This window comes from Sphingorhabdus sp. (assembly GCF_035329025.1).
Classification (GTDB): domain Bacteria; phylum Pseudomonadota; class Alphaproteobacteria; order Sphingomonadales; family Sphingomonadaceae; genus Sphingorhabdus_B.
Genome location: NZ_DAOLHN010000009.1, coordinates 1 through 56,461 on the forward strand (window position 1 = coordinate 1; position 56,461 = coordinate 56,461).

General features: G+C 58.2%; 55 protein-coding genes, 2 pseudogenes and 1 riboswitch (1 of these 58 cut by a window edge). Of the genes and pseudogenes, 13 read left to right on the top strand and 44 right to left on the bottom strand.

Annotation, left to right across the window (positions count from 1 at the left end; all coding sequences use genetic code 11):
* The 26 genes and pseudogenes from PKC81_RS03665 to PKC81_RS03790 form a co-directional block, all read right to left on the bottom strand.
* Positions 1–332: pseudogene (locus tag PKC81_RS03665) on the bottom strand (aminomethyl-transferring glycine dehydrogenase subunit GcvPB); the annotation flags it as partial.
* Positions 329–1,684: an aminomethyl-transferring glycine dehydrogenase subunit GcvPA gene (gene gcvPA / locus PKC81_RS03670; RefSeq protein ID WP_324333281.1), complete on the bottom strand. Its 1,356-nt coding sequence runs from the start codon at positions 1,682–1,684 to the stop codon at positions 329–331. The gene gcvPA and the pseudogene PKC81_RS03665, both read right to left, overlap by 4 nt.
* A 125-nt stretch (positions 1,685–1,809) precedes the next feature.
* Positions 1,810–2,181 (bottom strand): glycine cleavage system protein GcvH, encoded by a 372-nt coding sequence (gene gcvH, locus PKC81_RS03675; RefSeq protein ID WP_298600751.1) that lies wholly within the window; start codon positions 2,179–2,181, stop codon positions 1,810–1,812.
* Positions 2,178–3,293: a glycine cleavage system aminomethyltransferase GcvT gene (gcvT, locus tag PKC81_RS03680; RefSeq protein WP_324333282.1), complete on the bottom strand. Its 1,116-nt coding sequence runs from the start codon at positions 3,291–3,293 to the stop codon at positions 2,178–2,180. Before gcvT ends, gcvH begins: the two co-directional genes overlap by 4 nt.
* 124 nt (positions 3,294–3,417) lie before the next feature.
* Positions 3,418–3,507: riboswitch (glycine riboswitch) on the bottom strand.
* 35 nt (positions 3,508–3,542) lie between these two features.
* Positions 3,543–4,199, bottom strand: a complete 657-nt coding sequence (locus PKC81_RS03685) for an NAD(P)H-binding protein (protein ID WP_324333283.1) — start codon at positions 4,197–4,199, stop codon at positions 3,543–3,545.
* Complete coding sequence (locus PKC81_RS03690; RefSeq protein WP_324333284.1) at positions 4,196–5,362, bottom strand: deoxyguanosinetriphosphate triphosphohydrolase; 1,167 nt, start codon at positions 5,360–5,362, stop codon at positions 4,196–4,198. Before PKC81_RS03690 ends, PKC81_RS03685 begins: the two co-directional genes overlap by 4 nt.
* A 41-nt stretch (positions 5,363–5,403) precedes the next feature.
* A complete protein-coding gene (locus PKC81_RS03695; RefSeq protein ID WP_324333285.1) occupies positions 5,404–7,398 on the bottom strand; it encodes a hypothetical protein in 1,995 nt (664 codons plus the stop codon).
* Between the two features lie 107 nt (positions 7,399–7,505).
* Complete coding sequence (gene ftsZ / locus PKC81_RS03700) at positions 7,506–8,984, bottom strand: cell division protein FtsZ (protein WP_324333286.1); 1,479 nt, start codon at positions 8,982–8,984, stop codon at positions 7,506–7,508.
* A gap of 137 nt (positions 8,985–9,121) precedes the next feature.
* Positions 9,122–10,378, bottom strand: a complete 1,257-nt coding sequence (gene ftsA, locus PKC81_RS03705; protein ID WP_324333287.1) for a cell division protein FtsA — start codon at positions 10,376–10,378, stop codon at positions 9,122–9,124.
* Complete coding sequence (locus tag PKC81_RS03710) at positions 10,378–11,298, bottom strand: cell division protein FtsQ/DivIB (protein ID WP_324333288.1); 921 nt, start codon at positions 11,296–11,298, stop codon at positions 10,378–10,380. The genes ftsA and PKC81_RS03710 overlap by 1 nt, the downstream gene beginning before the upstream one ends.
* Positions 11,295–12,218 carry a D-alanine--D-alanine ligase gene (locus tag PKC81_RS03715; RefSeq protein ID WP_324333289.1) on the bottom strand — a complete coding sequence of 308 codons (924 nt, stop codon included), beginning with the start codon at positions 12,216–12,218 and terminating at the stop codon, positions 11,295–11,297. Before PKC81_RS03715 ends, PKC81_RS03710 begins: the two co-directional genes overlap by 4 nt.
* Positions 12,215–13,114 (bottom strand): UDP-N-acetylmuramate dehydrogenase, encoded by a 900-nt coding sequence (murB, locus tag PKC81_RS03720; RefSeq protein ID WP_324333290.1) that lies wholly within the window; start codon positions 13,112–13,114, stop codon positions 12,215–12,217. The genes PKC81_RS03715 and murB overlap by 4 nt, the downstream gene beginning before the upstream one ends.
* A complete protein-coding gene (gene murC / locus PKC81_RS03725; protein WP_324333291.1) occupies positions 13,111–14,517 on the bottom strand; it encodes a UDP-N-acetylmuramate--L-alanine ligase in 1,407 nt (468 codons plus the stop codon). The genes murB and murC overlap by 4 nt, the downstream gene beginning before the upstream one ends.
* Positions 14,514–15,698 carry an undecaprenyldiphospho-muramoylpentapeptide beta-N-acetylglucosaminyltransferase gene (gene murG / locus PKC81_RS03730; RefSeq protein ID WP_324333292.1) on the bottom strand — a complete coding sequence of 395 codons (1,185 nt, stop codon included), beginning with the start codon at positions 15,696–15,698 and terminating at the stop codon, positions 14,514–14,516. The genes murC and murG overlap by 4 nt, the downstream gene beginning before the upstream one ends.
* A gap of 2 nt (positions 15,699–15,700) precedes the next feature.
* A complete protein-coding gene (locus tag PKC81_RS03735) occupies positions 15,701–16,921 on the bottom strand; it encodes a putative peptidoglycan glycosyltransferase FtsW (RefSeq protein ID WP_324333293.1) in 1,221 nt (406 codons plus the stop codon).
* Positions 16,921–18,210: a UDP-N-acetylmuramoyl-L-alanine--D-glutamate ligase gene (gene murD / locus PKC81_RS03740; protein ID WP_324333294.1), complete on the bottom strand. Its 1,290-nt coding sequence runs from the start codon at positions 18,208–18,210 to the stop codon at positions 16,921–16,923. The genes PKC81_RS03735 and murD overlap by 1 nt, the downstream gene beginning before the upstream one ends.
* Entirely contained in the window at positions 18,207–19,277 is a 1,071-nt protein-coding gene (gene mraY / locus PKC81_RS03745; RefSeq protein WP_324333295.1) for a phospho-N-acetylmuramoyl-pentapeptide-transferase, read from the bottom strand. The genes murD and mraY overlap by 4 nt, the downstream gene beginning before the upstream one ends.
* Positions 19,277–20,665, bottom strand: coding sequence for a UDP-N-acetylmuramoyl-tripeptide--D-alanyl-D-alanine ligase (gene murF / locus PKC81_RS03750; RefSeq protein WP_324333296.1), 1,389 nt, complete (start codon positions 20,663–20,665; stop codon positions 19,277–19,279). Before murF ends, mraY begins: the two co-directional genes overlap by 1 nt.
* A complete protein-coding gene (locus tag PKC81_RS03755; RefSeq protein ID WP_324333297.1) occupies positions 20,662–22,089 on the bottom strand; it encodes a UDP-N-acetylmuramoyl-L-alanyl-D-glutamate--2,6-diaminopimelate ligase in 1,428 nt (475 codons plus the stop codon). Before PKC81_RS03755 ends, murF begins: the two co-directional genes overlap by 4 nt.
* On the bottom strand, positions 22,089–23,825 hold the full coding sequence (locus PKC81_RS03760) for a penicillin-binding protein 2 (protein WP_324333298.1): 1,737 nt from the start codon (positions 23,823–23,825) through the stop codon (positions 22,089–22,091). The genes PKC81_RS03755 and PKC81_RS03760 overlap by 1 nt, the downstream gene beginning before the upstream one ends.
* On the bottom strand, positions 23,822–24,445 hold the full coding sequence (locus tag PKC81_RS03765; protein ID WP_324333299.1) for a hypothetical protein: 624 nt from the start codon (positions 24,443–24,445) through the stop codon (positions 23,822–23,824). The genes PKC81_RS03760 and PKC81_RS03765 overlap by 4 nt, the downstream gene beginning before the upstream one ends.
* Positions 24,418–25,371, bottom strand: coding sequence for a 16S rRNA (cytosine(1402)-N(4))-methyltransferase RsmH (gene rsmH, locus PKC81_RS03770; protein WP_324333300.1), 954 nt, complete (start codon positions 25,369–25,371; stop codon positions 24,418–24,420). The genes PKC81_RS03765 and rsmH overlap by 28 nt, the downstream gene beginning before the upstream one ends.
* A complete protein-coding gene (locus PKC81_RS03775) occupies positions 25,368–25,859 on the bottom strand; it encodes a hypothetical protein (RefSeq protein ID WP_324333301.1) in 492 nt (163 codons plus the stop codon). The genes rsmH and PKC81_RS03775 overlap by 4 nt, the downstream gene beginning before the upstream one ends.
* A 320-nt stretch (positions 25,860–26,179) precedes the next feature.
* Positions 26,180–27,043, bottom strand: a complete 864-nt coding sequence (locus tag PKC81_RS03780) for a DUF4350 domain-containing protein (RefSeq protein WP_324333302.1) — start codon at positions 27,041–27,043, stop codon at positions 26,180–26,182.
* On the bottom strand, positions 27,000–27,257 hold the full coding sequence (locus PKC81_RS03785) for a hypothetical protein (protein ID WP_324333303.1): 258 nt from the start codon (positions 27,255–27,257) through the stop codon (positions 27,000–27,002). The genes PKC81_RS03780 and PKC81_RS03785 overlap by 44 nt, the downstream gene beginning before the upstream one ends.
* 18 nt (positions 27,258–27,275) lie before the next feature.
* Complete coding sequence (locus tag PKC81_RS03790) at positions 27,276–28,274, bottom strand: cysteine synthase A (protein WP_324333304.1); 999 nt, start codon at positions 28,272–28,274, stop codon at positions 27,276–27,278.
* 190 nt (positions 28,275–28,464) lie between these two features.
* Between PKC81_RS03790 and PKC81_RS03795 the strand changes: the two genes are divergently transcribed.
* Positions 28,465–30,609, top strand: a complete 2,145-nt coding sequence (locus tag PKC81_RS03795; RefSeq protein WP_324333305.1) for a TonB-dependent receptor — start codon at positions 28,465–28,467, stop codon at positions 30,607–30,609.
* Between the two features lie 74 nt (positions 30,610–30,683).
* Positions 30,684–30,806: an entericidin A/B family lipoprotein gene (locus PKC81_RS03800; protein WP_298602529.1), complete on the top strand. Its 123-nt coding sequence runs from the start codon at positions 30,684–30,686 to the stop codon at positions 30,804–30,806.
* Here PKC81_RS03800 and tatC read toward each other — a convergent pair.
* The 9 genes and pseudogenes from tatC to PKC81_RS03845 form a co-directional block, all read right to left on the bottom strand.
* Positions 30,803–31,573 carry a twin-arginine translocase subunit TatC gene (gene tatC, locus PKC81_RS03805; protein WP_324333306.1) on the bottom strand — a complete coding sequence of 257 codons (771 nt, stop codon included), beginning with the start codon at positions 31,571–31,573 and terminating at the stop codon, positions 30,803–30,805. The genes PKC81_RS03800 and tatC overlap by 4 nt on opposite strands.
* On the bottom strand, positions 31,570–31,893 hold the full coding sequence (gene tatB / locus PKC81_RS03810; protein WP_324333307.1) for a Sec-independent protein translocase protein TatB: 324 nt from the start codon (positions 31,891–31,893) through the stop codon (positions 31,570–31,572). Before tatB ends, tatC begins: the two co-directional genes overlap by 4 nt.
* A 55-nt stretch (positions 31,894–31,948) precedes the next feature.
* Positions 31,949–32,140, bottom strand: a pseudogene (locus PKC81_RS03815) (twin-arginine translocase TatA/TatE family subunit); the annotation flags it as partial.
* Positions 32,141–32,208: 68 nt separating this feature from the next.
* Positions 32,209–32,841, bottom strand: coding sequence for an SMC-Scp complex subunit ScpB (gene scpB / locus PKC81_RS03820; RefSeq protein WP_324333308.1), 633 nt, complete (start codon positions 32,839–32,841; stop codon positions 32,209–32,211).
* Positions 32,838–33,635, bottom strand: coding sequence for a ScpA family protein (locus tag PKC81_RS03825; protein ID WP_324333309.1), 798 nt, complete (start codon positions 33,633–33,635; stop codon positions 32,838–32,840). Before PKC81_RS03825 ends, scpB begins: the two co-directional genes overlap by 4 nt.
* Positions 33,626–34,690 (bottom strand): beta-N-acetylhexosaminidase, encoded by a 1,065-nt coding sequence (gene nagZ / locus PKC81_RS03830; protein ID WP_324333310.1) that lies wholly within the window; start codon positions 34,688–34,690, stop codon positions 33,626–33,628. Before nagZ ends, PKC81_RS03825 begins: the two co-directional genes overlap by 10 nt.
* A 190-nt stretch (positions 34,691–34,880) precedes the next feature.
* Positions 34,881–35,543 carry an SPOR domain-containing protein gene (locus PKC81_RS03835; RefSeq protein ID WP_324333311.1) on the bottom strand — a complete coding sequence of 221 codons (663 nt, stop codon included), beginning with the start codon at positions 35,541–35,543 and terminating at the stop codon, positions 34,881–34,883.
* A 32-nt stretch (positions 35,544–35,575) separates the two neighbouring features.
* Entirely contained in the window at positions 35,576–37,303 is a 1,728-nt protein-coding gene (gene argS / locus PKC81_RS03840) for an arginine--tRNA ligase (RefSeq protein WP_324333312.1), read from the bottom strand.
* Between the two features lie 108 nt (positions 37,304–37,411).
* A complete protein-coding gene (locus PKC81_RS03845) occupies positions 37,412–38,056 on the bottom strand; it encodes a hypothetical protein (RefSeq protein WP_324333313.1) in 645 nt (214 codons plus the stop codon).
* A gap of 124 nt (positions 38,057–38,180) precedes the next feature.
* On the opposite strand from PKC81_RS03845, the gene ispH reads away from it, so the two are divergent.
* The 3 genes from ispH to rnhA are packed head-to-tail and all read left to right on the top strand — an operon-like array spanning position 38,181 to position 40,560.
* Complete coding sequence (gene ispH, locus PKC81_RS03850; protein ID WP_324333314.1) at positions 38,181–39,152, top strand: 4-hydroxy-3-methylbut-2-enyl diphosphate reductase; 972 nt, start codon at positions 38,181–38,183, stop codon at positions 39,150–39,152.
* A complete protein-coding gene (gene thrB, locus PKC81_RS03855; protein WP_324333315.1) occupies positions 39,152–40,123 on the top strand; it encodes a homoserine kinase in 972 nt (323 codons plus the stop codon). Before ispH ends, thrB begins: the two co-directional genes overlap by 1 nt.
* Positions 40,120–40,560 carry a ribonuclease HI gene (gene rnhA / locus PKC81_RS03860; RefSeq protein WP_324333316.1) on the top strand — a complete coding sequence of 147 codons (441 nt, stop codon included), beginning with the start codon at positions 40,120–40,122 and terminating at the stop codon, positions 40,558–40,560. The genes thrB and rnhA overlap by 4 nt, the downstream gene beginning before the upstream one ends.
* Positions 40,561–40,566: 6 nt before the next feature.
* Here rnhA and PKC81_RS03865 read toward each other — a convergent pair whose 3' ends face one another.
* The 3 genes from PKC81_RS03865 to PKC81_RS03875 all read right to left on the bottom strand — a co-directional run bounded on the left by PKC81_RS03865 (position 40,567) and on the right by PKC81_RS03875 (position 42,898).
* Entirely contained in the window at positions 40,567–40,740 is a 174-nt protein-coding gene (locus PKC81_RS03865) for a DUF1508 domain-containing protein (RefSeq protein WP_324333317.1), read from the bottom strand.
* A gap of 77 nt (positions 40,741–40,817) precedes the next feature.
* Entirely contained in the window at positions 40,818–41,924 is a 1,107-nt protein-coding gene (locus PKC81_RS03870; protein WP_324333318.1) for an FAD-dependent oxidoreductase, read from the bottom strand.
* On the bottom strand, positions 41,921–42,898 hold the full coding sequence (locus PKC81_RS03875) for an alpha/beta hydrolase (RefSeq protein WP_324333319.1): 978 nt from the start codon (positions 42,896–42,898) through the stop codon (positions 41,921–41,923). Before PKC81_RS03875 ends, PKC81_RS03870 begins: the two co-directional genes overlap by 4 nt.
* 42 nt (positions 42,899–42,940) lie before the next feature.
* On the opposite strand from PKC81_RS03875, the gene PKC81_RS03880 reads away from it, so the two are divergent.
* The 7 genes from PKC81_RS03880 to PKC81_RS03910 all read left to right on the top strand — a co-directional run bounded on the left by PKC81_RS03880 (position 42,941) and on the right by PKC81_RS03910 (position 50,002).
* Positions 42,941–43,414, top strand: a complete 474-nt coding sequence (locus PKC81_RS03880) for a prepilin peptidase (protein ID WP_324333320.1) — start codon at positions 42,941–42,943, stop codon at positions 43,412–43,414.
* Between the two features lie 42 nt (positions 43,415–43,456).
* A complete protein-coding gene (gene cpaB / locus PKC81_RS03885; protein WP_298602486.1) occupies positions 43,457–44,473 on the top strand; it encodes a Flp pilus assembly protein CpaB in 1,017 nt (338 codons plus the stop codon).
* 4 nt (positions 44,474–44,477) lie between these two features.
* On the top strand, positions 44,478–46,097 hold the full coding sequence (locus tag PKC81_RS03890; RefSeq protein ID WP_324333321.1) for a type II and III secretion system protein family protein: 1,620 nt from the start codon (positions 44,478–44,480) through the stop codon (positions 46,095–46,097).
* A gap of 20 nt (positions 46,098–46,117) precedes the next feature.
* Entirely contained in the window at positions 46,118–46,699 is a 582-nt protein-coding gene (locus PKC81_RS03895; RefSeq protein ID WP_324333322.1) for a CpaD family pilus assembly protein, read from the top strand.
* Complete coding sequence (locus PKC81_RS03900; protein ID WP_324333323.1) at positions 46,699–47,958, top strand: pilus assembly protein CpaE; 1,260 nt, start codon at positions 46,699–46,701, stop codon at positions 47,956–47,958. The genes PKC81_RS03895 and PKC81_RS03900 overlap by 1 nt, the downstream gene beginning before the upstream one ends.
* A 61-nt stretch (positions 47,959–48,019) precedes the next feature.
* Positions 48,020–48,982: a type II secretion system F family protein gene (locus PKC81_RS03905; protein ID WP_324333324.1), complete on the top strand. Its 963-nt coding sequence runs from the start codon at positions 48,020–48,022 to the stop codon at positions 48,980–48,982.
* Positions 48,983–49,033: 51 nt separating this feature from the next.
* Positions 49,034–50,002, top strand: a complete 969-nt coding sequence (locus PKC81_RS03910; RefSeq protein ID WP_324333325.1) for a type II secretion system F family protein — start codon at positions 49,034–49,036, stop codon at positions 50,000–50,002.
* Positions 50,003–50,055: 53 nt separating this feature from the next.
* Here the strand turns inward: PKC81_RS03910 and PKC81_RS03915 are convergent, their stop codons facing one another.
* Positions 50,056–51,063 carry a fumarylacetoacetate hydrolase family protein gene (locus tag PKC81_RS03915; RefSeq protein WP_324333326.1) on the bottom strand — a complete coding sequence of 336 codons (1,008 nt, stop codon included), beginning with the start codon at positions 51,061–51,063 and terminating at the stop codon, positions 50,056–50,058.
* Positions 51,064–51,161: 98 nt separating this feature from the next.
* Here PKC81_RS03915 and PKC81_RS03920 point away from each other — a divergent pair, with 98 nt between their 5' ends.
* Positions 51,162–52,088, top strand: coding sequence for a C13 family peptidase (locus PKC81_RS03920; protein ID WP_324333327.1), 927 nt, complete (start codon positions 51,162–51,164; stop codon positions 52,086–52,088).
* 8 nt (positions 52,089–52,096) lie between these two features.
* Here PKC81_RS03920 and PKC81_RS03925 read toward each other — a convergent pair whose 3' ends face one another.
* From PKC81_RS03925 to maiA, 5 genes are all read right to left on the bottom strand, one after another.
* Positions 52,097–52,651, bottom strand: a complete 555-nt coding sequence (locus tag PKC81_RS03925; protein ID WP_324333328.1) for a VOC family protein — start codon at positions 52,649–52,651, stop codon at positions 52,097–52,099.
* Positions 52,648–53,742: a 4-hydroxyphenylpyruvate dioxygenase gene (gene hppD, locus PKC81_RS03930; RefSeq protein WP_324333329.1), complete on the bottom strand. Its 1,095-nt coding sequence runs from the start codon at positions 53,740–53,742 to the stop codon at positions 52,648–52,650. Before hppD ends, PKC81_RS03925 begins: the two co-directional genes overlap by 4 nt.
* Positions 53,743–53,845: 103 nt before the next feature.
* Positions 53,846–54,304: a MarR family winged helix-turn-helix transcriptional regulator gene (locus PKC81_RS03935; RefSeq protein WP_324333330.1), complete on the bottom strand. Its 459-nt coding sequence runs from the start codon at positions 54,302–54,304 to the stop codon at positions 53,846–53,848.
* A 9-nt stretch (positions 54,305–54,313) separates the two neighbouring features.
* Positions 54,314–56,422, bottom strand: coding sequence for a TonB-dependent receptor (locus PKC81_RS03940; protein WP_324333331.1), 2,109 nt, complete (start codon positions 56,420–56,422; stop codon positions 54,314–54,316).
* A protein-coding gene (maiA, locus tag PKC81_RS03945) for a maleylacetoacetate isomerase (protein WP_324333332.1) crosses the window boundary here: on the bottom strand, positions 56,419–56,461 show its 3' portion. The gene runs 590 nt beyond the window's last position; the window shows 43 of its 633 coding nt (coding positions 591–633); the start codon falls outside the window, past its right edge; the stop codon is at positions 56,419–56,421. The genes PKC81_RS03940 and maiA overlap by 4 nt, the downstream gene beginning before the upstream one ends.

Consider the following 56,461-nt stretch of genomic DNA (forward strand, 5'->3'; position numbering starts at 1 on the left):
AGGCGCGGGTTGTGCTTCATCGTGCAGCTGCCGAGCGGGAACAGGCCGAGATCGATGGCGTAATTCTGACGCGACAGGCGGGTATAATGGCGGACGGTTTCGGGTTCCGAAAGGCCGGGCAGACCAATCTCGCGGTTCCGCTCCAGCCCGCCGAGACGCGATTGCACCTTGGGCGCGGGATCAAAATCGACGCCGGTGGTGTGACTGTCGCCAATCTCGAAAATCAGCGCTTCTTCGAGCATCAGTGCGCGATTTCCGGTGAAGGTTTCTGCCGCCATGACGTCACTTTCACCCATTTCCGGCCGCCAGCCGCTTGCATTTACCGTGCTCATGCCAACACCTCCTGCAAAGCCGCCGCAAAGGTTTCGATATCCTCCTCGCTGACCACTTCGGTCACCGCAATGAGCAAGCCATTTTCGAGGGTCGTTTCGCCCGGATAGAGGCGACCCAGAGATACACCGCCAAGCACCTTCTTCGCAGCCAGCTTGTGCACCACATCGCGGGCATTGACGGGCAGTTTCAGCGTGAATTCGTTGAAGAAGCTGTCGTTGACAAGGGTGACGCCGGGGATCTGCGTCAGGCGATCCGCAGCCTGTACCGCACGGGCATGGTTCAGCGCGGCGAGATCGCGCAAACCGCGCTCACCCAGCAAGCTCATGTGAATACTGAAGGCTAGGGCACAAAGCCCTGAATTTGTGCAGATGTTGCTCGTTGCCTTCTCGCGGCGGATATGCTGTTCGCGGGTCGAAAGCGTAAGCACAAAGCCGCGCTTGCCCTCGGCATCGACCGTCTGGCCGCACAGGCGGCCCGGCATTTGCCGCACAAACTTCTCCTTGCAGGCAAACAGGCCAACATAGGGCCCGCCAAATTGCAGACCGACGCCAAGCGATTGCCCTTCACCAACGACAATATCCGCGCCCATTTCACCCGGAGCTTTGATCGCCCCCAGGGCCACAGGCTCTGTGACCACCGCGATCAGCAGCGCGCCATGCTCATGTGCTTTCTGAGCTATAGGGCTTAAGTCCTCAATACGGCCCAGAATATCGGGATACTGTACGACAACGCAGCTGGTTTCGCCATCAATCGCATTGAGCAAACGTGCGGTATCGCTTTGCGCCATATCGAGCGCGGCGAGATCGAGCGTATCACCCGTGAAGCGTGCCATCGTCTTTGCCACGCTGACATAATGCGGGTGCAAGCCCGAGGAGATAACCGCCTTGTTCCGCTTGGTCACACGCCCGGCCATACCGATTGCCTCCCAGCAGGCAGTCGAGCCGTCATACATTGAGGCGTTAGCAACGTCGCAGCCGAAAAGGCGCGCAACCTGCGTTTGGAATTCAAACAGCATCTGCAACGTGCCCTGCGCGATTTCGGGCTGGTACGGTGTATAGGCGGTCAGGAATTCACCCCGCTGGATCAAATGATCCACGCTCGCCGGCACATGGTGCTTGTAAGCGCCTGCCCCCAGGAAAAAGGGATGGTGCGCCGCCGCCATATTCTTGCGAGCCATCGCGGAGAAATGCCGCTCAACCGCCATTTCGCTCGCATGCATCGGCAGGCCCGGAATCGGTCCTTTCAGACGTGCCTCTTCGGGAACGTCGACGAACAGGTCATCAATCGACGCTGCGCCGATTGTGGCGAGCATCGCCTGCCGGTCGGTGTCTGTCAGGGGTAAATAGCGCATGGTGTGCCTTTGTCGTTTTTGTTTTGTCATCCCCGACTTGATCGGGGATCCATGGCCTGAATTGTCGGATTAATCCGGAATGTCAGACCATGGATTCCCGCTTTCGCGGGAATGACATTGGTCGGTTAGAGCGAATCCACAAATGCCTTGTAAGCTGCAGCATCCATCAGCCCGTCGAGTTCGGACGGATCGCTCAGTTCCAGCTTAAAGAACCAGCCCGCGCCTTCGGGATCGCTGTTCACCAGCGCCGGATCATCGGCAAGCGCGTCGTTACCTTCGGTGACGGTACCCGAAACCGGGGCATAGACGTCTGAGGCGGCCTTCACCGATTCGACGACCGCCGCATCGCCACCCTTGGAAAGCGTCGTGCCGACTGCGGGAACTTCAGCAAAAACGATATCGCCCAACTGGCCCTGCGCATAATCGGTGATGCCTACCGTGGCAGTATTGCCTTCGACGTCGATCCATTCATGCTCGTCGGTGAAATAACGGGTCATTTGCTCGCTCCTCTGCGATGGTAATTATGGGGAATGAAGGGCATCGCGGCGACGGCCAGCGGCACGCGCTTTCCGCGAACCTCCGCCTCCAGTGGCGTGCCGATGCTGTTATGGCTGGCGGCGACATAGCCCATGGCGATCGGCGCACCGACGCTGGGGGCAAATCCGCCCGAGGTGACAACGCCAACCTGTGCGGCACCTGCAAAAATCGGCGCACCTTCGCGCACCGGCATCTTGCCATCAACCGAAAGGCCAACCAGCTTGCGTGTGGGCCCATCGGCCAACGCCTTCAAGATGCGGGCCGCGCCGTTGAAACCGCCTTCAGCCCGACGCCGCTTCGAAACAGCAAAGCTGGCATTGCCTTCGACCGGATCGGTCGTCGGATCCATGTCATGCCCGTATAGCGGCAATCCGGCCTCCAGACGCAATGAATCGCGGGCGCCGAGGCCGATTGGCTTGACTTCTGGCTGCTGGCAGATGGCATCGGCCAACGCTTCAACCTGATCGGCCGGCACCGAAATCTCGACGCCATCTTCGCCGGTGTAGCCGGAGCGACTAATCCACAGTGGAACTTCACCCCACAGAAACAAGTCGGCTTCCATGAAATAGAGCTGATCCACGCCCGGCACGATCCGCGAGATGGCCTCCACCGCTCTCGGCCCTTGCAGTGCGAGCAGCGCGCGATCTTCGAGATGGTTGATGTCGACCGTTGCTGGCAGGTTCGCGCGCAAATAGGCGATATCCTGATGCTTTACCGCACCGTTGACGACGACATAAAGGCCGGTGGGCGTTGCCGTAACCATCAGGTCATCAAGAACACCGCCTTCTTCGCCGAGTAACAGCGAATAGCGCATCCGCCCCTCTTTCAGCGCCGAAATGTCACCCGGAACCAGCTTTTCAAGCGCGGCGGCAACGCCTTCGCCCGACAGTATCAATTGCCCCATATGGCTGACATCAAACAAACCCGCATTTTCGCGCGTCCACAGATGTTCGGCCATGATGCCTTCATATTGGATCGGCATCGCATAGCCTGCGAACGACACCATGCGGGCACCCTTGGCACGGTGCCAATCGCCCAGCGGAAGTTCGCGCATTTCGGTGTCGTCGCTCATAAATTCTCCGCACAAAAGTCCAGCCAGCGACGGCGTCGCTGCCTGCCCCCTCTGTCACGGATACCTGAGAGCTTTACCCCTTCGGTGGCCCCTCTTGCCGAGGAACGCTTTCCAGAGTGTCGCAAAAGCCAAAACGGTCCTTTTGCCTGAGAGATTCCGGGGCGGTTGCTCCTTCGGCGGCGGGGCTTCCCCCGCGCTCTCCCGTTTCGTCAGCGACTGAGTCGGCCTTGGCTTTTGGCCGCCGGAGAGTCAACCGGCGAGCGCGCGGATTGCATCATTTTCGTGGATATGTTTGCCCTGCCCGCCTGCAAGCGCGAGATGGGCGATGGCCTGCGCCACCACCAGCGCCGGAATAGAGCGATAGCGGCTGAGCCCGCCGACCATTAGCAAGTCGGTGAGCGGTGCGAGCATGATGGCAACACTCTCCCCCGGACGGTTTTCGGGGCGTTCCCCACCTGTCAGCAAGCCCGGACGCAGGAAGTCGACACGGTCGAAACCCATATGCGCCATGGCGGCCTCAGCTTCGCCTTTGGTCTTGAGATAGAAATTGGAGGCTTTGTCCGATGCACCAACCGAGGACACAGCGATCATGTGCCGAGCACCGGCGGCTTTTGCGGCCGAGGCAAAATCGGCAACAAGATCAAAATCGACGGCGCGGAAAGCGGTTTTCGATCCGGCGGTCCGCATCGTTGTGCCGAGGCAGGAGATAGCGATATCTGCCTTGATTGCAGCAACTTCCGTTGGCCAGTCTGTGGCAGCCGCTTCGTGCACAATCACGCCCGTTGGCACACGCTCTGGCTTCCGGCGAACGAGTATATGGGATTCGACTTCCTCCTGCCCCGCCAGTGCAATCACCAATTGCTTGCCGATAAGTCCCGTTGCGCCTGCAATGACGATCCGTTTCATTTACCAAACCCTTCATGTTTGCCGCCGAATATGTCGCGATGACAATTGACCGCGAACCGGTCGGTCATGCCTGCCAGAAAATCGCCGATATGGCGTGCTCGCGCAGGCTGCTCCACAGGCAGGCTGTCACGCCATTCCTGCGGCAGCAATCCGGCATCTCCGCTATAGGCTTCGAACAGGTCGGCAATCACCTTGGCCGCATGCTCGGCGGCGCTGATCTGGGTCGGGTGATGATAGAGATTGGCATACATGAACGCCTTGAGCGTACGTTCGCGCTCGGCCAGCTCGTCGGAAAAACCGCCAATGGTGTAGCCCGCGGCGCGCACATCATCTACCGTTTGTATGCCAGCTTCGGCGATGCGCGCCTTGGTCGTTTCAATCACATCATTGACCATCACGCCGATCTGTTCGCGGATTAGTTCGCGGAGCAGCGTTTCATGGCGCGCACCGGGATAGCGATCACAAATTGCGCGCCAACGCCGCTCGACAAAGGGCAGCTCGAGCAGTTGGTCGAGCGTCAACAGGCCGGCCCGGATGCCGTCATCGATATCGTGATTGTCATAGGCGATATCATCCGAAATCGCTGCTATCTGCGCCTCTAGTGAAGCAAAACTGGATAGTTCGAGCGGGAAATCGTTGTCGATTTCGCGCAAAGCCCAATTCGGATCACGCACCGGTCCATTATGCTTGGCGAGGCCTTCCATCAGTTCCCAACTGAGGTTCAAGCCGGACCAAAGCGGGTAAGGGCTTTCGAGTTTGGACAGGGTGCGCAGTGTCTGCGCGTTGTGGTCGAAGCCGCCATAAGGCGCCATCGCGGCCTCCAGCGCATCCTCTCCGGCATGGCCGAAGGGCGGATGGCCGATATCATGCGCAAGGCACAAGGCCTCGGTCAGATCTTCATCGAGATCCAGCGCTCGAGCTATGGTGCGGCCAATCTGCGCGACTTCCAGGCTGTGGGTCAGGCGGACGCGGTAATGATCGCCGTCGGGCGCAATGAAAACCTGTGTCTTGTAGCGCAGGCGGCGAAAGGCGATCGAGTGGATGATCCGATCGCGATCACGCTGGAAAATGTTACGCGGCCCGCGCGCTTCCCCACCCGCTTCGGGGTGGAGCCTTCCGCGGCTGGTTTCAGGGTTGCAGGCAAAAGTTGCGCGGCTGTGCATGGGCATGCGCTTTGCACCAGAGGCGTTAACAAAACCAGCCGCTATTTGGCGCCCAGTTTCTTGACGACGGTGCCATTCTCGCTGTTCCAGACGAAGCTGCTACCCCCAGCTTTGCGATAATCGGCGTCCCATTTCTTAGCCGCTTGGGCGTTAGCGAAAGGCCCGACCAACAAGCGGCTCGATTTGCCCCAGACCGAAGTCCAGCCTTCCTTGCCCTTGAACAGTTCGGGCGATTTCTTGGCAAAGCGGCGATAATCGCCACCCAATGCAGCTTCGGCACCGGTCGCCACCTGCACCCAGATTCGCGCTGGCTGTGGCGGAGCTTTCGGTTCTACCTTGGCTTTGCCGGTTTTGGGGTCTTTGAAGGCGGTTGTTGCCGCTATATCTGCCTTGGCCTGTGCCTTCTGGATTGCCTTCAAGTCAACCGGCGCGACTGTGCGTTTCTGCTCACTCTCCGGGATTTCGATGGACTGCACCAACGCGCCAAGATCGAAAGAGGCCGTCTTGGCAGGTTCAGGCTGCTGCGCCGAAGGCAATGCGGCTGGCGGCGATGCGTCCGCTGCGGCCACTTGTGTAGCTGAAGTAGCAGCTGGCACGTTTTGGAGGACCGGCCCCTGAACCGCCGGTTGCGCCGAAGTTGGCACCGTATCGACTATAAGATTTTCAGCCACCCTGGTTTCAGCAGGAGCAGGAATAATCACGGGAGGTTTGGTCGCTGGTGCAGCGACAGCAACAGGATCAGTTTTGGCAGGTGCTGGCGTCGAACTTGATGCAATCACCTGTCGTTGGCGCACTTCGTCTATCGCGCTTTTGGGCGTTACTATGGTGCTGGTTTCGGCAGGGATCGAACCACCGCTATTCACCGTTTGTGGAGCAACTGCAATTGAAGGTGGAGGGGATGCAGGCGGAGTCCGACCGGGAAGGATGATCCGCACTGGCGCGCGCGCGGTATCCGGCGGGGGAAGCTGCGCCGAGTCAAGGACAACCGGTTTTGACTTCGATGCTTCGTCCACCTTCTGCTGTGCCGAAGCGGTCGAGAACCCCGGCTTGGCATCGTTCCGGGCTACCCGAGTTTCGCTTGGCTTGGGTTTCTTTTCGTCTTTTTTGGATGCCGCTGACTTTTTGGAAGAACTTCCAAGCGGCTGGCCCGCCGGTATCAACCGGTCCTGTCCTGTCGCCGTGCTGGCAACCTTGGTCACACCGGTCGCAGCTGCAATCTGGCGCAATTCGGGCGTGTCTTCGCCTATCCGGCCAACAGGAAAATGCCCGAAATGCATGGCAGCTGCGCGTTGTGCATCGGTCATGCGCGGCATTTGACGGAGGAAGCCTTCCATGCGCCTTGCAGATTCCGGCGACAGAAAGCCCTCCGCAATTTGTACGGCTTCCTTCAAATTGCCGCGTGCTGCCAGCATCATTGATCGGGCACGCCAGGCTTCCGGATCGTTCCGCTGCAACAACGGTACGAGCAAGCCATCGGCTTCATTCGCATTGCCAGCCATCGAGAGCGACATGGCGTACCGCCGGGTCAAATCATCGCTGTCGCCATAACTGCGCGCCAATTGGTAATCCTGATGCGCACGGGCAAAATTGCCGAGAAGATCAAAGGCCAAGGCCCGATCGAGAGCGATCGAGCGTTCGGTTGCTCCCAGCCGGATCGCATCGTCGAAATAGCGGAGTGCCTCAAAAGGGTTTTCGGTACGCACCATCGCGGAACCCAGCCCTGCGACCGTCCGTGAATTGCCTGGCTGGATGCTGTTAGCGCGGGTGAAGAAGTTAAGCGCAGCGGCGGCGTCACCCAATTTCAGCGATGCATGGCCCGCGTCGGTCAAGGCAGCCGGATCCGAAGGGCGCAACGCCATACGGCGGACGGCATCGCGCAATTCTAAAGAGGCGGGAGAATCAAAGGCAGGTTTGACTTGCGGCTTGGCCTGCTCGAACTGGTCCAACAGGCTTTCATCAGCGTCCTGCGCAGCAATAGGTGCGGCCAAGGCAAGCCCAAGCGCAAAAGTTAGCGAGACCCGTTTCATATATGTCATTGGCCCGCAAATGTGATGCGCATGGCAAAATTGCAATCGCTACGCATCAAAGCGCGCCGGATTGTGCCGCATGCTCGACAAGCGGCTTCATCCGGCACGGTTTTGAATCAGCTATTGCTCTGACGGTCCAGGAAACGCGGTATGTTGACCCCGCCAGCATTGTCATCCTCGGGTTCTTCATTCCCACGCGTCAGGCCACGCGACAGGTTCGACATCCGTTCGAACAAGGTGCCGCCGCCGGTCGATACGCGCGGTGCGGGCTGAACGGGATCGACCTGAGCTTCGCCATAAACCGGCGCAGCAGGCGCCATCTCTTCAACCGGCTCATCATGTGCGACATGGGCTTCACCCAGTTCGAAAGTCGCTTCTTCAGCTTCCGGCTGTGACAGATCGAGTACGCCGTCATCTTCGGCGGATGTGCCTTCGCCATAGTTAAAAGCCGAACTATCCTCTGCTTCGGCAACGGGCTGATATTCTTCAACCGGTTCGGGTTCGGAAAGCTCAAGCGCCTCTTCAACGACCGGTTCAGGTTCAACTACCGGTGGCGGCGCAAAGCCCCCCAGAGGCGTTGCCGGACGACTGTCAAAGGCATAGGAACGCGCTGGCTGGACCGCCTGACCGTCCTGGTCGATACCGGTGGCAACTACCGAAACACGTATCTTGCCGTTGAGATTTTCGTTGAACGCCGAACCCCAAATGATGTTCGCATCGGGATCGACGAGCTCGCGGATATGATTGGCTGCTTCATCGACTTCCATCAGGCGCATATCTTCGCCGCCGGTAATCGAGATAATGACACCCTTTGCACCTTGCATCGAAACGCCATCGAGCAACGGGTTGGCAATCGCCCTTTCGGCAGCTTCCAGCGCGCGTCCATCGCCCTCGGCTTCGCCGGTGCCCATCATCGCCTTGCCCATTTCGTGCATCACCGAACGCACGTCGGCAAAATCGAGATTGATAAGGCCGGGCATCACCATCAGGTCAGTGATGCCTCGCACACCCTGCTGCAAGACTTCGTCTGCCAGCAGGAACGCTTCCTTGAAGGTCGTGTTCGGATTGGCAACCAGGAACAGATTCTGGTTCGGAATGACGATCAGCGTGTCGACATGTTGCTGCAGTTCGGCAATTCCCGAATCCGCGGAGCGCATACGACGCGAGCCTTCAAACAGGAAGGGTTTGGTTACGACACCGACAGTCAGGATATTCATCTCACGCGCCGCGCGGGCGATAACCGGCGCTGCTCCGGTACCCGTGCCGCCACCCATGCCCGCAGCGATAAAGCACATATGAGCACCTTGCAGCGCCTGCTTTACCTGCTCAATGGTTTCCTCGGCTGCTGCACGGCCAACTTCTGGACGCGAACCAGCGCCAAGTCCCTGCGTGATATCGGGGCCAAGCTGGATACGATATTCTGCCGGTGAAGCGTTGAGCGCCTGGGCATCTGTGTTGGCGACGACGAAATCGACGCCTTCCACCCGCGCACCGATCATGTTGGCGATGGCATTGCCCCCTGCTCCGCCGACACCAATGACTGCAATTTTGGGCTTCAGTTCATCGACGATTGGCGGACCGATGTTGATGCTCATTCCTGTTCACTCCCTTGGCCGGTCTGGCATAAGAAAAAGAAGTTCAAAAACCCCCGTTAACTGTGTCTTGTGGCACAAAATTCAGGGCAAAACACGCAAAAGTTACCCACAGGCTGCGGGTTGTTCTTGGCGCGCGGCTAGAGGTTCTCTCTTATAGCCTGCATGATGCGAGCGATGACACCCGCATTGGAAGATTTTACAGCGCTATCAGAACCTTGCAGGCCCAAGCGCAGGTCGGAAGGGTTCGAATTCGCGTAGAGCGCAAGCCCTGCCATTGTCGAGAATGCCGGTCCGGAATGGGCATCAGGAAGCCCTGGAAGCTCAGTCGGGCGACCGACGCGCACCATACGCCCCAGCGCCGCCTGCATATGGTCGGCAAGCCCCTTCAATTCGGCACCGCCGCCCGTCAGCACTACATGGTGTTTTCCCGGATTCGAAAAACCCATTTCCTTCAATGCGCGCCCGATGTCTGCAACCATGGCATCAATCCGCTGCGATATGATGGCATTCAGCTGCGCGCGCGTGATTTTCGGTCGCTCTGCCTGCGTCGTATCACCCGGTGCCGCAACGTCGAGGCTTTCCTGATGGTCACGCGGAGAGGTAATCGCCGACCCGTGGAAGCATTTAAGCCGCTCTGCCTCTGCCCGGCGGATCCCGAACACCGAGGCGATCTCGTCGGTAATGTCCGCGCCTCCGTGATTGAGCGTAACCAGACCGGCCAGCATGCCGCCGATGAATACTGAGACATTGGTGACAGCCGCCCCCATCTCCACCATTGCGACGCCCAGTTCGCGTTCCTCCGCGCTCAGGCAGGCTAGCCCGGCTGCAACGGGCGAAGCAACAATCGCATCGACCCCCAGATGAGATGCACGGGCCGTCATGTCGAGGTTACGCACTGGCGACGGGTCTGCCAGAACGGCATGGATTTCCACCCCGACACGGTCGGCATAAAGGCCCAACGGATTAGCTACGCCGGCGTTGCCATCAAGCGCATAAAGCGTCGGGCTGACATGCAGAACAACCTTGCCCCGCGTATCGATATTCGCCCGACCTGCAGTCAACAGGTCGTCTATGTCTGCTTGCTCAACCTTGTCCCCACCAAGGTCGATTTCGACCGGCGATAACAGGCTGTCGAGACCACCTGCCGACATGGCAAGCCATACGCGATCGATATTGATGCCCGCAATCCGCTCTGCCTGTTCCACCGCATGACGCACCGAAAGCTCGGCGAGTTGCATATCGGCAATGCATCCGCGCACCACGCCCTTGCTCTCGCGCTGCCCGGTACCCAACACATGGATCGCTCCACCTTCATCGACCCCGGCAATCAATGCCGAAACTTTGGAAGAGCCGATATCAAGCGTGGAAATAATCTTGTCGTATCGCACCGCCATCAGGCCGCATCCCCGCCTTCCCCGGCTTCGGCAGACGGCTTTTCGCTTGGCTTGATTTCGACCGGCTTTTCCTTTGCCGCACGGCGCATATAGGCGCGTTCGGGGTCGCGCAGGTCGAAATGGATTATGTCACGACCCAAAAGGCGATGCACACCATCCATGCGCGTGAAATTGACCAGCGCCTGTGCGGCCAGATTATCACCTTCGGGCAATGAGAGGGTTTCGCCGGTCTTGAAGCGCAGATCCCAGCGGCGATTACCCACCCAACTCGCGCCTGCAACCTGATCCTTGAGCGACTGCGCACTATCGAGCAATTTGGCGAGCGCCACAACTTGCTGGTCTGCGCCTTCGCCGTTTATCACGGGAAGGCTGCCAATCTCTGCCCGTGAAATTTTCTCAAGCTCGGTACCTTTATCGTCGATCAGCGAGAAGACGCCATTGCGATGCCACACAGCAGTTGGCTTACGTTCCAATATGTCGACGACCAGCGTATCCGGCAGGCGGCGTGTCACCCGCACATCCTTGATCCAGCCATATTCGATCAGGTCAGCGCGGATCTTGTCGATATCGACCAGCGGCATTGCCCGGTCCTTTTCGGCGAGCACGATGTCGTACACCTTAAGCTGGTCGACACGGTCCATGCCTGTAATCTCGACGCGCTTCACTTCGAACCCGGCCTTGGCGGCGACCTGCGCATATTGCTGATAGGCCGCCTGCGGCACGCCGAACCAGTTGGCAACAATCAGCGCCACCAGCAGCAGCACCAAGAGCACGCCCCAGGTTAGCACGCGCTGAATATCTTCTTCAGTGAACGGCAGGATACGGAGCAGCCGGTCCATGATGCTGACTTGCCGGACCTTTTTGCGCGGCGTCGCCTTGCGTGCCTTGGCAGGTGCCTTGCGGGCAGTTGCCGTCTTCATGCAAGCGCCTCCTTCACAAGGATATCGACGAGCTGTTCATAGCTGATCCCCATCTGCTTCGCTTGTTCGGGAACGAGGCTCAAGGGAGTCATGCCCGGCTGGGTATTGGTTTCCAGAACGAACACGCCATCGCGACCCAATTCGTCGTCCCAGCGGAAATCGGTGCGCGATGCTCCTTTGCAGCCGAGCAACTCGTGCGCGCGCTGCGCGAGTTCCATCATATAATCTTCGATGTCTTTGGGGATTTCAGCCGGGCAGACATGCTCGGTCAGTCCGTCGGTATATTTGGCATCGAAATCGTAAAAGCCGCTTTTGGGCTTGAGTTCGGTCACGCACAGCGGCTTTCCGCCTAGAACCGCAACCGTCAGTTCGCGCCCCTTGATAAAGGGTTCGGCGAGCAGCGTGTCAAATTCCTGCCACGGCCCCACGGCATCGCGCGCAATCGGATTGCCATAATTGCCATCCGCCTTGACGATCGCGACGCCTACCGAGCTGCCTTCGTTGACGGGTTTCAGCACATAAGGGCGCGGCAGCGGGTCTGCTGCATACAGTCTCTCGCTTTCGACAATTATCCCCTTGGGCATCGGGATACCCGCAGGCACCAGCCGCTGCTTGGTCAGTTCCTTGTCGATCGCAATCACCGAGGTCACCATACCGCTATGGGTATATTTGATGTCCATCAGGTCGAGCATACCCTGCACACTGCCATCCTCACCGGGGACGCCGTGCAGCGCGTTGAACACGACATCGGGCCGCAATGCCGCCAGCACCTGCGCGACGTTGCGATCCATATCGACGCGGCTGACCTTATAGCCGACTTTTTCGAGCGCATCGGCAACGCCATTGCCGCTCATCAACGAAACCGGTCGTTCGTTGGACCAGCCGCCCATGAGGACTGCGACATGGATCGGCTCGCTCACTTCGCTTTTCCCACTCTTTGAATTTCCCAATGCAGGTCGATGCCTGATTTTGCCTTCACGCGCCGACGGACTTCTTCACCCAGTTCCTCGATATCGGCACTGGTGGCATCGCCGGTGTTGATGAGGAAATTGGTGTGCTTTTCCGAAACCTGCGCACCGCCGATTTGCAAGCCACGACAACCCGCTTCATCGACAAGTTGCCAGGCCTTCCCGCCATCTGGATTTTTGAATGTCGACCCACCGGTTTTCGACCGAAGCGGTTGCGAAGCCTCGCGGCTGGCCGAGATGCGGTCCATCTCGGTCTGGATGGCTTCAGGCTCGCCGGGCCTCCCGCGAAAACGTGCGCCGACGACAATGGCGCCTTGGGGCAATTCGCTATGGCGATAGCTGTAGTGCAGTTGCTCTACCGGCAAGGTCACCAGATCGCCATTACGCAAAACCACGTCGCAATCGACGAGGATATCCTTCACCTCGCCACCATAGGCGCCGCCGTTCATCCGGACAAAACCGCCGACGGTGCCGGGGATCGAGCGAAGGAATTCCATGCCGGCAATGCCATTGTCGCGCGCGGTGGAGGAAACGAGGATCCCACTTGCCCCTGCCCCGCAATCGAGCGTTACTTCATCAACCTTGGAAACCTTGGCAAAAGCTTTGCCCAGCCGGACGACCACGCCCGGCACACCGCCATCGCGGACGATCAGGTTCGAACCCAGACCCAGCGCCATTACTGGGACAGCGGGATCGAGGGCGTAGAGGAAATCGGCCAGATCCTTGGCATCGGCAGGCTCGAACAGCCATTCCGCTGAACCGCCGCTCTTAAACCACACGAGTGGCGCAAGCGGCGCATCATGCGTCAGCTTTCCACGCACCGGAGGCAAGGCGTAGCAAACGCTCATCCACGCGCCTTTTTGATTGCCTCGGCCAGCCCTGCGGCCCATTTGGTGATATCGCCCGCACCGAGGCACACGACCAGATCGCCTTCGCGGGTGGTATCAGCCAATTCCTTCGCCAATGCCTCAGCGCTTTCAATTTCCTGCGCATTATGGTGCCCGCGCCGTTTGATCTTGCCGACCAGTTCGGCACTGGAAACGCCTTCGATCGGCGCTTCGCCCGCCGCATAGACGGGGGTGATATAAACTGTGTCGGCGTCGTTAAAGGCGGTAGCGAAATCTTCCATCAGATTGCCGAGGCGCGAATAGCGGTGCGGCTGGCACACCGCGATGACGCGGCCTTTGACGCCTTCGCGTGCGGCCGACAGTACAGCGCGGATTTCGACCGGATGGTGGCCATAATCGTCAATGATGGTGACACCGTCGACTTCGCCCACCTTGGTGAAGCGCCGTTTGACGCCGCCAAATTTTGCGAAACCGGCTTGCACCTGCTCGTCGCTCATCCCGCGTTCGAGGCCGACCGCGATAGCCGCAAGTGCATTCTGCACATTATGGCGCCCCGACATCGGCAGGAACACGTCCGCAATCTCGCGCTTGCTGCCATCGCGCGCACGGATCACAACATCAAAGGTATTGCCGCCGAGTTCGGGGCGGACATTGTCCGCACGCACATCGGCTTGCGCTGAAAAACCGTAGGTCAGGATGCGACGGTCGCGGATGCGCGGGATGATCGCCTGCACTTCGGGATGGTCGAGGCAAAGGATCGCTACGCCGTAGAAGGGGACATTTTCTATGAATTCGATATAGGCAGCCTTGGCCGTATCGAAATCGCCATAGTGGTCGAGATGTTCGGGATCGATATTGGTGACCACCGCGATGGTGCCATCGAGACGCAGGAAGCTGCCATCGCTTTCGTCGGCCTCTACGACCATCCAGTCGCTGTCGCCTAGACGCGCGTTCGAGCCATAATTGTTGATGATGCCGCCATTGATCACCGTCGGATCGAGCCCGCCGGCATCGAGCATCGCGGCGATCAGCGAGGTTGTGGTGGTCTTGCCATGCGTGCCTGCAACGGCGACTGTATATTTCAGCCGCATCAGTTCGGCGAGCATTTCCGCCCGACGCACCAGCGGGATACGGCGTTCGAGTGCGGCCTCTACTTCCGGATTACCGCGCTTCACTGCCGTCGACGTCACCACCACGGCCGCATCGCCGAGATTTTCAGCGGCATGGCCGATCATCACCTTGATGCCGCGACTGCGCAGCCCTTCGATCACATAGCCCTCGGCAATGTCGCTGCCCTGCACCGAATAGCCGAGATTGTGCATCACCTCGGCAATGCCGGACATGCCGATGCCGCCGATACCGACGAAATGGATGGTGCCGATGTCGGTGCCAACACCCTTCATGAAACTGCTTTCCGTGCGAGGGCCGGCTCGGCGCTGCCAAAGCCAAGGCCAGATTGTTCTTTGGTGGTCAAAGTCTGCATCAGCGGCGCGCGACCGAAGGATTCAACCAAATCGGCAAGATCATGCACGGCATCCGGGCGGCCGCAGCTTTTGGCAGCGCGTGCCGCATTTTCCAGCGTTTCAGGGATCAGTGCCATTTTCTGGATTTGCTTGGCCAACTCCACCGGCGTGAATGCCGACTGCTTGATCGCGCGTGCACCACCCGCCTTCACCATCTCGCTGACATTGAACGCCTGGTGGTTGTCCATCGCGGATGGCAGCGGGATCAGGATTGCAGGACGACCTGCGCAAGTCAGTTCGGCGATGGTCGATGCCCCTGCCCGCCCGATCACCAGATGCGACCAGCCAAGCCTTTCGGGGAAATCCTCGAGATAGGTGGCAAGCTGGGCCGGTATCTGGTGGTCCGCATATATTTTACGCACGGTTTCAAGGTCTTCGGCGCGGCATTGCTGGGTGACTTGTAAGCGACGGCGCAGATTGAGCGGCAGGCGCGCCAATGCGTCAGGTACGACTTCGGACAGGATCGACGCGCCTTGGCTGCCACCCGTCACCAGCACGCGGAACACGCCATCCTCGATAAAGGGCGGAAATGGCTCGTCGCGCAGCGCGATGACTTCTGCGCGCACCGGATTGCCAACCAGATGCACCTTGGCCTGATAGCCGGGCTTCACCCGTTGCACATCGGGATAGGCCGTGGCAATCGCGTTCACCTTGCCAGCCACCAGCCGGTTCACACGGCCGAGAACAGCGTTCTGCTCGTGAATGATTGTCGGCACTTTATTCGCAAAGGCCGCGAGCAAGGCAGGCAGCGCCGGATAACCGCCAAATCCGACCACCGCGGTCGGGTCGAATTCGTTGAACAGCTCTCGCGCCATCGCCCGCCCGCGCCAGATGTTACGTGCCGCCGCCAGCCATCCTCGCGGCCCACCTGCTACGCGGCCTGCGGGCATGATGTGCATTTCCATGTCCTCGGGGCAGCCGGGAATGGTCGAACCACGATTATCGGTGATCAGCGCAACCTGGTGCCCGCGGCGCATCAATTCGGCACCCAAGGCATAGGCCGGGATGATATGGCCGCCAGTGCCGCCTGCGGCGAGAACGAAATTGCGCGATACGCTCATTTCTAACGCCCATTCCCGATATAGGGTGACTGGTCAAGGAAAGGGTTACGCCGCGTCAATGCGAGCATCAATCCGCAGCACAAACACAAAGCCAATGTCGAAGATCCGCCATAGCTGATGAAAGGCAGTGTCATGCCTTTTGACGGGAATATACCAAGATTGACCGCGATATTGATCATCGCCTGCCCGCAAAACTGCGCGGCAAGGCCAGTGACCGCGAGCAGGATGAACTGGTCCTGCTCATCAAGCATGCGGATAACCACGCGGACGAGGATTGCGAAGAACAGCACGGCGATCACCATGCAGGCGAGCAGCCCGAACTCCTCACCCACGACCGAGAAGATATAGTCGGTATGCGCTTCGGGCAGCGCGAATTTGCGGGTGCCAAGGCCGGGACCGGTTCCGACGAAGCCGCCTGCGGTCAGCGTCGCCATCGCCAGCTTATCGTGCGTGATGCCTTCGGTGCCGAATATCCACGCGTCGATGCGCTGCTGCGCGACCGGATAGAAATTATAGGCGGCGATGATGCCAACAAGGCCGCCGACGGCGCTCGACCAAAGCAGCTTGGCCTGCACACCTGAAACCATCATCAGTGCGAACCATATCCCGCAGAAAAGGATCGTTTGGCCAAGGTCAGGTTGCAGCATCAACAATCCACAGATCAGCGCGGTAAAGCCCATGGTGATAATCCGCACCGGCAAGGTCGGGTCACGCTGCCGCCAGCTGATGATCCACGCCATGGTTACGGCATAGCAAGGCTTCAGAAATTCCGACGGCTGGAAGCTGGCAGGGCCAAGGCCAAACCAGCGCTGCGATCCGTTCACTTCCTTGCCGAGGATTGGTACCAGCAGAAGCAACAGCAGGAAGACGCAAAAGCCGCCAAGCGCGATGCGTTTCGCCTGTTCACGCGGATACATTGAAATGACGAACATGAACGGCACGCCGAGCGCCACCCAGGCCAGCTGCTTGTAGAAGAAGTAGAGCGGGCTGAGCGATTCCGTGTCGGTCGAAAGGCGACGCGCGGTAGCGGGCGAACCTGCCGCAACTGCAATCAGACCGATAGCGATAAGAACGAGAAAGAGCGACAACAGCACACGATCCAGTTCCCAGAACCAGATGCTCAGCGGTGATCGATCCCCCCGCCCCAGCCGGTTCGAAAGATCGCGCTTGCCGCCAAATCCCGGCGGCAGGCTGTTCCCGTTACCTTTCAATATGCCCAACATCACGTCCCCCTGTCGCGCAATGCAGCCACTATCTCCCGGAAACTGTCGCCCCGGTGTTCGAAATCGCGAAATTCGTCAAAGGATGCACAGGCCGGGGAGAGCAACACTGCCTCTCCCGCCTTCGCCGCGCCTGCCGCGGCAAATGTTGCATCGCGCAGCTTGGGATAGACTGTCACGTCCACCTTGCCTTGCAGGATAGCCGCAAGCTTCGCGCCATCTTCGCCAAATGCATAAGCCGCACGCACATTTGCGATTTGCGGCAGGCAGGCATCCAGATCTTCACCCTTTGCCTGACCGCCGAGCAGCCAATGGATCGCCGGATAGGCGCCCAATGCGGGTGCCGTCGAGGTTGGGTTGGTCGCCTTGCTGTCGTTGACATACAGCACGCCGTCCACCTCACCCAAACGTTCCATCCGATGTGCAAGGCCCGGATAGGTAGCAAGCCCGCGCTCGATCGTTTCGGCGTCCAATCCAATCGCCTCGCACGCGGCGATTGCACAGGCGACATTTTGCGCATTGTGCGGCCCCTGCAAAGAGGGCCAGCGCGACTGGTCTTTGATGTCGCTGGCGTGCACACGGCGGAGGCGATGGTGGATGCGGCTGGCAATCATCCGGCACGGATCATCGTCAGCCGTTATCACCGAAACCTTGTCGGCATGCTGCATGTGGAACAGCCGCTCTTTGGCCGCAGCATAATCAAGGAAGCTGTCATAGCGATCGAGATGATCGGGGGTGATGTTGGTGAGCACCGCGACGTCGCAATCAAGGCTGTGCGTCAGGTCGATCTGATAGCTCGACAGTTCGAGGACATAGACCCCGCCTGCGGGCAAAGGCTGCTGCGAGAGGATTGGTAAGCCGATATTCCCGCCCATGAGCGAAGGCAGCCCAGCGGTCTGCATCATGTGATGGAGCAAGGCGGTTGTGGTCGATTTGCCATTGGTTCCGGTGATGCCGATGACCTTGTGCGGCGGCAGCGATGGGCGGGCGAGTGCGAACAGTTCGATATCGCCGATGATCGGCACATTGGCATCACGCGCCTTGTTGGCAATCGGATGGGTATTGAGCGGCACGCCGGGCGACAATACCAGTCCGTCAAAACCGGCAAGATCGATTTCCATCGGATCGGCAAAGTTGACGTCGCCTTCGACCTGCGCCCGTGCTTCTTCCTTGCTATCCCAGGCGGTCACGTCCGCCCCGCTCGCGACAAGGCTGCGCACAGTAGCAAGGCCCGACCTTGCGAGGCCGAGCACTGCATAGCGTTTGCCGCGAAAGGCGTCGGATGTGATCATCTGAGCTTGAGTGTCGCCAATCCTGCAAGAGCGAGTACGAAGGAGATGATCCAGAAACGGATCACAACCGTCGATTCTGGCCAACCCAACTGTTCGAAATGGTGATGGATCGGCGCCATGCGGAACACCCGCTTTCCGGTGCGCTTGAACCAGAAAACCTGGATGATCACCGACAGCGCCTCAACCACAAACAGGCCGCCGATGATGGCGAGTACAAATTCATGGTGCGCAACAACGGCTATGGCACCCAGCGTACCGCCTAACGCAAGGCTTCCCGTGTCACCCATGAACACCGCAGCAGGCGGTGCGTTGAACCATAGGAAGGCAAGTCCGGCCCCGATGATTGCACCGCACAATATCGCCAGATCGCCCGCACCGAGGATGAACGGCACGCCGAGATAATCGGCATATTTGGCATTGCCCACCAGATAGGCAATCAACATGAAAGCCAGCGAAGCGATGATGACCGGCATGGTCGCCAGCCCGTCCAGACCGTCGGTCAGGTTCACCGCATTTCCGAAGGCAACGATAACAAATGCGCCGAAAATGATGTACCAATAGCCAAGGTCGACGACCGGTCCGTTGATGAAGGGAAAGTAGAGTTTTCCGCCCGATTGATGCACAATCAACGCCACCGCCGCCCCGGCGATCAGAAATTCCAGAAGCAAGCGGACCTTGCCGGAAACCCCCGCCGTGCTGCGTTTCTTCACCTTGTCATAGTCATCCATGAAGCCGACGAGACCGAAACCGAGCATCACCACAATGCACGCCCAGACATAGCTGTTGGTCAGATCCATCCAGAGCAGCATCGATATTGCAATTGACGTCAGTATCATCAGACCGCCCATGGTCGGGGTACCGACCTTGGCAAGATGCGTCTGCGGACCATCCGAGCGGATTGGTTGCCCCTTACCTTGGCGCACACGGAGCATACTGATGAAACGCGGACCGATGATCAGGCCGATCAGAAAGGCGGTTCCGACTGCTGCGCCTGAACGGAAAGTGAGATAACGAAACAGGTTCAGAAAACCCGCAAAGTCAAAATATTGCGCGAGCCAATAAAACATCAATCCCCTCCGCCGAGTAGTGCCTCGACCACCGCGGAAAGTCCCACGGAATTCGACCCTTTTATCAATATCGCATCACCGCCGCGCACTTCGCTGCGAAGCCGCTGGGACGCTTCGGCAACCGAGGCGCAATGCGCGAATTTGTCGGCCCATGCAATGTCAGCAGACAACGCTTCGGCGAGCGGAGCCATCTCTTCACCGACAAGCAGCAACCAGTCGACCTGCGCCGACTCTATTGGCTCGCGAAGCGCGGTATGGAACTTGGCCGACTGTTCGCCCAATTCCTTCATCGCACCCAAGACAGCAATCCGCCGGTCCGCCGTCGCATTGCCGAGCCCTGCCAACGTCGCCGTCATGGAGGCGGGATTGGCGTTATAGCTTTCATCGATTACCAGAGCTTCGCCGCCCGCCACGGCCAGACGATGCCGTGCACCGCGCCCTTTCAGGCCGTCCATATCGGCAAGTGCGAGTCCGGCAACCGCAAGATCAGCCCCGACTGCCTGAACAGCCGCCAAAACTGCAAGCGAGTTTGCCACCCAATGATCTCCGGGTTGCGACACCTCATATTGCAACATTGCGCCGTGCAATTTTGCCGTAATCAGGCTGCCACCATTGGCGCTCGCCAGATGGTCAATACAGCGGACATCGGCGCTGTCCGAAAATCCGAAACTGATGATTTCTGCCGCATATTTTTCGGCATGCTTGCGCAAACGGTCAAAATGCGGGCTGTCTGCCGGAAGAATGGCTACGCCGCCCGGTTCAAGACCTTCGAAAATTTCCGCCTTGGCATCTGCTATGCGGACTTCACTGCCGAAATGCTCAATGTGCGCAGGGGCAATTGTCGTAACGATGGCGACATGTGGACGAACAAACTGTGTTAGCACCGCCAGCTCACCTTCATGGTTCATGCCCATTTCAAACACGCCATATTCGGTCTCACGCGGCATGCGAGCGAGGCTCAGCGGGACACCGACATGGTTGTTATAGCTTTTGACCGAACGGTGCGCCTTGCCCGGCCTGCAACGCTCGAGCGCTGCAAAAAGCGCCTCCTTGGTACCGGTCTTTCCTGCAGAGCCGGTGACACCAACAATCTTGGCGTCAACCCGTTGGCGCGAGGCCATGCCAAGCTGTTCGAGGGCGCGCATTGTGTCGAGTACGAGGATGTGCGGGCCATCAACCGCTGTGCTGACCACTGCACCGCTCGCTCCGCTTGCAAAGGCTTGCGCGACGAAACGATGGCCATCCGCCTGCTCGCCCTTCATCGCAAAGAACAGATCGCCCGGGCCAATTTCGCGCGAGTCAAAGGCGACGCCGCCACATTCGAAATCTGCACTGGCCGTGCCGCCGGTTGCGGCCACAATTTCGGCTGACGTCCAAAGCGGGCTCATGCCGCGCACTCCCGCGCTACTTCGACATCGTCGAACGGATAAGTCTTGTCGCCAATAATCTGGCCGACTTCATGCCCCTTCCCCGCAATCATCACGATATCGTCAGCGGCCGCCTGCCGGATGGCTTCGGTAATAGCTTCCCGCCGGTCCCCAATGTCGAGTGCGCCAGGCGCACCCGAAAGGACTTGCCGACGGATCTCCGCTGGGTCTTCGGTACGCGGATTATCATCGGTGACGATGACGATATCCGCGTCGCGGGTCGCAATCTCGCCCATGATAGGGCGCTTGCCGGCATCCCGATCACCACCCGCGCCGAAAGCAACGATGAGTTTGCCCTTGGTGTGCGGGCGTAGTGCGGCAATAGCTGCCTCGAGTCCGTCGGGGGTATGTGCGTAGTCGACATAAACGGGTGCCCCGCTACGGCTGATGGCCGCGCGCTCGAGCCTACCCCGGACCGGCTGCAACCGCGCCAGATTTGCGACGACTTCCTCGGCATCGCAGCCGCTGGCAATCGCTATACCAGCCGATACCAGCGTATTGGCTGCCTGATAGGCACCAATTAGCGGCAGTTTGACCTTGCTGGCTTCGCCCTGAATCGAAATTTCCAGCGTCTGGCCAAGTTGGGTGGGCTCACGCGATATCAGCTTGATACCCTGCCCTTGGGTGCCGACCGTAATCAGCCGTAAGGGGCGGGCCTTGGCGCGGGCTATGACCTTTTCGGACCATTCATCATCTGCCCAGATGACGGCGGTGGCATTCTCGGTCGCGACCTCATCAAACAGTCGCATCTTGGCCTCGAAATACGCATCCATAGTACCGTGGTAATCAAGATGATCGCGACTTAAGTTACTAAAGGCGACAACCTGTACAGGCACACCTGCAATGCGATATTGGTCAAGGCCGTGGCTCGATGCCTCGAATATCGCGTGGGTCACGCCTTCGCGTTCCAACCCCGCCATGTTCGACAGGAAGGTAACGATGTCCGGCGTAGTCAGGCCGGTGCGCACCTGCTCATCTGCAGTGGTAATCCCCAATGTGCCAATTGACGCTGCGCTATGGCCGGACATGCGCCACAATTGACGGGTCAGCTCAACAGTGGAGGTTTTGCCGTTCGTTCCCGTAATGGCGGCAACATGCGCAGGAAATGGCGCATAGAAACGCGAGGCAATCGCCGCAAAAGCCTTGCGCGGATTGTCGTCGGCAATGTGGATCGCGCCTATCACTTTTGCCTCGGGCCGCGCGACAACAGCGATAGCACCCGCCTCTATCGCCGCCGGAATAAAATCCTCGCCGTTGAACGCAGCCCCCTGGAACGCGCCGAATATAGTGCCGGGCGCGACTTTGCGGTTATCGATGGCAAATCCGGTTACGCGCGTCGAGCCGGCATCTCCCGCCAGCTCGCCAACCAGGCTGTCGAGGCGCATCAGGTGCTCCCTTTGGGAGACCAAAGGAGCGGCATCAATTCGGATACATCAACATCGCGATGGGTATCGGGAATTATCCCGAGTTGCGGACCGATCCGTTCTACCGTGCGCTTGACAATCGGCGCGGCGGTGAAGCCAGCGGTGCGCTGGAAAGAGGTCTCGGTCGAGCCTTTGGGTTCGTCTACCATAGCAATGATGATATAACGCGGATTATCCATCGGGAAAGCCGCCGCGAAGGTCGAAACGACAAGATTCCGTGCATAACCTCCCGCATTGGGCTTTTCCGCAGACCCTGTTTTGCCGCCAACGCGATATCCGGGGGCGTCCGCCTTCTTGCCGGTGCCATCGACAACGATCATGCGCAGCAGCTGGCGCATGCGGGCACTGGTCGCAGCGCTGAAGACGCGGCGACTGACCGGCTTTTGCCCCGGCTTGAATTTTTTGAGTGTTGCCGGGTGCCACATGCCGCCATTGACCATCGCGCCATAGGCCGAGGCAAGGTGCAACGGCGTCACCGACATGCCATGGCCATAGCCGACAGTCATGGTGGTCAACCGGCCCCAATTTGTCGGCCAAAGCGGGCGCGAACGCTCCGCCAGCTCGATCGATGGCCGCCGGTCAAATTCCAGATTCCGCGCCATCTGCTCCATTCGTTGCTGGCCCAGATTATCGGCAATCCGCGCCGTCACGATGTTCGAACTGTGGATCAGTGTTTCCGGAACATTAAGCCACCGACCCGAAGGATGGCTGTCGCGGATTTTAAAGCCCCCGATCGCCAACGGTGCGGTCGCATCATAGCGAAGTGAAAGATCACGAACGGTCCCGGCATCCAGCGCCGCCGCGACCGTCAGGGGCTTGAAGGTCGACCCAAGCTCAAACACGCGGTTGGTGACGAAATTGGTCTGGCGGCTGATGGGATAGCGGCCATCTATGATGATCTCCCCATTATCGGGGATGTTGGCGAAAACCGGACGGTTGGGATTAAATGACGGCAGGCTGGCCATCGCCAAAACCTCACCTGTGTGCGAATCCAGAATTACGCCAGCTGCGCCCTTGGCATTGGTTGTTTCCATACCGCGGGCGAGTTCGAGTTCGAGCGCGGCTTGCACCCGCACGTCGATTGACAATTCGACCGGTTTGCCGCGCGTCTCGGGCGCGCGCAGATGCTTGTCCATCACGCGCTCCATACCGAGCGCACCCTTGCCGTCGCGGCTTACGAAGCCGAGAATATGGGCGCCCAGTTCGTGCTGCGGGTAAAGACGCGTGCTTTCGCGCGGGAATTCGATGGCGATTTCGCCGAGATCATGGACGGCCCTGACCTCCTCGGGCAATGCACGTTTGCGCAGATATCCAGGGGCTTTGGCGGTCAGCTTCGCGTAGAATTCGGCTTCGGGTGTATCAGGAAAGATACGCGCCAGTCCAGCCGCCAACTCCTTGGGATCATTGACCAGATCAGCCGGCTTAACCCAAATCGCATAGCCCTGAATTGTCCGCGCCAGCGGCGCGCCGTTGCGATCTACAATATCGCCGCGTTCCGGCACAAATTCGCCCGGCGTTGCACCAAAGGCGCGACTGCCTTCGAACAGGGCTAGCGTTGCCAGACGCCCAACGATCAACAGCAGGAAGATCGCAAACAGCCCGACCAATATAAGCAACCGCCAGAAAGCAATGGCGGCATGAACCTTCGTCGCATTTATTGCATGGCGGCTTTGGGGCCGGACGACGAAGGTGGTCATTGCCGCTTGCGCTCCTTTTCCGACTTGGTCTGGATTTCACGCATCAGGTTATCGGACAGCAGGGTGTCGTCCATGCGTGCGAGGCGTTCGGTGCGAGATACGGGTTCGGCGGACTTCGCCTTGGCTTCCTTCGGCTTTTCAGCAGGAAGCCGCGCTTCAACGCCCTTCTTGTCATCCGAGCCGACCGAGCGAATAGCCGCGCTGGCATCGGCAAGAATCGATGAGGCCGCGGCTCCACCCCCGCCAATGTCTCCTGCAGGCATGTCGACCGCAACCAGAACCGGCTTTACCAGAGGTTCCGAACCACTAAGGCTGGCAAGACCACGCTCCCCGTCGATGAACTGGTCGGCGCGCGGCGGTTCATAGCCATAAAGCAGCTGGTTCCACTCTTCGAGTTGCGCCACGCTGGCACGGGTGCGGATTTCGGCCTGCAGGAAATTGATTTCCTGTTTGGTTTCCAGAATGTCGCGGTCGATGCGCGAAAGATCGCTGTGCAGCGCGGCGACGTTGAGCGACAGCGGGTACAGGAGCACCGCAATCATGAACACCAGCGCCAGCCAGCCGAGATTCTTGAGGCGCTTCATCGCAAGCGTCATGCCGCCAGCTCCTGCTGCGACCATGCAGGGGCATCGGTACGAATGGCTGACCGCAATGTTGAGGAACGGGCACGCGGATTGGCTTCTATCTCGCGCGCGCCGGGGCGCACGGCCTTGGCCGGCTTTTCAAAGGTTGCAACGCGACTGGCCTTGACCACCGGCATATGGCGCGATCCTGCAGCCGTCGAGCCGCTGCGTTCGCGAAAGAACTGCTTCACAATCCGGTCTTCGAGGCTGTGGAAACTGACGACAGCCAGTCGGCCACCCGGCTTCAATATCCGTTCAGCGGCTTCCAGGCCTGCGTTGAGCTCATCGAGTTCATGATTGATGTGGATGCGGAGCGCCTGAAAGGTGCGGGTGGCCGGATCCTTGGGCGCGCCTGCGCGATGACCTAGGGCCTTGCGAACCACTTCGGCCAGTTTGGTGGTCGTGTTGATGGGGCGGGCAGCAACGATCGCCCGCGCGATGCGACGCGATTTGGGTTCTTCGCCATAAAGGTAGATGACATTGGCAATGTCGGCTTCTTCCGCAGTGTTGACGAAATCTGCCGCACTTTCGCCGGACTGGCTCATCCGCATGTCGAGCGGGCCGTCTTTCTGGAAGGAAAAGCCGCGCTCAGCCTGATCAATCTGCATCGAGGAGACGCCGATATCGAGGACCACGGCATCTACCTGCTGCACGCCGCATTCGGTCAGCCTCTTGTCCATTTCTGAAAAGCAGGCGGAGTGGAAGCGCAAGGCACCGCCACTCCGCTCTGCAAGGTCAGCACCCGCTGCGGCGGCATCGGGATCGCGATCAAAAGCATGAACGCGCGCACCCGCAGCCAGGATAGCCCGGCTGTAACCACCAGCACCGAAAGTGCCATCCACGACGTCTGAACCTGGGGTGATGGCCAGAGCGTGAATTACTTCATCCAGAAGGACTGGAATATGGGAGGAAGGCTGCGTCACTTGCCGCGCCTCCCATGCTCGCCCAGCCAATATTCGAGCTCTTCGCGAACATGCGCGAAGGCGGGCGGGGCGGAATCGAGGAACACATCGGGGTTCCACAGCATAAAATGCGTGGTTGCACCGAAGAAGAAGGCTTTCTCACCCAACTTGCCAAAATGGCGAAGCATCGGCTGAAGCACGAAACGGCCGCTATTTTCAAAAGCGGTTTCGAAGATGGAAGAGGCAACAACGCCTGCGCTTTCGCGGTCAAATTCACCGCCACGCTGAACGGCCGCCTGCCACTGCGCCTCGATATCGGCGCGCAGTTTCTGGCGCTCGGCGCGGCCATAGCCGATCAGGCAGGGAAGATTGGGGTGGCGCGAGATGCAGACAATGTTCTCGCCCGAAGATTCAGCAACCGTGTCGCGCAGTTCGGCAGGGATGGTGACGCGCCCTTTGGCATCGATCGTCGATAGTCCGGAACCGGCATAGACAACAAATGCGGACACAGCCCAGAATTACCCCTTCCCTTCGGGCGCAATCCCTCATCCGCTAAAGCGCAACGCCTTCGCGTTGACGTTCTCTGGAACGCAACAAATTGGATTTCACCCCGATACGGACATTCCATATCAAGGGAATTCGTGGGTGAAAAGAGGGATTCTATGGGACTGAGTCCATATTCTAGATTATATATCTGTATTTATTGTATAATTTTCTTTTCCACAGATGAAGGGTGCTTGCATCCTTGCCAACCCCCCTCGCTACTGCCTTCATCCTAATACATTGTATTATATATATTTATCCTTTCCATCGAAAAGCTGTCCCAGCTTCATTCCAGAATTTCCCCATTCTGTCCCACGAGCCGACGCCCCTGTGCGAGTCGCGAAACAAGCTTTTCAACCCAGTCGATATTCGACGAACTGTCCGAACCGGGGAGCGCAGATTGCCATATGGACGAATGAAGCAAATCCGCGTCTGCAACGAGTATGACTTGCCCCTTGCCCGGCCGACATTCAGCAACCAGCGCCTTTTCGGCAATGCGGCAATTCGCTTCGTCACCGCTTCCCTTGGCCCGACCCTGCCATTGCCCGGCTGACAGCGTTCGGATCTCATACTGGCCGACATCGATTGCAACCTCGGCGGACTCGGCCTCGGCCTCCATTGGCAAGACCAGTTCGATACCCCAGTGATTGAACAGCGGCGAATGCATAGAGGTAAAAAGCGGGCGCGCTGGGTCACCTATCGGCAAATCGCTTGGCCATTGCAGCGCAGGATCTGCGAAGAACAACAGCCGCCCCCCTGCCCGCACCCAATGGTCCAGACGGACCAGCTCGTCCGGGGCAAAGGCCCGTGGTTGTATCAACAGGGCGACCTTGGCCTTTGAAGCCTGCAACTGTGCAACATTGTCCGCTGCAATGATCTTGCGCGTTTCTTCCAACCGTTTGTAGAGCGGATCCGGCTCGACCTCGCCTTTGGCCAGTGCGCCAAATTCGGCTTCACCCCAGAGGAGGTCAATGCTGGACATGAGCACCAGCGGCTCGCTTTCCGACGGCGCCGCTTTGCGGCTGTACCAGAACCACAAAGCTGCGGCGCCGAGCAACAGGACAAGCAACAACGCCCACAGGCGACGGTAGCGAGCGATCATCGCTTCAGTTCGTAACCGGCTGTTGAGTCTTGGGGGTTGTTTCCGCACCGACCGACGGCGTGACACCCAGTTCGGCCAGCGGTTCATCCTTGGGCTGGGGCTCTGCCTGCGGGCCGGTCGCCGTGGTGGCAGGCTGGGTTTTCAGGCCATTATCCGCCCGGTCGAGGATCATGTTGGCGATCGAAACGAACAGCAGCACCGTTAGCAAGCCTAAAAGGCCTACCTGAATGCGCTGAACAGCGGATTGTGCCGGACGTGCCATCCGGCAATTAAAGCCCAATCAATCGGCTTTGTCCAGTTGCCACGGCATCGGCGGCAACCCTTTGGATTGCATCCACTCGGGATTGTAGAGTGTCGAGAGATATCGGAAGCCGGTGTCGCACAGAATTGTCGCTATCCGATGCCCCGGCCCAAGATGCTTGGCGAGTTCAACTGCACCAGCCACATTTATGCCCGAGGAGAGCCCGAGACACAGCCCTTCTTCAGCCAGCAAACGGCGCACCCAAACCAGACCCTCTTCGTCCGAAATGCGGAATTGGGTGTCGATTGGCGCGCCATCAAGATTGGCGGTGATGCGCCCCTGCCCGATACCTTCCGCGACCGAATTGCCTTCAGCCCGCAATTCGCCATGCGCATAATAATTATAAAGCGCAGCACCATGCGGATCGCAGAGCGCGATGGTGATAGTTTCATTTTTTGCCTTCAGACCAAGGCCGACCCCGGCAATCGTCCCGCCGGTTCCGGCTGCACAGGTGAAGCCGTCGACCCGTCCGTCCATCTGCTCCCAGATTTCCTCCGCGGTCGTTTCGATATGCGCGCGGCGATTGGCGATATTATCGAACTGGTTGGCCCAAATGGCGTTATCGGTTTCCTCGGCAATCCGCCGCGATGTGTGTACGAAATGGCCGGGATTGGAAAAAGGCGCTGCAGGCACAAGCACCAACTGGGCACCTAGCGCGCGGAGCGTATCCTTCTTCTCCTGGCTTTGCGTTTCGGGCATCACGATGATGGTCTTGTACCCGAGTGCATTGCCAACGAGCGCTAGGCCGATGCCGGTATTGCCTGCCGTGCCCTCAACTATGGTGCCGCCCGGCTGCAATATCCCCTGCTCTTCCGCATCGCGGACAATGAATAACGCCGCGCGATCCTTCACCGACGCGCCCGGGTTGGCAAATTCGCACTTGCCGTAAATCTCGCAGCCGGTTTCCTCGCTGGGCCCCTTGAGCAGGACGAGCGGGGTGTTGCCGATAAGGTCCAATGTCGATGGCATAGTTTTCATGACCCCACAGGTAGTTTCGGATGCAACAAGACGCAAGCGATGGCGACTTGCGGCGATGAAAGCTGGGCTTTGCCGATTGGCGGCGCTTTGTCGCATCCGGATCGCGTTTTGTCGAAACTACCAAATTAGGTGTTGTTATACTATATCATTTTCACTAGCAGGCTGCTGAAACACCATAATCGGGACATTTATGAAAACTCTCCTTCGCCAAAGTGCGGCAACCACCATACTCTCGCTTGCGCTGATTACCTCCCCCACCTTTGCGCAAGAGCAGTCCGACGCCGATACAAATGATGATGATTTTCACCGCACCGGCGAGATCGTGGTCACTGCCCCCTATTTCGAGCGGCTAGATCTGCTTGCGGGCACTTCTGCCCTGTCGGGCGAAGATTTGGCGCAGCAATCGCGTGGTCAGATCGGCGATACGCTGCTCTCGCTGCCGGGGGTGTCGGCGACCAGCTTTACACCTGGCTCCTCGCGCCCGGTCCTGCGCGGTTTCCAAGGCAATCGCGTTGCAGTTCTCACCGATGGCATCGGCAATATCGACGCGTCCAATACCTCTGCCGACCATGCTGTCACCATTGAGTCGCTGACCACCGAACGGATCGAGGTACTGCGCGGCCCAGCCGTGTTGCTGTTCGGCGGACAGGCGGTGGGTGGCGCGGTCAACGCCATCGACAAACGCATCCCGCGTGCCGTGCCGGAAGAGGTTGTCCATGTGGACGCGCTGGTAGGCTATGGCAGCGCAGCGGATGAATGGTCCGGTGGAGCATCGGTCGATGTGCCTCTGACCGATCGTTTTGTGATCCACGCCGACGGCAGCTATCGCAAGAGCGACGATCTGCGCATCGGCGGATATCAACTGTCGCCCGACCTACGCGATGAAATCTTTGACCTTGCTGACGAAGAAGAAAGCGAAGGCCATCTCGACGAAGCCGACGAACTGCGCGAAGCTGCGAACAATCGCGGCCGCGTTCCCAACAGCGCGGTAGAAACCTGGACCGCAGGGCTTGGCACAGCCTTCATTGACGACGGCGGCAATTTGGGCGTGTCGTTCAACATCTACGACACCAAATATGGAATCCCCGGACGTCCGGGTGTCGGCCACCACCACGAAGAAGCCGTCAGTGCTGGAGAAAAGGTGTCGATGGCCGAAGGCGACGAGGGAGCGGTCACAATCGGCCTGCGCCAATATCGCGCGGACCTGCGCGGCGAAGTCGAAACCGGCGGCGGCTTTCTTGAAAAGCTGACCTTCCGCGCTGGCTATGCCGATTACCAGCACACCGAATTCGAAGGTGACGAAGTCGGCACTGTTTTCAAGAGCCAGGGCTTCGAAGGCCGCGCCGAGGCCGTCCAGGCCAACCGCAATGGCTGGCGCGGGGCGAGCGGTATCCAATATATGTCGCGCGATTTTGAGGCGATTGGCGCCGAAGCCTTTGTGCCACCCAATCGCACCCGCCAATTGGGCCTGTTCACACTGCAGGAATTCGATCTGGGCGGCGTGCATCTTGAAGCAGCGTTGCGCTATGACCGGGTCAGTCAGGAAGCCCAGACGCTCGGCATCGATCGCAGCTTCAATAATGTCTCGGCGGCATTGGGCGCGGCCTATCTGGTCGGCAATCTCAAAATCGGCATCAACGCCTCGCGCACTGGCCGCGCCCCATCGGTAGAAGAGTTGTTTTCGGATGGACCGCACATCGCCACGCAGGCCTATGAAATTGGCGATTCGACCTTGCGCAGCGAAAAGGCGTGGAACGCCGAACTTTATGCCCGCTACGACAGCACCAATGTTGATGCGACGTTGACGGTCTATTCGAACTGGTTCGACGGCTTCATCTATGAAGATGCAACGGGAGCCGAGGAAGACGACCTCCCTGTTTTCCAATATTTTCAGAGCGACGCCCGCTTCTGGGGTGTTGAAGCCGATGTTTCGGCAAGACTGGGCCATGTCGGTGGGTTCGACGTCGTGCTTGATGGCGTCGCCGACTACACCCGCGCGTCGATTTCCAACGGTGGCGGACCGGTACCCCGTATCCCGCCGCTGCGTCTGTTAGGCGGGCTGGAATTGCAAAGCGGCAGCGTCGACTTGCGAGGCGAAGTCGAATGGACCGATGACCAACGACGCAATGCGGCCTTCGAAACCGAAACTGCAGGGTTCACGCTGGTCAATGCTTCCGCAAGCTGGCGGCCATTCGGGCGCAACCGCAATATCGCGCTGATCGCGTCCGCCAACAATCTGTTCGACGTCACGGCACGCCGCGCTGCCTCCTTCACCAAGGATTATGTGCCGCTTTCCGGACGCGATTTCCGATTGACGGCTCGTTTCAGCTTTTGATGGCGGTTTGACTCATCGGGCGTTCAGCTTAGACTTTCCAGAGTCGGCTGAACGCCAGCAAAAAGGATAAAGTCATGCGCAAACTGATCGCCGCTTCACTCATCGCAGCCACCCTGCTGCTGTCTGCCTGCAACACCGTAAAGGGCCTGGGTCGCGACATCGAATCGGTTGGTGAAGCCGGTGACGAGGCGATTTAGACCGTTTCCGGCTCTTCGATTTCGGTCGCTTTATCGCGGCGGCGCTGGGTGAACCAGATGGCAACGAGCGCCAATTCGTAGAGCAAGCATAGCGGCACAGCGAGCAACAGCTGCGACACCACATCTGGTGGCGTCAGCACTGCGGCGATCGCGAAGGCGCCGACAATCGCGTAACGCCGACCTGCCTTCAGTTGGTCGCGCGTTACGATCCCTGCCCTTTCGAGCAGCATCAGCAAAACGGGCAATTGGAATGCGACGCCAAAACCAAAGATGAAAGTGGTGGCAAAGCTTAGATAATTGCCCACACCGGGTAGCGCCTCCTGCGTGACCCCGCCGACATCGCCTTCAAATCCCAGCAGGAATTTGAGCGCCACCGGCATCGCGCCGAAATAGGCGAGGCTGGCACCCAACCCGAACAGGATCGGGGTCATCATCAGGAAGGGCAGGAACGCCTTTTTCTCGTTCTTATAGAGTCCGGGGGCAACAAATCGCCAGATCTGCGTCGCCAGCACCGGAAAACTGACCATCATTGCGGCGAACAGTCCAACCTTCACTTGCACGAAAAAGGCTTCGAAAATGTCGGTGTAAATCAGCTTGTCCTGCCCGACATTTTTAAGCGGCTGGACCAGCCATCCATAGATCGGTTCGGCAAAATAGAAGCAAACGCCAAAAGAAACCGCGAGCGCCAGAACGCACCAGAGCAAGCGGTTGCGCAGCTCGATCAGATGATCGAGCAACGGCATCTTGCTGTCGTCGATATCCTTCATGATTGTGGCTCAGCCTTTGGCGCGTCCGCCTCGGCGGGCTTGGCATCCGTTTCAGGCGGAGGCAGCGAATCATATTCACGGATTGGCGGGTGCTCGCGCATGATGCGCTCATTTTCCGCCGCCCATTTCTTTTCAAGCTCTTCGAGTTCGGACTGGCGCACCATTTCATCAATGCCGCTGCGGAAATGAGAAGCCATGCGGCGTGCCTTGCCCACCCATTGGCCGACATAACGCAATACACGCGGCAGGTCTTTCGGCCCGATCACCAGCAAGGCGACCAGCGCGACCAACAGCAATTCGCCGGATGCGATATCAAACATGCGGGTTCAGCCCGAAATCAGTAGATTAGCTGGTCTTGTCGGCCTGCTTTTCTGCATCAACGGTCGCTCCTGATGCAGCGTCGATGCGCGGTGCGGGCTTGGCTTCATCGTCTTCGGCCATTCCCTTTTTGAAGCTTTTGATGCCCTTGGCAACGTCGCCCATCATGTCTGAAAAGCGGCCTTTGCCAAACAGCAGGAGGATGATGATACCGACGACCAGCCAATGCCAGATGCTGAAACTACCCATTTTCCAAACTCCTCGTGCGGGGACTTCCCCAATCGCTGCGCGCGCTGCAGCTTCGTTGCCAAAAGGATTTAGGCGCTTTCGTCACCGATTTCCAGTTCGCTGTCGCCTCCTTCGGGCATATCCCCACTTTCAACCGCAGACAGCCCCTGCAAACCTTCAAGCGCAAGATCGACCGGATCGAGCAAACCCGCAGCCTTGAGGTCGGCAATTCCCGGCAAATCGCGCCGTGATGCGAGGCCAAAATGCGTCAGAAATTCCCCGGTAGTCGCATAAATCAGCGGCCGCCCCGGCACTTCGCGTCGGCCTGCCGGCCGCACCCATCCCGCTTCCATCAAAACGTCGAGCGTGCCTTTCGAAATCTGCACACCGCGGATTGCCTCAATCTCCGCCCGACTGACGGGCTCATGATAGGCGATGATGGCTAGTGTTTCGACCGCCGCGCGGCTCAGCTTGCGGCTTTCCTCACGTTCACGGCGCAGCAGATGCGCGAGATCGGCGGCGGTCTGGAAATGCCAGGTCTTGCCGCGCTTGACCAGTTCAACACCGCGCCCCTGATAATGCACTTCCAGCTTGGATAGCGCGTCGGGAACATCGACTTCTTCGCCGACATAGGCGCGTATCTGGTCAACAGTCATCGGGGCGTCGGAGGCGAACAATGTTGCCTCCACCGCCCGAACGGCTGGATCATGCTCGATCATCATTTCGCTGCCCCCGCACTTCGCTTGACCATCAATGGCGCAAAGCTGGTTTCCTGCTGCAGTTCCACCCTGCCCTGTTTCGCAAGTTCCAGCATCGCCAGAAAACTCGACGCAAGCGCCGAGCGACGCAGCGCGGGCTCCGCATCATGCGGTAGAAATGCCTCCAACTGGGTCCAGTCCAGCGCATGACCGAGCATCGCCGAAACGCGGTCGAGCGCCTCTTCCAGCGTCATGACCGCACGGCGTTTGACGACGTGCATTACCGGCGCACTGCGCGCCTGAATTTGTCCATAGGCCGAGAGCAATTCGAAGAAGTTGCAGTCCCAAGCCGTCGTGCGGACAACGCGCAGCCCTTCCGGTGCGCCGCGCAAAAAGATGTCGCGCCCGATGCGGTCGCGCGCCATCAGCCGCGCGCCGCTTTCACGCATCGCGTTCAAACGCTCAAGGCGCAACTGCAGGCGCAATGCCAATTCTTCGGGCGACGGATCGATCTCCGGATCCTTGGGCAGCAACAGCGCCGATTTCAGGTAGGCAAGCCATGCCGCCATCACCAGATAATCCGCAGCAAGCTCCAGCTTCAGCGCCCGGGCATTTTCAATGAAACCCAGATATTGCTCGACCAGTTGCAGGATCGAAATCTGGCGAAGGTCGACCTTTTGCGTGCGTGCGAGCGTGAGCAACAGATCGAGCGGCCCTTCCCAGCCGTCAATCTCGATGGTTAGCCGCTCGTCGCCCTCGTCAGAAACGGCCAAAACCGCATCCGGTGCGTCAAATGCAAGGTCTTCGTCTAGGCCCATGACGCACCTGTGGCAGCCTTGGTCGCCTTTTCATCTGCCAAATGCGCAGCAAGGGCGAGCAGTTCGTCCCGCTTGGCCAATAGATGGTCGAGCCGCTGCTGGTCGAATGTGACGGAAGGAAGCGCTGCAGTCGCCGCATCAAACCTTCGACGCGCCTCATCCGAAATATCCGGCAGCCTCTCCACAATCGCAACCATCTCGTCGAACCGCCCCCAGCAATTGAGCGCGACATCGCAACCTGCCGCGATGCAATCGACCGCATGGGTGGGCACATCGCCTTTCAGCGCCTTCATCTCCAGATCATCGCTCATCAGCAAACCGTCAAAGCCGATTGCGCCTCGAATGATGTCGTGAATGACTGTTGGCGACATGGTGGCACAGCGCTGTGCGTCCCAGGCATCATAGACCAGATGCGCCGTCATCCCCATGGTCGCTGTATTGAGGGCACGAAACGGCGCAATGTCCTGTTCGAGTTCCTCGCGTGTCGCATGTACGTGGGGCAACTCGAAATGGCTGTCGACCACAGCGCGCCCATGCCCCGGCATATGTTTGATTACGCCCGCCACGCCACCTTTGTGCAGGCCATCGAGCACGGCTCGGCCAAGTGCTGCAACGCGCATCGGGTCAGACCCCATCGATCGGTCACCAATGGCGGGCGTCGTATCGGGCACGCGGACATCCAGCACCGGCAAATAGTTCACCGTTATGCCAACTTGATTCAGCACCAACCCCAGCGCTTCGGCGTTAACTCGTGCCGCTTCGATCGCGGTCATGGCGGAAATGTCGTATAATGCATCAAAGGCCGAGCCAGGCGGAAAGTCCGGCCAGGTTGGCGGCTGCATCCGCATTACCCGGCCACCTTCCTGGTCGATGAAAATCAGCACATCCTCACGTCCGTGAATCGAACGCAAAGAGTCCGTCAGCGCACGCAATTGCTCCCGATCGCGAATGTTGCGCCGGAAAAATGTGTATCCGACAGGATTAACTTCAGCAAACAGGGCGCGCTCGTCGGGGGTCAGTTCTTCGCCGGACAGCCCGAAGATGACAGGTTTCATGACTGGACCGAACTCCGCAATTCTCTCAGAAAAAAGGCTAGGTCAGCTTCGCTTCACTGACAAGCTCGACGCTGTCTTCATACGGCGAAACTTGTGCAAAACCGGCAAAAAATAGGCCGTGGAGCGATGCCCCGCTCCACGGCCGAAAATGCCTTCATCCCCCAATGAAGGCAAATCCGCCTTGCGGCGATTACTTGACCACCATGCAATTCTCGCCAGCAGCCTTCAGCTTGGCGCACAATTGCTGGGCCGCCGCCGGATTGGCGGTGACGGCTTGCAGTCGATAAACCTTGCGTCCGCCTTCTGCAGCACCTTCGGCGATGCGGCGGTTCAGGCCAGACAGGAAGCCAAAGCGCTTACCCATCGCAGCCCAGGCCTGATCGGCCTTGGCGGAGTCACTGAAGGCCCCCAGTTGCACAAAGCCCGAACCTGCGGGAGCAGAGCCTGCCTTGACGGGTGCGGCAGCCGGAGCCTGTTGCGGCGCCTGCGCGGCTGCTTTAGCCTTGGCTGGATCGATCGATACCTCGACCTTCTTGCCTTCACTGGCGGCGAAAGCAGCGTCGCCTTCGCCTTCGAAATTCTTGCCTTCGCGATCGGCAGGCGCAACCTTGTAGTCACCCTCCTGCGCGGCAATCAGTTCGCCATTGCCCGAAGCGCCGCCGGACTGATTGCGTTGGATCCAGTAAATACCGCCAACAATAGCCGCAAGCAGAGCAAGACCAGCCAATACCAAACCGGCGACTTTCAGCGGCGAAGCGCTTTCCTCATATTCATAACCATCGGCGGTTTCGAGCCAAGGCAGGCGATCGGGATCGTCCAGGCCCAAATCTTCGTCGCGATTGCTATCGGTCATCGCATTTAATTCCTCTGGTCACTTATGCCGGGTTACATCTGCTTTGCGGCTTCAACACCCATCAATCGCAGCCCGTTTCGAATAACCTGCCCGACTTTATCTGCCAAGAAAAGCCTTGCACTGCTCAATTCTGGGGATTGTGCCAATATGAAGCGCTTGTCCGGCTGGTCGTTACCGAGGTTCCAATAGGCATGAAAGGCCGCGGCCAGATCGCCAAGGAAGAAGGCGATGCGATGGGGCTCGCCCGCCTTTGCCGCAGCCTCTACAATACGCGGCAGATTTGCGCATTCACGGATCAGTGCCAGCTCTTCTGCACCAAGCAGGTCGAGATGCTCTGCTCCCGGCTTGAAGCCTTCCTCAGTCTCAGCCTTGCGCAGCGTCGAGCTGATACGGGCGTGGGCATATTGCACATAGAAAACCGGATTGTCCTTCGACGCCTCGACGACCTTGGCAAAGTCAAAATCCATCTGTGCATCGGCCTTGCGCGTCAGCATGGTAAAGCGCACAACATCCTTGCCGACTTCGCGCACGACATCGGCCAAAGTCACGAAATTGCCTGCCCGCTTGGACATTTTGATCGGCTCGCCGCCGCGCAGCAGGCGCACCATTTGCACCAGCTTCACGTCGAACTCCACCTTGCCTTCGGTCAGCGCTGCGACCGCTGCCTTGATGCGTTTGACTGTGCCAGCATGGTCGGCGCCCCAGATGTCGATCAGCCAGTCGGCATTTTGCGCCTTCTGGAAGTGATAGGCCATATCGGCACCGAAATAAGTCCAGCTGCCATCCGATTTACGGATCGGGCGGTCCTGATCGTCGCCAAACTCGGTTGATTTGAACAAAGGCAATGTGACTGGTTCCCAATCGGGATCGGGTTCGCCCTTGGGCGGTTCGAGCTCACCGTCGTAAACCAGCCCGCGTTCGCGCAGAAATGCCTCCGCGGCCTCAGGTTTCTTCGCCTGTTGCACCTCGGCTTCTGAGGCGAAGATATCGTGATGGATACCCAACAAGGCGAGGTCCGAACGGATCATCTCCATCATCATGGCAACCGTAAATTGCCGGAAAGGAGCGAGCCATTCGGATTCGGGTGCAGCGACGAATTTATCGCCATATTCAGTTGCCAGTTTCTGCCCGACCGGAACCAGATAATCGCCGGGATAAAGCCCCTCGGGGATATCGCCAATGGCCTCACCCAGAGCCTCGCGATAGCGCAGGTGCGCTGAGCGCGCGAGCACATCGACCTGACCGCCCGCATCGTTGACATAATATTCGCGGGTCACCCTGTAGCCAGCAAATTGCAGCAGATTGGCCAGCGCATCGCCCACTACAGCCCCGCGGCAGTGACCCATATGCATTGGGCCTGTGGGGTTGGCCGAGACATATTCGACATTAACAGTCTTGCCGCTGCCGAGGCTAGAGCGGCCATAATCATCACCTTGCGCTGCAATCGCGCGCAGTTCGTCAAGCCAGATCGATGCTTCGAGTTTCAGGTTGAGGAAGCCTGGACCGGCAATTTCCACGCCGGTGACACCCGAAACCTTGCGCAATTCTCCGGCAATCGCCTCAGCCAAAGCGCGCGGATTGGTCCCTGCAGGTTTTGCCAGCACCATGGCGGCGTTGGTCGCCAGATCGCCATGCGAAACATCGCGTGGCGGCTCAACCGTTACGGCTTTGCGATCGAGACCGCCAGGCAGGGTTCCAGCGGTTTCCAGCGCATCAAGCGCATGGTTCAAATGGGCGGCAAATTGGACAAAGAGGGTCACTGGGGTCTTTTCCTGAAATAGGGATGCGGCTGCATGGGTCTTGCAGCCCCCTAGTCCATGCCACAGAAAAGAAAAAGGGGGCCAAGGCGGCCCCTTTCGGGCGCGCCTTTATCGGGTCACATTATATCGGAGTTGATCTTCGGTCAGTTGGAAGCCGAGGAGAAGTTCGAAGCTGGCGCGTTGGATTGCCGCACGCACTTCGGGATCAGCCATCGGATCAAGCGCAGCGTCGGCATCGCCAGGTTTGCGCTTACGCGTTATTTTTTCGACGATTTCCGGGGGTAAAGCGGCTGAAGCAGGATCGATATAGGCCGCACCCTTAGCCGCTGCCTGTGCACGATATTGCCCATCGGCAAAATTGACAGTTACCTGCCCGATCCGCTTTGCCACAACGGCAGTCCCGCCTTGAACTACGGTGGAAAAATAGGGGAGTGTCACTGAACGTGCGCCGCGGGCATCACTCCGTCGAGCTTGAACCTCGAAATCCGCGACCGAATAGATTTTCGCGCCACTGCTGTTGCACGACGGCCGGACCTTGGTGATCGACGCAACGACATCGACCGAATCCGCATTTTGCGGCGCGCCCTGCACGAACAGCGTAATGTCGCCAGTGCCGTCGGCTACCGCCACCGTCGGGCAGCCCGTGCGCGTTGCCGTGACACCTACACCCGAGTTAACGTCCAGCACGCCATCCTTTGCACAGCCTGCCAAAACCAGCAGAGCGAGCGGTGCTGCGTGCAATAGGATTTTCATGGATATAGCTTCCTCAGTCTTGTGCCGTTTCGGCGTTCGGTGCGTCTTTATCCGGCAGCACTATACAGTGCAACAAGGGAAAGGCCTTGGCCAATGCCTCCGGATTACCTAAATGACATTGCACATGACTGAACAAAACGAAAATCGCCGCCGCCTCGATATCCTGTTAGCTGCTCCGCGCGGCTTTTGCGCGGGCGTGGATCGCGCCATCCAGATTGTGGAGCAAGCGCTCGAGCGCCATGGCGCGCCGATCTATGTGCGGCACGAAATCGTGCACAATAAATTCGTCGTCGACAGCCTGCGGGCAAAAGGCGCCATTTTCGTTGACGAACTCGACGAAGTTCCCGCCAATGCGCATGTGGTGTTTTCCGCGCATGGTGTCCCCAAATCGGTGCCGGAAGATGCACAAAATAGGGGATTGGCCTATTTTGATGCCACTTGCCCGCTCGTTTCCAAAGTGCATCGTCAAGCCGAACGCCAGGTCGAGGCGGGGCGCCATATTCTTTTTGTCGGTCATAAGGGACATCCCGAAGTGATCGGAACCTTTGGCCAGGTAGCTTCCGGAGCGATGACGCTGGTCGAAACCGAGGAGGACGCCGAAAAGGTGGAGGTCGCAGACCCCGAGAATTTGGCGTTCCTGACGCAAACCACACTTTCGGTTGATGATACGGCCGAAATCGTTGCTACGCTGCAAAGGCGTTTCCCAGCGATAGTCGGGCCCAAAGGCGAAGATATATGTTACGCAACGTCGAACCGGCAGGCTGCGGTCAAGGCAATCGCCGGTCGTTGCGATCTGGTAATCGTGATTGGCGCACCGAACAGTTCCAATTCGCTTCGATTGGTAGAGGTTGCTGAACGAGCAGGTACGCCAGCGCGGCTTGTGCAGCGGGCAGAAGAAATCGATTTCAACTGGTTGGACGGCGTAACGACGCTGGGGATAACTGCGGGCGCCTCCGCTCCTGAGGTGCTGGTACGCCAGTTTATCTCGCGCATTTCAGAACGGTTCGAAGTTCGCGAGGATCAAGTGGTAACCGCCGAAGAAAGCATCACCTTCAAGCTACCCCGCGAGCTCGCAGCAGCCGCCGACCCGGCCTGATGGCAGTTTACACACAAGTCAGCGCCGAGGCGGCAGCGGAATTGCTGATGCGCTATGACGTGGGAAAGCTTGTCTCGCTCAAAGGCATCGCCGAAGGCGTCGAAAACAGCAATTATCTTCTCGAAACGGATCGGGCGCGTTTCATCCTCACATTGTACGAAAACAGGGTCAATCCGGCGGACCTGCCATATTTCCACAATTTGCTGGCACATCTTCATAATGCTGGCTGCCCCGTGCCGCGCTTTATCGATGATAGCACAGGCCAGTGGCTGCAGGATGTTCACGGCAAGAAATCCTGCCTCATCGAATTCCTCCCTGGCATTTCGGTTTCAGAGCCCACACCAGAACAAGCCCATGCGGTCGGTCAATCTCTGGCAAAAATGCATCAGGCGGTCGGCGATTTTGGCGAGATCAAGCCAAACCCCTTGGGTCACAAAAGCTGGAGACCGCTGTTCGACCAGTGCGATAAAGTCGCCGCCGATGCGCTACAAGATGGCTTTACCGAAGATATTGACCGCGAATGCGACTGGCTTTCCGCGAACTGGCCACAAGATTTGTCCCAATGCGCGGTTCATACCGATCTTTTTCCGGACAATGTTCTGTTTCGGGGTGATCAGGTTGGCGGCTTGATCGATTTCTACTTCGCCTGCACAGACTACCGCGCTTATGATCTAGCTGTGACCCATGCAGCATGGAGCTTTACCGCCGACGGGCGTCAATATCTGGCTGGCATTGGTGAAGCCTTGCTTGCCGGTTATGGCGAAGTCATCAAGCTTGACGAAGCCGAAGTACACGCCTTCCCTTCGCTGGCACGCGGGGCATCGTTACGATTCCTGCTCACCCGTCTTTATGACTGGATCAACACGCCCGCCGACGCGATGGTGACGCGCAAGGACCCTCTGGCCTTTTATCACCGGCTTGTTTTCTATCGCAGCGTCGAAAGCAGTAAATTGTTCGGAGGCGCGCCATGAAAAAGGTAGAAATTTTCACCGACGGGGCCTGCAAGGGCAATCCGGGGCCCGGCGGCTGGGGCGCAGTGATCCGTTATGGCAAGCACGAAAAGGACATATCGGGCAGCGAGCCCGACACAACCAACAACCGCATGGAAATGACTGCGGCCATCAGGGCACTCAACCTGCTCATTGAACCCTGCGCCGTCACTTTACATACCGACAGCAAATATGTCCTCGATGGCATCACAAAATGGGTTGAGGGCTGGCAACGTAACGGTTGGAAAAACGCCTCCAAACAACCTGTTCGGAATGCTGATTTATGGCACGAACTGATCGAAGCGGTCGCCCGACACAAGGTCGAATGGGTGTGGGTCAAAGGCCATAATGGCCATGCCGAAAATGAACGGGCGGACCGGCTGGCCAGCGATGCTGCTGCCGCAGCCGGAACGCTTTAGCCTTTTTCAACCTTCGCGGGTTTCAGCCCCCGGTCCGTTTTTCTGGATAGATTCGATGGCATTTTTGGCTGAAGCCTTGCTTGAATAGCCCTCGGTCCAGAAAATCGTTTCACTGTTATATTTGAAATAGGCGACATATTCGCCCGCCTTGTTCTGCTTGATCTCGAAATAGTGCGCCATGGTTCCTCCTTTGCGCAGAGCCGTGATATTCTACGCTATCAATCTGGGAGCCTTTCGCAAGCCAACGGTGTGTAAAATCAACCAAATCGATCTGGCGAATATGGGGCAGGATCGATAGCGCGAAGCCTTTCTTCCCCGGTGATCTGCGCGGCAGCAAGCTTTGCAACGGCAGGTGCAGTCTGGATGCCAAAGCCGCCTTGCCCGGCAAGCCAGAAAAATTGCTCGTTCCGCGGATCCCGCCCGATTACCGGCCTCCTGTCCGGTGCGAAGCTGCGCAAACCTGCCCATTTGCGCTCTATCCGCTTGATTTTCCAGTCAACCACTTGCTCGAAGCGATCAAGCGCGGTTGCAACTTCAAGCTCCTCGGGCGCGGCATCGCATGGCGGTGTCGCGATTTCATCATGCGGGCTTACCCACAACCGCCCACCGGCATCGGGTTTAAAGTAGAAACTTCCGTCGAGTCCGACGACGAGTGGCAAATCGGCAGGTGCGGCAGGAGCAATTTCGATTTGCACGACTGTGCGCCGATAGGGTTGGATGTCCAGTCGCCGGATGCCCGCGAGTTCCGCAATCATATCTGCCCATGCACCGGCCGCATTGACCACCATTTCGGCCTCAAACTGACCGGCAGCGGTCTTGATTGACCAACAGCCATCGACAAAGGCCAGTGCCCTTACAGGAGCCCTGCATTGAATTTCACAACCAAGCCGTCTGGCCGCCCCAAGATATGCCTGATGCAAGGCTGCAACATCGATGTCACAACAATCAGGCTCCCATAAGGCGAGGTCCCAGCCGTCTCTGCGTCCCGTAAGATGTCGCTCGATGTGATTGGCGGATAGTTTCTCGAGAGCAACCGAGCTCGCAGCAAAATCTGCCTGCATGTCCTCAGCGATTGAATGGCATTCTGCCGTCCCGATATGCAGAGCGCCGCGCGGGGTCAAAAATCCACGTTCGGAAAACTCTGCAGGAGGGGTTGAGAGGAACTGGTAGGAGGCTGTTGTCAGCGGCTGGATAGCCGGCCCACCATAGGTTTCGCTCCAGAACGCCGCCGAGCGGCCCGTTGAATGATAACCGGGGAATTCCTCTGCCTCTAGCAGCAAAACTGATTTCGACGGTGCAATCTCGGCCGCAAGGCTGGCGCCCGCCATTCCGGCGCCGACAATGGCAACATCGAAACGATTCATGATTTGGGCGCTTTGCGATCGAGAAAGTTTTCGATGGCGGCAATACATTTGTCGCGGACAGGGTCGGTTTCGCGCAAAAGTTCATGCGCAGCCTCATTACCAAATAAGACCAACTCGCTATTCGGCAGCCTTTTCGCATCGCGAATGACCCTTTTGGTATCGACAAGATGATCGGCAGTTGTCGCCAACAGCAAGATAGGTACGGTTACCCCTTCCATGATTCCGGGCGCGTTCAACTGGCGCGTTGAAGCAATTGCCCGTTCGACCCAATGCCAGCTCGGCGGTCCAAGCCGCACCTCCGGTCGTTTCTGCCACCAATACAGTTCGTCCGCATAACGGGCCGAATCATGTGTCAGTATCTTGGCGCGCGCATTCAGTGGTGATCCGGGTTTCTCACCTTCCTTCCACGCGGCCCTTTCCGGATTGCCAAGGGCGCGAAGCAGTTTGGCAACTGCGTGATGCACCGCATAAGGCAGCCCCATCGTCTGGATACCCAACATAGGTGCCGATAAAGCGACAGCATCCGGATCTATTGCTTTTTCGCATAACGCGCGCATGACCAAATGCCCGCCCATACTGTGGGCAACCACTATATGCGGCCCCGGCCCTTGGGTTTTCCATTCGCGCCAAAACGCACCCAGGTCCGAAATCCAGGTCGAAAAATCATCGGCATGGCCGATATGCGGATCCCCGAGCAGTCGTCCTGAACCGCCCTGCCCGCGCCAGTCAATCGCCGTCACCTGCCAGCCTGAACGGGCAAAATGGTCCAGCGTTTCAAGATATTTCTCATAATGATCGCCCCGACCGGGCAGAAAAAGCATCGATCCGCGCGCTTCGGATATGCCTTCACCATCACCGTTCAACGAGGGCCAATCTATCCGCCGAATCCGCCAGCCATCCGGCGCAGTCCAGAATCCTTCGTGCGCATAACTCGGGATGGCACGCCGTATCGTTTCCGTTTGGGCTTCAGGCATGGTTACCTTTTAGAAAGTTCTGATGGTTAACAGTGCGGCAATATGGACCAGAATTTTTTCGCTTACGCGCTGCTTGGCGGCTTGGCAATCGGCCTGCTGGTGTCGATCTATTCCGACATTCGGCACCGCCTTATTTACAATTGGGTGACCGCATCGATCGCGCTCGCCGCTCCTCTTTACTGGCTTGCGACCGGGACATTCACCTGGCCTGAAATTGGCTATTATCTCGGCGCAGGAATCGCGACTTTCCTGTTCTTCGCGCTATTTTTCTACTTCGGCATGATGGGTGGTGGCGACGTGAAATTGTTCGCGGCAGTCGCCCTGTGGTTTCCGCCATTGGTCGTCATCAAATTTGTTTTCAACGCCAGTTTGCTCGGCGCGCTGGTAACCATAATTTTCTTCATCGTTCACAAGATACGAAAAGGAAGCGGTCACGTCCGCATTCCATATGGCGTCGCAATTTCGCTCGCCGGCCTTTGGTGCGCCGGTGAACAGTTTTTTAACCATTTTAGGTGATTAGCTGTCTCATTCAGGGGACCGTTCAGGAGCTTGTTCGTCATGGATAGGAAAAAAGTAATCTTGCTGGTCTGCGCGCTGCTGATAGCCGCAGTCACCGCGTTTATGGCGCGCAGCATGTTCTCGGGCGGAGGCGCACCCCAAGCGGTTGCACAAAAACCCGTCGCCACTGGCCCAAAGGTCATCGTTGCAACGCGGGCATTGCCGGTTGGAACAATTCTGACTGCAGACAGCATTCGCTATCAACCGTGGCCGGAAGAGCTGATCGAGGAAGCCTATTTCATCAAGAAAGACGGCGAGCCTGACCAGACGACCACATTGGTCGGCACGGTTGTGCGCAATCCGATTACAGCCGGACAGCCGATTACCCAAGGTTCGCTTGTCGCTCCTGGCGATCGTGGTTTCCTTGCTGCGGCACTTGGACCGGGCATGCGTGCGGTATCGGTTCCAGTCTCTACACTCACTGGTGTTTCGGGCTTTGTCTTTCCAGGTGACCGTGTGGACCTTGTCCTGACCCAGAATGTAAGCGGTGCAGGCACTGGTCAGCCCTTGAAAGTTTCGGAAACCATCATCCGCAACCTTCGCGTCCTGGCAACTGACCAGCGCTCGACACCAAGCGTCGATGAAAAAGGCAATAGCATTCCTTCGAAGTACAAGTTGGTGACCATCGAAGTGACGCCGCGCATTGCAGAAAAAATCGCCGTGGCGCAGACGATCGGTACGATCAGTCTCTCGCTCCGTTCGCTCGCCGACAACGCAGCCGAGCTCGAAATGGCGCTGGCATCGGGCGATGTGAAATTGCCCAAGGGCGCAACTGCTGAGGAAGAAGAAAAGTTCCTCGCCTCGGTTCAGAAGCAACCGACTGCAGGCCCGAGCACCTATGCAACCGGCGGCGATGTCTCACGTTTCCAGCGTAGCAGCCTTCCCGCGATCACGCCCGTGCAGATTGCGGCAGAAGCAGTGAAAGTTGAAAAACAGATCGAACAGGTTCGCCGTGGCAGCGTCGTCCGCGTCTCTCGCGCCGGTGCTGTCGAAGAAGTCAATGTGGACCGGAGGTAATATAATGACCATCAAATCACTCATGAAATCCGGTGCCGCAGCGATTATCTTCGCTGCCTCCATTTCCACCGTTGCCAGCGCGGCACCTGCAAAGGCCGATCCCGCTGCATCCAAAACCGGCGGCCGCGTGATCGTTCTGTCGGTCGGTCGTGGCGAGCAGATCAATCTGGGCTCTTCGGTATCCGACGTTGTTGTTTCTAACCCGACGATCGCCGATGTCGATGTCCGCAGCCCCCGGCAGCTCTACATCCTCGGAAAAGGGCAAGGCGAAACGACCGTCTATGCAACAGATGCTGCAGGACGGACAATCTACTCTGCCACTATCCGGGTAGGCAACAACCTCGACTCGGTTGATCAGATGCTGCTGCTCGCAATGCCCGAAGCCGACATCAAGGTTTCGACCATGAACGGTGTGGTACTGCTAACTGGTACGGTCGCCCAACCTGAAGATGTTCAGGAAGCTGAAACACTCGTTCAGGCGTTTGTTGGCGATGCGACAAAAGTCGTCAGCCGACTGAAGACCGCCGTTCCAATGCAGGTCAATCTGCAGGTCCGGATTGCGGAAGTCAGCCGTTCGCTGGCCAAGGAAATTGCATCAAATTTCACAACTCGTGACAATGACGGCAATGGCCTTGTCTTTGGCGTCGGCCGCGGTCGCAGCGTGGGTACCATTGGCGATCTCAACACCAGCGCCTTTCCGCGCCTGGATGCGTCATCGCTGTACGGCCTTCCCGCAGGCTCAATCTCGTTGCCTTTCAACCCAGCGACCGGTCAGTTTATTACTGGCGGGACGCAATATACCTTCAATAACCCGGTAGGAAGCAATGTGCTGAACCTCGCGGGCAAATTGTTCGGTATCGATGTCGCAGCTGCGTTTGACATTGCCGAGCGCGCCGGTCTTTCGACCACGCTTGCTCAACCTAATCTCACCACTATCTCTGGTGAATCCGCAGAATTTCTTGCGGGCGGGCAGTTTCCGATACCGGTAGCGGACAATTTTGGCGCGACCACCGTGCAGTTCCGTGATTTTGGTGTCAGCCTGCGCTACACCCCAACCGTCCAGTCTGACGGCCGCATCCTCCTTCGGGTGCGCCCGGAGGTCTCGGATATCTCGTCACAAGGCGCTGTTCGCATCGCAGGAACCGAAATACCGGCGATCACCACACGCATGGCGGAAACGACGGTCGAACTGGGTTCTGGCCAGAGCTTCATGATTGCCGGACTGCTCTCAAACTCGGCCAACACTTCGGTCGATAAATATCCGGGCTTGGGAGATGTTCCGGTTCTCGGTGCCCTGTTCAAGTCAAATGGCTGGAAGCGCAACGAGACCGAACTGGTCATCGTCGTTACTCCCTATCTGGTGAAGCCGGTCTCAGAATCAGAAATCAAGCTGCCGACCGACGGATACAATACTCCGTCTGATCTGGAGCGCATCCTGCTCAACAAGACCGCGTCGAATTTGACCGGATCTGCTGAACGCCCGATGCCGACTGTTGCGCCCGACAATGTGAAGGGCCCGGAGTTCGGTACCGTAAGCGAAGCTGCTCCGGCGATCAGCACCAAGCAGGCCAAGAAATCCCAATCCGGTGAAGCAGGGTCAGCACCCGGCTTCAGCTTCAATTGAGCGACGTGAGGAGCATGAACATGCGTGCAAAACTAATCTTGACGGCAACTTTGGCCTTCACGCTCGCCGGATGCGGCGCAACTGGCTCGAATACGTCGATGTACTCGACCAACCAACCGGTGGTTCAGCGCAACAACTACGCCCTCGACGTGAATGTCGATGGCAGCGCTGGACTCTCGTCATTCGAACAAAACCGTATCGCAGAATGGTTTGAGGCCATGAAACTGCGATTTGGCGACCGCATTGCCGTGGATTTTGGCGATAGCTACCCCGATGCAGCAACCAAGCAAGCGGTGAGTGACCTCGCGGCCAAGCATGGTTTGCTGTTAAGCGAGACGGCGCCGGTCACGGCTGGCAATGTGGTGCCGGGTACTGCCAGGGTAGTAGTGACCCGCTCGACGGCGAGTGTTCCCAATTGCCCGAATTGGACCAAAACCACTGAGGCCAATTACAACTCCAGCAACCATCCCAACTACGGATGCGCTACGAACAGCAATCTTGCTACGATGGTTGCCGATCCCGAAGATCTAGTACGCGGCCGCGAGTCCACTCCTGAAAACAGCCGGGGTGGATCGCGCAAGAAATCCGGAGGCGCAAACTAATGAACGCACCATTTAAAAGTGTCTCGGCCGGTGCCAGAGATCCGTTCACTGCCTATGTTTGCGATGACCTGACTCTCGATGTTGTCCGCACTGTTTGCGACGACATGGGGTGGCCGCAGGAAAAGGCCTTCAAGGGCGGCTTGCGCAACGCCGTTCAATCGCTGTCGGTATCAGCCAGCCCACAAATTCTGCTGGTTGACCTGTCGGAATCGGGCGACCCGATTTCGGACATCAATGGACTGGCCGAAGTTTGCGAACCCGGAACCGTCGTTATCGCGATGGGTCAGGTCAATGATGTTCGGTTGTACCGCGATCTCATGCTTTCAGGCCTGCAGGACTATCTGCTTAAGCCAGTCAGTCCCGATGCGCTTCGCGATGCCGTGACACATGCCCAGATGATCCTCAACGCGCCAAAGCACGACGACGGAGCCAAGGAACATCCGCACCTGTCGACCGCAGTTATCGGTACGCGCGGCGGCGTAGGGGCATCGACCATCGCAACTTCGATTGCCTGGTTGCTGTCTGAACGCATGGGCCACCTGACGGGCCTTCTCGATCTCGACGTCCACTTCGGAACCGGCGCTCTGGCGTTGGATCTGGAGCCGGGCCGCGGGTTGACCGACGCAATCGACAATCCGAGCCGCATCGACGGGCTTTTCATCGAGCGCGCAACAATCAAGGCCAATGACAAGCTTTCCATCCTGTCAGCTGAAGCTGCGATCAGCAGCCCCATCATGACAGACGGATCGGCCTTCTTCCAGTTGCAGGAAGAATTCCGGGCAGCGTTCGAGAACACGGTCATCGATCTGCCACGCAACATGTTGATCGCTTACCCGCATCTTTTGCACGATGTGAATGTGGCAGTGATTGTCTGCGAACTGACACTGGCTTCGGCGCGTGATGCCATTCGCCTGCTTGCATGGCTGCGCGCAAATGCACCGTCTTGCCAGACGATCGTTGTTGCCAACAAAGCCCAAGCCGGCGGCATCGAGATTTCACGCAAGGATTTTGAAAGCTCGATTGAGCGCAAGATTGATCTCGTAATCCCGCTGGACTCAAAAGCAACGGCGCAGGCCGCCAAACTCGGCAAACCGCTGGTCGACTCTGTCCGTTCGAGCAAGGTGGCCTCGGGCATTGTGGCTTTGACTGATATGATCAAGTCAACCGGCGTTCCCGAAGAAGAGGCAACCGAAACCAAAGCCGCATCGTCGAAAAAATCGATGATGGCCGGTTTCAAATCGCTGTTGGCAAAAAAATAACACTCGAATGCCACACTGGCGTTCCGACAAGGAACTCCAAATGAGGCAGAGGCGGTAAAAGATGAACAATCTGGTTCTCATTTTTGGTTTGGTGGCCTCGCTCATCCTTTTGGGATTTGCCTTTGCAGGACCTGCAACGGGGAAAGCAGCCAGTCGACGGCTAAGTGCGGTGAAAATCCGCCATTCGGACTCGGTTGACGCCAAGCTTGAGCAACAAATGCGCAAGGCAGTGGCCGCGCGCCGACCGATCATGTTCACCGAAGGCACGAAAATGAGCGTGACCGATCGCCTGCGCCTGCGCCTTCAACAGACGGGCAAAAAATGGGGGCTCAACCAGTATCTCTACGTCAGTGGCGGGATTTTTGTCGCCATGTTCGGAATTTTGACGATTCGGGGAGCGCCGATGTTGCTCGCTCTTGGCGGAGCGACTTTTCTCGCCCTGGCCGTGCCGCACTTTTCCGTCAATTACCTGATCCGCAAACGCATAAATGATTTCACGGCAAAATTTCCGGAAGCGATCGAATTGCTCGTTCGCGGTTTGAAATCAGGACTTCCGGTTGGTGAAACGCTCGGCGTCGTTGCCCGCGAAATCCCGGGTCCCGTTGGCGAAGAATTCAAGATCGTTACAGAAAAGATCAAGATCGGCAAAACCATGGAGGATGCACTGCAGGATACAGCAGAGCGCCTTGGCACACCTGAATTCCAGTTCTTCGTAATCACTCTTGCCATTCAGCGCGAAACCGGCGGCAATCTTGCGGAAACGCTGTCAAACCTCGCCGATGTGTTGCGCAAACGCGCGCAGATGAAGCTGAAGATTCGCGCCATGTCATCCGAATCCAAAGCGTCGGCCTATATCGTCGGCTCGCTGCCTTTCATCGTCTTCGCGCTCGTCTGGTCGGTAAACCCGGAATATCTGGGCGGCTTCTTTGTCGAACAACGCCTGATGATCGCCGGCATAGTCGGACTGGTCTGGATGAGCATTGGTGTTGGTATCATGGCCAAAATGGTCAGCTTTGAAATCTAAGGGACAGGACCGAGAAAGATGAACAGCGCTCAACCTCCTGGACCCGAAATCATGGGTATCGACGTCATGTGGGTCGCCACATTGATGACAGCGATTGCCAGTTTTGCGGTGATACTTGCCATCTATGCGGCTGTGACAGTTCGCGACCCGATGACCAAGCGCGTCAAGGCGTTGAACGAACGTCGCGAGCAGTTAAAGGCTGGAATTTCGGCATCGACCGCAAAGAAGCGTGCCAAGCTGGTGCGCAACACCGAAACGACCGACAAAATGCGCCAGTTGCTGTCGTCGCTCAAGGTGTTGCAAGATGATCAGATCAAGGTCGCGCAGCAAAAACTGGCGCAAGCCGGCATCCGCCGCAAGGAACTTGCGGTTGCAGTGATCTTCAGTCGGCTTGTCGGGCCGATCCTCCTCGGCGGCGGAGCCTTGTTCTGGATTTACGGCATGGGTGGCCTGGCCGATTGGACACCATTCAAGCGTTTTGCGGTGTTCGCTGCCATGGCAATTTTGGGCTACAAGGCAGCAGACATCTATCTCGGCAACCTGATCCAGAAACGAACCGATGCGATCCGCAAGGGCCTGCCCGATGCGCTCGACTTGCTTGTCATCTGCGCCGAAGCCGGTCTGACGGTCGACTCTGCCTTCAATCGCGTAGCAAAGGAACTTGGCCGCGGCTTTCCCGAACTGGGTGACGAGTTCGCCCTCACGGCAATCGAGCTCGGCTTCCTGACTGAGCGTCGCATGGCATTCGAAAACCTAGCTTATCGTGTCGATCTGGACTCGGTGAAGGGCGTGGTCACGACCATGATCCAGACTGAGAAATATGGTACGCCGCTCGCTTCGGCTCTGCGTGTGCTTTCGGCTGAATTCCGTAACGAACGCATGATGCGTGCCGAAGAAAAGGCTGCCCGCCTTCCCGCGATCATGACGGTGCCGCTGATCCTTTTCATTCTGCCGACACTGTTCATCGTGATCCTTGGACCGGCAGCCTGCTCGATCGGCGATGCCTTTGCCAAGAAATAGGCTGATCGGAACTCAAACAGAAAAGGCGGGATCTTCCTCCCGCCTTTTTTGATTCAATATGCGACGACGGTCTGTTCGATCACCCCGAAAATCGGATGGTGTTTCTCATCTTCCATCCAGATGCGGACGGTATCGCCTGCTTTCATGAAAGGTGTGACGGGTTTTCCACCCTGGATCGTTTCAATCGTCCGCACCTCAGCCAGACAGCTATAACCGAGACCGCCTTCGCCAATGGGCTTGCCCGGGCCACCATCTGCGTCGCGGTTCGATACCGTACCCGAGCCAATGATCGTTCCCGCTGACAGGTTCCGCGTCTTTGCCGCATGGGCAATGAGCTGTCCAAAATCGAATGTCATGTCGACGCCGGCATCGGCGCGGCCCAAGGGCTGACCATTGAGGTCGACGCACAACGCACCATGCAGCTTTCCGCCGTCCCAGCGATTGCCCAGAGCTTCAGGCGTTACGAATACGGGTGAAAAGGCGCTGGCCGGTTTTGACTGGAAAAAGCCGAAGCCCTTGGCAAGCTCGTCTGGAATGAGGCCGCGCAGCGACACATCGTTGGTGAGACCCACAAGGCGGATATAGTCCCTCGCCTCACCCGCGCTCACGCCCATCGGCACGTCGCCGGTTACGACCACAACTTCCGCTTCCATGTCGCAGCCCCAGGCGACGTCGCCAAGCGGTATATCGTCGCGCGGCCCCAGGAAACCGTCCGATCCGCCCTGGTACATCAGCGGATCGTGCCAGAAACTTTCCGGCATTTCCGCACCACGCGCCTGGCGAACCAAAGCGACATGATTCACATAAGCCGAACCATCGGCCCATTGATAGGCCCTCGGCAAGGGTGACGCTGCATCATGTTCATGAAAGCGCTCTTTGGGGATTACGTCATGCTCAAGATCGGTTGCCAGCGCCTCCAGCTTGGGCGCAATACGTTCCCAATTATCGAGCGCGGCCTGCATTGTCGGGCAGATATGGCTGGCATCGGCATACCAGGCGAGGTCATTTGACACGACCACAAGTTTTCCGTCGCGACCAGATTTCAGTGAGGCTAGTTTCATAAAGGCATCCTGTTTTGGTGTTTCATCATGACTGGATTACGGGCTTGCGGCAATCGCAATATCCTGCCTAGACTATCGAAGTTGGGGAGACAGTGGCTATGCAATGGAAAACGCTCGCCGCCGCACTTCTTGTTGCAACCGCAATAGCTGGTCCTTCGACCAGTCAGGTCGGCTTCAACAACCGCGAGGCGGCGGAAAATGGCTGGTCGATGGAGCAGAACCGCAGTGCGGCCTGGCACTATGTGCAGCATCGCCGTCTGTCCTCCGCGCTTGCGACGTTGCAACCCCAGCGGCAGGGCATCATCGACGCCTATGTGGTTTCGATCGGGCTCGATTCCGATCCGGTATTCGGGCGCGAGGCTGGTGAAGCGCAGAAGGTGCTGACGCGCCGCTATGGAGCGACCGGTCGATCGATATTCCTTGCCGCCGGTGCGGGGAAAGAAACTGTCGGTACCCCGCAAGGATCGCCGCCCAATCTGGCCACTGCTCTGGCGGCGGTTGCCGCAAAAATGAATGTGAAGGAAGACGTCCTCGTCCTCTTTGCGACCACCCATGGCGACCCCAAATTGGGGCTGGTTTATCGTGACGGGAATAACGCGATCGGAATGATTGCGCCCAAACGGCTGGCAGCAATGCTGGATGATCTCGGTATCCAGCGCCGCCTCATCATCCTTTCCGCCTGCTTTTCCGGCGTTTTCGTACCTGTACTCAACGGCGATCAGTCGGTTATTGTCACAGCCGCCTCCTCTCAAAGGACTTCGTTCGGCTGCAATCCGGGCAATGACTGGACCTTCTTTGGCGATGCCTTTGTCAACACTGCGCTGCGCAAGCCGCAGAGCCTTGAAAAGGCCAATGACGAGGCGCGGTCGTTGATAACCCTGTGGGAGGCCGGACGCGGGCTTGTCCCCTCGGACCCGCAGCTTTTCATCGGTGACAAGGCGCGGATCTGGCTCGATGCGCTTGAAGCGCGCATGCCCAAAACCGAGACGCCCAAGGTCGGGCGCGCCGCCAACATCACAACCTGACCGCACTTTTATTCAGAAGCTTCGATCGGTTCCTTGTGCAGCCATTCGGCGTGGCGCGGGGCTGTCTTGGTCTTGCTCCAATCATCGAGCATCATCGGCGCTACGCGCTTCAGCTCTGCATATTGTTCCTGAGTGCCGATATCGCAGGCCAGTTCGAGCCGGTGGCCATTGGGATCGAAGAAATAGATTGAGCGGAAAATGCCGTGATAGGTCGGCCCGATCACATCGATACCCAGCGATTCGATATGCGCCTTCGCCGCTTTCAGCGTATCGAAGTCGGCAACCTTGAACGCCAGATGCTGCACCCAGGCAGGCGTCTTTTCATCGCGCCCCATCTCCGGCTGGTTGGGCAGTTCGAAAAAGGCGAGGACGTTGCCGCCGCCGCACTCAAGGAAGATGTGCATATAGGGATCATATTCGCCGGTCGACGGCACATGATCTTCTGCAAAGGCCGTGGTGTAGGTGAAACCCAGCACGCGGGCATACCACTCCACGGTCTCCTTCGCGTCCTTGCAGCGATAGGCGACGTGGTGAATGCGATCAGTCTTGAAGGGAACGGTCATTCTGCCACCTCCAATACACCGCGCTCGATCTGGTCGCGCTCGATGCTCTCGAACAATGCCTTGAAATTTCCTTCGCCGAAGCCTTCATCGCCGCGACGCTGGATGAATTCGAAGAAGACGGGGCCGATTTCGGGCTGTGCGAAGATTTGCAGCAGCAATCGCGGTGTGCCACCTTCGGTCGTCCCGTCTAGCAAGATGCCGCGTGATTTAAGCGCATCAACCGGTTCGCCATGGCCGGGCAACCGCTGTTCGAGCATCGCATAATAAGTGTCAGGCGGCGGGGTCATGAAAGTCACGCCGAGTTTCTTGAGATTGTCCCAGCAGGCAACCAGATCGTCACAGATCAGCGCGATATGCTGGATACCTTCGCCATTATAGGCACGCAGATATTCTTCAATCTGCCCACCACCGGCCTTGCCCTCTTCATTGAGCGGGATGCGGATTTTGCCATCAGGCGCGGTCATCGCCTTTGAGGTCAGACCGGTATATTCGCCCTTGATGTCGAAATAGCGGATTTCGCGGAAGTTGAAGATCCGCTGATACCAGGCTGCCCAATGCGCCATGCGGCCACCATAGACATTGTGCGTCAGGTGATCGATCGACTTGAAACCTGCTCCGACAGGGAAGTGCTCGACCCCCGGCAAAAAGACGAAGTCGATATCGTAAATCGACAACGCATCAGGATTTTCGAGCGTGGCATAGCGATCGACCAGATAGATGAACGCACCGCCGATCCCCTTGATTGCCGGTATGCGCAGTTCCATCACGCCGGTCTTGCTTTCGACCGGCTCCGCTCCGCGCTCGATCGCTTCCTTGTAAGCCTTGGCGGCATCCTTGACGCGGAAGGCCATGCCGCAGGCGCTGGGGCCATGTTCCGCAGCGAAATAAGCAGCGGGGCTGCGCGGTTCGTAATTGGCAATCAGGTTGATTTCACCCTGCCGCCACAGGTGCACATCCTTTGAACGGTGCTGGGCGACGCGGGTGAAGCCCATGCTTTCGAAGACGGGTTCGAGGATGCCTTTTTCGGGCGCACAAAACTCGACAAATTCGAAGCCGTCGAGGCCGAGGGGGTTTTCAAACAGATCGGGCATGGAAAATTCATCCAGAGACAGTTGACCTATGTTCGGGGATCCCGAATCCTGCAGATAGTATCAATTGAAACCAGTTTGCGCAAGCACGCATCCTGCCGCGCGGTCAATCCGCCTTGCGCTCCATCTCACTCACCCGGGCGCGAAGTTTGGCGAGGAGCCCGGCAAGCTGCGTTGCCTCTTCATTGCCCAATATGCCCTCGATCTCTGTCTCCACCGAAAGCGCGAGCGGGACGATCTGGTCGTAGAGTTCCTTGCCCACCGCGGTCAGCGCAAGGTGGTGCGAGCGCCCGTCGGTCTCATTCGGCGCCCGCCCGATCAGCCCCCGTTCGTCCAACGCCTTGGAGGCGCGGTTGACCGTGACCTTGTCCATCTGCGTCGCCGCGACCAATTCGCGCTGGGTGGCACTGCCCTTTTCACCGAGCACCGCCATCACCCGCCATTCGGGGATTTTGAGACCAAAGCGTCCCCGATAACTCCGCGCGATCAGATCACTGACCGCATTCGAAGTTATCGAAAGCTGGTAAGGCAGGAATTCGCCAAGGGTCAGTTTGCGTTGCGACATGACCCAACGCTAATCAAATTTCCAGCTTGCGCCAAGCCAAAGGGTGCGCGGGGTGGCGCGTTCGATGATGCCAGTGCCCGAAATTGCTGCTTCGACCCGCGTGTTGAAAAGATTGTCTCCGCGCACTTCTAAAAACAAGTTCTTCCTTATTTTCTTTGCCAAGGCAAAATCGACAACGGTCGCCGCACCAAGGGCCCGACTATTGGCATCGTCTTCAAATTGCTTGCCGATGTAACGGATGCTCAAAGTCCCGCGATCATCACGCATATCATCATATGTCAAAGCGATACGACCCGAATGGCGGGCGACTTGCGCTGGCCTCAATCCGTCAAGCGATGCCGCTATGCCTGAAGCTTCGACTTGCGCGTCGATCAGACTGTAGGACACACTGAGATCCAATACATAGGCTATCATTATACTACCATAAAGCTCGAGACCGCGCGATTGGATAGCATCAAGATTCTGCCGTTGCCGATAAACACCGCCTGCCGCAACAAAACCGACACCGGGGAAGTTTCCTGGTCCGTTTGCAACCGACACATTTGCAATCGCCCCCTTCAAACGATTGTCGAAATATAGCGCTTCGAGAGTCAGCCGCGTCGAGTAATATCCTGCAACAAGTTCAAAGCCCGAGAGCCGCTCTGGCGCCAATGCGGCATTGGCAGCGGTTGCATCGGCGCCCACCCTGAATGGCCTGTATAACTCATTCAGAGTCGGCAAGCGCCATGATCTGTACATTGACGCGCCTATATTCACCCTGTTTAACGGTGACCAATCCACCCCGGCACGCCCGCTCCATTCGCCATCTGCGCGCGATATGAAACGATCATCCGATCGAACATCCCCACCGATATTCACTTCGCGACGGAAACCGTCGTCCAAATGCCAGCTGTCAAATCGTCCACCGGCAGACAGCTTGAATTGCTCGGTCGGGGCAATTGAGAGTTCAGCAAATCCGCCAACCGTATCCGCCGAACCGCCGGCCGTCCTAAACCGCGTAGGGCGTCCTGCAACATAGGTGAAATTTTCGCGGGTCTCTCCAAGGGTACGGCGCCACTCACCGCCAGCTCTAAATTCCCACGTCTCATCATGAGGCGGTCGAATTTCGAAACGCAGCCCCATTCCGTTTGACGGCGTTGCAAATTGATCCAATGTTGGCGTGACGGTCGAGCGATCGACAGACACGGCCCCGAATTCCGATGAAAAATCACGCAGCTGGATATAGCTGGTTGCCGACCACTGCCAACCGCCCTTGCGGTTCGACACTTTAAGGCTGGCGTCCACGCCATCATTTGTGTTGCGGGAGAAATCGACGCCACGATTTCGATTGTCAAAATAGGCGCGCAAATTTGCCTGAAGGTCAATATCGTCCACGACCGGCGCAGTAGCCTGGAATGAAATCCCGGCTTGTTCGTAGGCCGCGCCATGATCAACGGCCCCACGCTGGCTTTTGATCACAGGAACAAAGCCATCGCTTCGGGAATAGCTGGCGCCTACGGTCAGCCAGCCGTCACCCAACCGCGACACAACCCGCCCCAATGCATCGACACTATCGCGGCTACCAAAACCTAAGCCAAGCGACGATTGCCCCTGGATTTTCCGGCTATCAAGTTCAATCACGCCCGCAATAGAACCCGGTCCGACTGAGGGTTGCCCGCCCCCTTTCCTTAACCTTATGCTCAAAATCTCCAGCGCATCATAACCCGGCCATGCTACCCAGCCACCAAAGGGATCGGCCTGCGGGATGCCATCGAGAAAGAGCAAGGTCCGCGAAGCGGCATTCCCGCCAAGCCCCCGCATAGTTACGCCCTGACTGGTAGGGTTTGCAGATCGGGAATCTGATCGCCTGAATTGCTGAAACTCCCCGGCAAGCCCCAATTCCCGCTCTACGTCGTTGGTCACGATATGACGGCTGGTGAGAATTGACTCGGTTCGTTCGGCCAACGATCTCCCCAGATTGCCGGTGACCGAAATTGTGCAGTCATTTACCAGGATCGGCTGTTCCCCGGTTTCGGGATCCGGCGGGACATAGCAGCCCTCCATTACATTGCCCTGCCCCCAGGCCGGCAAGCCCGGCACCACGAGGCACAGAACGCTAATTAAAGGTGCATATCTCATTCCGGCTTCACCGCCTCCGGCGCCGCCTTGGCAAAAGCC

What these genes read in the sequence shown, in the direction of transcription:
- gcvPA (WP_324333281.1), bottom strand. Translation starts at nt 1,684, where the DNA reads ATGCGCTATTTACCCCTGACAGACACCGACCGGCAGGCGATGCTCGCC.
- gcvH (WP_298600751.1), bottom strand. Translation starts at nt 2,181, where the DNA reads ATGACCCGTTATTTCACCGACGAGCATGAATGGATCGACGTCGAAGGC.
- gcvT (WP_324333282.1), bottom strand. Translation starts at nt 3,293, where the DNA reads ATGAGCGACGACACCGAAATGCGCGAACTTCCGCTGGGCGATTGGCAC.
- PKC81_RS03685 (WP_324333283.1), bottom strand. Translation starts at nt 4,199, where the DNA reads ATGAAACGGATCGTCATTGCAGGCGCAACGGGACTTATCGGCAAGCAA.
- PKC81_RS03690 (WP_324333284.1), bottom strand. Translation starts at nt 5,362, where the DNA reads ATGCACAGCCGCGCAACTTTTGCCTGCAACCCTGAAACCAGCCGCGGA.
- PKC81_RS03695 (WP_324333285.1), bottom strand. Translation starts at nt 7,398, where the DNA reads ATGACATATATGAAACGGGTCTCGCTAACTTTTGCGCTTGGGCTTGCC.
- ftsZ (WP_324333286.1), bottom strand. Translation starts at nt 8,984, where the DNA reads ATGAGCATCAACATCGGTCCGCCAATCGTCGATGAACTGAAGCCCAAA.
- ftsA (WP_324333287.1), bottom strand. Translation starts at nt 10,378, where the DNA reads ATGGCGGTGCGATACGACAAGATTATTTCCACGCTTGATATCGGCTCT.
- PKC81_RS03710 (WP_324333288.1), bottom strand. Translation starts at nt 11,298, where the DNA reads ATGAAGACGGCAACTGCCCGCAAGGCACCTGCCAAGGCACGCAAGGCG.
- murB (WP_324333290.1), bottom strand. Translation starts at nt 13,114, where the DNA reads ATGAGCGTTTGCTACGCCTTGCCTCCGGTGCGTGGAAAGCTGACGCAT.
- murC (WP_324333291.1), bottom strand. Translation starts at nt 14,517, where the DNA reads ATGAAGGGTGTTGGCACCGACATCGGCACCATCCATTTCGTCGGTATC.
- murG (WP_324333292.1), bottom strand. Translation starts at nt 15,698, where the DNA reads ATGAGCGTATCGCGCAATTTCGTTCTCGCCGCAGGCGGCACTGGCGGC.
- PKC81_RS03735 (WP_324333293.1), bottom strand. Translation starts at nt 16,921, where the DNA reads ATGTTGGGCATATTGAAAGGTAACGGGAACAGCCTGCCGCCGGGATTT.
- murD (WP_324333294.1), bottom strand. Translation starts at nt 18,210, where the DNA reads ATGATCACATCCGACGCCTTTCGCGGCAAACGCTATGCAGTGCTCGGC.
- mraY (WP_324333295.1), bottom strand. Translation starts at nt 19,277, where the DNA reads ATGTTTTATTGGCTCGCGCAATATTTTGACTTTGCGGGTTTTCTGAAC.
- murF (WP_324333296.1), bottom strand. Translation starts at nt 20,665, where the DNA reads ATGAGCCCGCTTTGGACGTCAGCCGAAATTGTGGCCGCAACCGGCGGC.
- PKC81_RS03755 (WP_324333297.1), bottom strand. Translation starts at nt 22,089, where the DNA reads ATGCGCCTCGACAGCCTGGTTGGCGAGCTGGCGGGAGATGCCGGCTCG.
- PKC81_RS03760 (WP_324333298.1), bottom strand. Translation starts at nt 23,825, where the DNA reads ATGACCACCTTCGTCGTCCGGCCCCAAAGCCGCCATGCAATAAATGCG.
- PKC81_RS03765 (WP_324333299.1), bottom strand. Translation starts at nt 24,445, where the DNA reads ATGGTCGCAGCAGGAGCTGGCGGCATGACGCTTGCGATGAAGCGCCTC.
- PKC81_RS03785 (WP_324333303.1), bottom strand. Translation starts at nt 27,257, where the DNA reads ATGGCACGTCCGGCACAATCCGCTGTTCAGCGCATTCAGGTAGGCCTT.
- PKC81_RS03790 (WP_324333304.1), bottom strand. Translation starts at nt 28,274, where the DNA reads ATGAAAACTATGCCATCGACATTGGACCTTATCGGCAACACCCCGCTC.
- PKC81_RS03795 (WP_324333305.1), top strand. Translation starts at nt 28,465, where the DNA reads ATGAAAACTCTCCTTCGCCAAAGTGCGGCAACCACCATACTCTCGCTT.
- PKC81_RS03800 (WP_298602529.1), top strand. Translation starts at nt 30,684, where the DNA reads ATGCGCAAACTGATCGCCGCTTCACTCATCGCAGCCACCCTGCTGCTG.
- tatC (WP_324333306.1), bottom strand. Translation starts at nt 31,573, where the DNA reads ATGAAGGATATCGACGACAGCAAGATGCCGTTGCTCGATCATCTGATC.
- tatB (WP_324333307.1), bottom strand. Translation starts at nt 31,893, where the DNA reads ATGTTTGATATCGCATCCGGCGAATTGCTGTTGGTCGCGCTGGTCGCC.
- scpB (WP_324333308.1), bottom strand. Translation starts at nt 32,841, where the DNA reads ATGATGATCGAGCATGATCCAGCCGTTCGGGCGGTGGAGGCAACATTG.
- PKC81_RS03825 (WP_324333309.1), bottom strand. Translation starts at nt 33,635, where the DNA reads ATGGGCCTAGACGAAGACCTTGCATTTGACGCACCGGATGCGGTTTTG.
- nagZ (WP_324333310.1), bottom strand. Translation starts at nt 34,690, where the DNA reads ATGAAACCTGTCATCTTCGGGCTGTCCGGCGAAGAACTGACCCCCGAC.
- PKC81_RS03835 (WP_324333311.1), bottom strand. Translation starts at nt 35,543, where the DNA reads ATGACCGATAGCAATCGCGACGAAGATTTGGGCCTGGACGATCCCGAT.
- PKC81_RS03845 (WP_324333313.1), bottom strand. Translation starts at nt 38,056, where the DNA reads ATGAAAATCCTATTGCACGCAGCACCGCTCGCTCTGCTGGTTTTGGCA.
- ispH (WP_324333314.1), top strand. Translation starts at nt 38,181, where the DNA reads ATGACTGAACAAAACGAAAATCGCCGCCGCCTCGATATCCTGTTAGCT.
- thrB (WP_324333315.1), top strand. Translation starts at nt 39,152, where the DNA reads ATGGCAGTTTACACACAAGTCAGCGCCGAGGCGGCAGCGGAATTGCTG.
- rnhA (WP_324333316.1), top strand. Translation starts at nt 40,120, where the DNA reads ATGAAAAAGGTAGAAATTTTCACCGACGGGGCCTGCAAGGGCAATCCG.
- PKC81_RS03865 (WP_324333317.1), bottom strand. Translation starts at nt 40,740, where the DNA reads ATGGCGCACTATTTCGAGATCAAGCAGAACAAGGCGGGCGAATATGTC.
- PKC81_RS03870 (WP_324333318.1), bottom strand. Translation starts at nt 41,924, where the DNA reads ATGAATCGTTTCGATGTTGCCATTGTCGGCGCCGGAATGGCGGGCGCC.
- PKC81_RS03875 (WP_324333319.1), bottom strand. Translation starts at nt 42,898, where the DNA reads ATGCCTGAAGCCCAAACGGAAACGATACGGCGTGCCATCCCGAGTTAT.
- PKC81_RS03880 (WP_324333320.1), top strand. Translation starts at nt 42,941, where the DNA reads ATGGACCAGAATTTTTTCGCTTACGCGCTGCTTGGCGGCTTGGCAATC.
- cpaB (WP_298602486.1), top strand. Translation starts at nt 43,457, where the DNA reads ATGGATAGGAAAAAAGTAATCTTGCTGGTCTGCGCGCTGCTGATAGCC.
- PKC81_RS03890 (WP_324333321.1), top strand. Translation starts at nt 44,478, where the DNA reads ATGACCATCAAATCACTCATGAAATCCGGTGCCGCAGCGATTATCTTC.
- PKC81_RS03895 (WP_324333322.1), top strand. Translation starts at nt 46,118, where the DNA reads ATGCGTGCAAAACTAATCTTGACGGCAACTTTGGCCTTCACGCTCGCC.
- PKC81_RS03900 (WP_324333323.1), top strand. Translation starts at nt 46,699, where the DNA reads ATGAACGCACCATTTAAAAGTGTCTCGGCCGGTGCCAGAGATCCGTTC.
- PKC81_RS03905 (WP_324333324.1), top strand. Translation starts at nt 48,020, where the DNA reads ATGAACAATCTGGTTCTCATTTTTGGTTTGGTGGCCTCGCTCATCCTT.
- PKC81_RS03910 (WP_324333325.1), top strand. Translation starts at nt 49,034, where the DNA reads ATGGGTATCGACGTCATGTGGGTCGCCACATTGATGACAGCGATTGCC.
- PKC81_RS03915 (WP_324333326.1), bottom strand. Translation starts at nt 51,063, where the DNA reads ATGAAACTAGCCTCACTGAAATCTGGTCGCGACGGAAAACTTGTGGTC.
- PKC81_RS03920 (WP_324333327.1), top strand. Translation starts at nt 51,162, where the DNA reads ATGCAATGGAAAACGCTCGCCGCCGCACTTCTTGTTGCAACCGCAATA.
- PKC81_RS03925 (WP_324333328.1), bottom strand. Translation starts at nt 52,651, where the DNA reads ATGACCGTTCCCTTCAAGACTGATCGCATTCACCACGTCGCCTATCGC.
- hppD (WP_324333329.1), bottom strand. Translation starts at nt 53,742, where the DNA reads ATGCCCGATCTGTTTGAAAACCCCCTCGGCCTCGACGGCTTCGAATTT.
- PKC81_RS03935 (WP_324333330.1), bottom strand. Translation starts at nt 54,304, where the DNA reads ATGTCGCAACGCAAACTGACCCTTGGCGAATTCCTGCCTTACCAGCTT.
- PKC81_RS03940 (WP_324333331.1), bottom strand. Translation starts at nt 56,422, where the DNA reads ATGAGATATGCACCTTTAATTAGCGTTCTGTGCCTCGTGGTGCCGGGC.